This window comes from Streptomyces sp. NPDC007905 (genome assembly GCF_042959345.1).
Taxonomy (GTDB): Bacteria; Actinomycetota; Actinomycetes; order Streptomycetales; family Streptomycetaceae; genus Streptomyces.
In genome coordinates this window covers 57,672-115,078 of sequence record NZ_JBIBKS010000025.1, presented here as the reverse complement: position 1 = coordinate 115,078, position 57,407 = coordinate 57,672, and the positions used below count along the sequence as shown (strand labels likewise).

49 protein-coding genes and 3 pseudogenes (2 of these 52 cut by a window edge) are annotated in these 57,407 nt (G+C 72.2%); 21 read left to right on the top strand and 31 right to left on the bottom strand.

Going from position 1 to position 57,407, the window contains the following annotated elements; all coding sequences use genetic code 11:
- From ACFZDC_RS34435 to ACFZDC_RS34385, 11 genes are all read right to left on the bottom strand, one after another.
- Nucleotides 1-215, bottom strand: the 5' portion of a protein-coding gene (locus ACFZDC_RS34435) for an MCE family protein (RefSeq protein ID WP_391330012.1). The gene continues 1,060 nt to the left of window position 1, outside the view; the window shows 215 of its 1,275 coding nt (coding positions 1-215); its start codon is at nt 213-215; the stop codon falls past the left edge of the window.
- Nucleotides 212-1,495, bottom strand: a complete 1,284-nt coding sequence (locus ACFZDC_RS34430) for an MCE family protein (RefSeq protein ID WP_391330011.1) — start codon at nt 1,493-1,495, stop codon at nt 212-214. The genes ACFZDC_RS34435 and ACFZDC_RS34430 overlap by 4 nt, the downstream gene beginning before the upstream one ends.
- Complete coding sequence (locus ACFZDC_RS34425) at nt 1,492-2,610, bottom strand: MCE family protein (RefSeq protein ID WP_391330009.1); 1,119 nt, start codon at nt 2,608-2,610, stop codon at nt 1,492-1,494. Before ACFZDC_RS34425 ends, ACFZDC_RS34430 begins: the two co-directional genes overlap by 4 nt.
- Nucleotides 2,607-3,638 (bottom strand): MCE family protein, encoded by a 1,032-nt coding sequence (locus ACFZDC_RS34420; RefSeq protein ID WP_391330025.1) that lies wholly within the window; start codon nt 3,636-3,638, stop codon nt 2,607-2,609. Before ACFZDC_RS34420 ends, ACFZDC_RS34425 begins: the two co-directional genes overlap by 4 nt.
- A gap of 206 nt (nt 3,639-3,844) precedes the next feature.
- Nucleotides 3,845-4,885, bottom strand: a complete 1,041-nt coding sequence (locus ACFZDC_RS34415) for an MCE family protein (RefSeq protein WP_391330008.1) — start codon at nt 4,883-4,885, stop codon at nt 3,845-3,847.
- The gene (locus ACFZDC_RS34410) at nt 4,882-6,129 is read right to left on the bottom strand and encodes an MCE family protein (protein ID WP_391330006.1); all 1,248 of its coding nucleotides are present in this window, start codon (nt 6,127-6,129) and stop codon (nt 4,882-4,884) included. The genes ACFZDC_RS34415 and ACFZDC_RS34410 overlap by 4 nt, the downstream gene beginning before the upstream one ends.
- Before the next feature lie 11 nt (nt 6,130-6,140).
- Complete coding sequence (locus ACFZDC_RS34405) at nt 6,141-6,965, bottom strand: ABC transporter permease (protein ID WP_391330005.1); 825 nt, start codon at nt 6,963-6,965, stop codon at nt 6,141-6,143.
- A 3-nt stretch (nt 6,966-6,968) separates the two neighbouring features.
- A complete protein-coding gene (locus tag ACFZDC_RS34400) occupies nt 6,969-7,739 on the bottom strand; it encodes an ABC transporter permease (RefSeq protein ID WP_391330003.1) in 771 nt (256 codons plus the stop codon).
- Nucleotides 7,736-8,665, bottom strand: coding sequence for an ATP-binding cassette domain-containing protein (locus ACFZDC_RS34395; RefSeq protein ID WP_391330002.1), 930 nt, complete (start codon nt 8,663-8,665; stop codon nt 7,736-7,738). The genes ACFZDC_RS34400 and ACFZDC_RS34395 overlap by 4 nt, the downstream gene beginning before the upstream one ends.
- Nucleotides 8,666-8,773: 108 nt before the next feature.
- Nucleotides 8,774-9,790 (bottom strand): sigma-70 family RNA polymerase sigma factor, encoded by a 1,017-nt coding sequence (locus ACFZDC_RS34390; RefSeq protein ID WP_391330000.1) that lies wholly within the window; start codon nt 9,788-9,790, stop codon nt 8,774-8,776.
- 100 nt (nt 9,791-9,890) lie between these two features.
- Nucleotides 9,891-10,937: a lytic murein transglycosylase gene (locus tag ACFZDC_RS34385; protein WP_391329999.1), complete on the bottom strand. Its 1,047-nt coding sequence runs from the start codon at nt 10,935-10,937 to the stop codon at nt 9,891-9,893.
- 215 nt (nt 10,938-11,152) lie between these two features.
- Here ACFZDC_RS34385 and ACFZDC_RS34380 point away from each other — a divergent pair, with 215 nt between their 5' ends.
- The 7 genes and pseudogenes from ACFZDC_RS34380 to ACFZDC_RS34350 all read left to right on the top strand — a co-directional run.
- Nucleotides 11,153-11,413, top strand: coding sequence for a hypothetical protein (locus tag ACFZDC_RS34380; protein ID WP_391329997.1), 261 nt, complete (start codon nt 11,153-11,155; stop codon nt 11,411-11,413).
- The gene (locus ACFZDC_RS34375) at nt 11,410-11,778 is read left to right on the top strand and encodes a helix-turn-helix domain-containing protein (protein WP_391329995.1); all 369 of its coding nucleotides are present in this window, start codon (nt 11,410-11,412) and stop codon (nt 11,776-11,778) included. Before ACFZDC_RS34380 ends, ACFZDC_RS34375 begins: the two co-directional genes overlap by 4 nt.
- Before the next feature lie 117 nt (nt 11,779-11,895).
- On the top strand, nt 11,896-12,408 hold the full coding sequence (gene uraD, locus ACFZDC_RS34370; RefSeq protein WP_391329993.1) for a 2-oxo-4-hydroxy-4-carboxy-5-ureidoimidazoline decarboxylase: 513 nt from the start codon (nt 11,896-11,898) through the stop codon (nt 12,406-12,408).
- A 4-nt stretch (nt 12,409-12,412) separates the two neighbouring features.
- Nucleotides 12,413-12,823 (top strand): hydroxyisourate hydrolase, encoded by a 411-nt coding sequence (gene uraH, locus ACFZDC_RS34365; protein WP_391329992.1) that lies wholly within the window; start codon nt 12,413-12,415, stop codon nt 12,821-12,823.
- A gap of 6 nt (nt 12,824-12,829) precedes the next feature.
- On the top strand, nt 12,830-13,762 hold the full coding sequence (gene pucL, locus ACFZDC_RS34360) for a factor-independent urate hydroxylase (RefSeq protein WP_391329990.1): 933 nt from the start codon (nt 12,830-12,832) through the stop codon (nt 13,760-13,762).
- A gap of 126 nt (nt 13,763-13,888) precedes the next feature.
- Nucleotides 13,889-15,268: an 8-oxoguanine deaminase gene (locus ACFZDC_RS34355; protein WP_391329989.1), complete on the top strand. Its 1,380-nt coding sequence runs from the start codon at nt 13,889-13,891 to the stop codon at nt 15,266-15,268.
- Between the two features lie 312 nt (nt 15,269-15,580).
- Nucleotides 15,581-15,909: pseudogene (locus tag ACFZDC_RS34350) on the top strand (solute carrier family 23 protein); the annotation flags it as partial.
- A gap of 77 nt (nt 15,910-15,986) precedes the next feature.
- On the opposite strand, the gene ACFZDC_RS34345 reads toward ACFZDC_RS34350, so the two are convergent.
- From ACFZDC_RS34345 to ACFZDC_RS34335, 3 genes are all read right to left on the bottom strand, one after another.
- Nucleotides 15,987-16,409, bottom strand: coding sequence for a thioesterase family protein (locus ACFZDC_RS34345; protein WP_391329988.1), 423 nt, complete (start codon nt 16,407-16,409; stop codon nt 15,987-15,989).
- Between the two features lie 53 nt (nt 16,410-16,462).
- Entirely contained in the window at nt 16,463-17,089 is a 627-nt protein-coding gene (locus ACFZDC_RS34340) for a hypothetical protein (protein ID WP_391329987.1), read from the bottom strand.
- 170 nt (nt 17,090-17,259) lie between these two features.
- Nucleotides 17,260-17,859, bottom strand: a complete 600-nt coding sequence (locus tag ACFZDC_RS34335; protein ID WP_391329985.1) for a histidine phosphatase family protein — start codon at nt 17,857-17,859, stop codon at nt 17,260-17,262.
- Nucleotides 17,860-18,167: 308 nt separating this feature from the next.
- Between ACFZDC_RS34335 and ACFZDC_RS34330 the strand changes: the two genes are divergently transcribed.
- Nucleotides 18,168-18,641, top strand: a complete 474-nt coding sequence (locus ACFZDC_RS34330; RefSeq protein WP_391329983.1) for a diadenosine tetraphosphate hydrolase — start codon at nt 18,168-18,170, stop codon at nt 18,639-18,641.
- 51 nt (nt 18,642-18,692) lie between these two features.
- On the opposite strand, the gene ACFZDC_RS34325 is transcribed toward ACFZDC_RS34330, so the two are convergent.
- The gene (locus tag ACFZDC_RS34325; RefSeq protein WP_391329981.1) at nt 18,693-19,901 is read right to left on the bottom strand and encodes an aminotransferase class I/II-fold pyridoxal phosphate-dependent enzyme; all 1,209 of its coding nucleotides are present in this window, start codon (nt 19,899-19,901) and stop codon (nt 18,693-18,695) included.
- 87 nt (nt 19,902-19,988) lie between these two features.
- Here ACFZDC_RS34325 and ACFZDC_RS34320 point away from each other — a divergent pair, with 87 nt between their 5' ends.
- The gene (locus ACFZDC_RS34320) at nt 19,989-20,615 is read left to right on the top strand and encodes a winged helix-turn-helix transcriptional regulator (RefSeq protein WP_391329980.1); all 627 of its coding nucleotides are present in this window, start codon (nt 19,989-19,991) and stop codon (nt 20,613-20,615) included.
- A gap of 298 nt (nt 20,616-20,913) precedes the next feature.
- Here ACFZDC_RS34320 and ACFZDC_RS34315 read toward each other — a convergent pair whose 3' ends face one another.
- Genes ACFZDC_RS34315 through ACFZDC_RS34305 form a run of 3 tightly spaced genes read right to left on the bottom strand, consistent with a single transcriptional unit; the run spans nt 20,914 to nt 24,500 of the window.
- Entirely contained in the window at nt 20,914-21,714 is an 801-nt protein-coding gene (locus ACFZDC_RS34315) for a hypothetical protein (RefSeq protein ID WP_391329978.1), read from the bottom strand.
- Complete coding sequence (locus ACFZDC_RS34310) at nt 21,714-22,976, bottom strand: VWA domain-containing protein (RefSeq protein WP_391329976.1); 1,263 nt, start codon at nt 22,974-22,976, stop codon at nt 21,714-21,716. Before ACFZDC_RS34310 ends, ACFZDC_RS34315 begins: the two co-directional genes overlap by 1 nt.
- 18 nt (nt 22,977-22,994) lie before the next feature.
- Nucleotides 22,995-24,500: an IucA/IucC family protein gene (locus ACFZDC_RS34305; RefSeq protein ID WP_391329974.1), complete on the bottom strand. Its 1,506-nt coding sequence runs from the start codon at nt 24,498-24,500 to the stop codon at nt 22,995-22,997.
- An 85-nt stretch (nt 24,501-24,585) separates the two neighbouring features.
- Here ACFZDC_RS34305 and ACFZDC_RS34300 point away from each other — a divergent pair, with 85 nt between their 5' ends.
- From ACFZDC_RS34300 to ACFZDC_RS34290, 3 genes are all read left to right on the top strand, one after another.
- On the top strand, nt 24,586-26,106 hold the full coding sequence (locus tag ACFZDC_RS34300) for an IucA/IucC family protein (RefSeq protein ID WP_391329973.1): 1,521 nt from the start codon (nt 24,586-24,588) through the stop codon (nt 26,104-26,106).
- 538 nt (nt 26,107-26,644) lie between these two features.
- Entirely contained in the window at nt 26,645-27,559 is a 915-nt protein-coding gene (locus tag ACFZDC_RS34295; protein WP_391329971.1) for a HipA family kinase, read from the top strand.
- Entirely contained in the window at nt 27,556-27,834 is a 279-nt protein-coding gene (locus ACFZDC_RS34290) for a SelT/SelW/SelH family protein (protein ID WP_391329969.1), read from the top strand. Before ACFZDC_RS34295 ends, ACFZDC_RS34290 begins: the two co-directional genes overlap by 4 nt.
- A gap of 3 nt (nt 27,835-27,837) precedes the next feature.
- Here the strand turns inward: ACFZDC_RS34290 and aceB are convergent, their stop codons facing one another.
- The gene (aceB, locus tag ACFZDC_RS34285) at nt 27,838-29,463 is read right to left on the bottom strand and encodes a malate synthase A (protein ID WP_391329967.1); all 1,626 of its coding nucleotides are present in this window, start codon (nt 29,461-29,463) and stop codon (nt 27,838-27,840) included.
- A gap of 183 nt (nt 29,464-29,646) precedes the next feature.
- Nucleotides 29,647-30,261: an NTP transferase domain-containing protein gene (locus tag ACFZDC_RS34280; RefSeq protein ID WP_391329965.1), complete on the bottom strand. Its 615-nt coding sequence runs from the start codon at nt 30,259-30,261 to the stop codon at nt 29,647-29,649.
- Between the two features lie 129 nt (nt 30,262-30,390).
- Here ACFZDC_RS34280 and ACFZDC_RS34275 point away from each other — a divergent pair, with 129 nt between their 5' ends.
- Both ACFZDC_RS34275 and ACFZDC_RS34270 read left to right on the top strand, forming a co-directional pair.
- Complete coding sequence (locus tag ACFZDC_RS34275; protein WP_391329963.1) at nt 30,391-30,705, top strand: DUF5955 family protein; 315 nt, start codon at nt 30,391-30,393, stop codon at nt 30,703-30,705.
- 115 nt (nt 30,706-30,820) lie between these two features.
- On the top strand, nt 30,821-31,450 hold the full coding sequence (locus ACFZDC_RS34270) for a methyltransferase domain-containing protein (protein ID WP_391329962.1): 630 nt from the start codon (nt 30,821-30,823) through the stop codon (nt 31,448-31,450).
- A gap of 29 nt (nt 31,451-31,479) precedes the next feature.
- On the opposite strand, the gene ACFZDC_RS34265 is transcribed toward ACFZDC_RS34270, so the two are convergent.
- Nucleotides 31,480-32,274, bottom strand: a complete 795-nt coding sequence (locus tag ACFZDC_RS34265; RefSeq protein ID WP_391329961.1) for an IclR family transcriptional regulator C-terminal domain-containing protein — start codon at nt 32,272-32,274, stop codon at nt 31,480-31,482.
- Nucleotides 32,275-32,547: 273 nt separating this feature from the next.
- On the opposite strand from ACFZDC_RS34265, the gene allB reads away from it, so the two are divergent.
- The 5 genes and pseudogenes from allB to ACFZDC_RS34240 all read left to right on the top strand — a co-directional run.
- Nucleotides 32,548-33,888: an allantoinase AllB gene (gene allB, locus ACFZDC_RS34260; RefSeq protein WP_391329959.1), complete on the top strand. Its 1,341-nt coding sequence runs from the start codon at nt 32,548-32,550 to the stop codon at nt 33,886-33,888.
- Between the two features lie 82 nt (nt 33,889-33,970).
- Entirely contained in the window at nt 33,971-35,101 is a 1,131-nt protein-coding gene (alc, locus tag ACFZDC_RS34255; protein WP_391329958.1) for an allantoicase, read from the top strand.
- A gap of 194 nt (nt 35,102-35,295) precedes the next feature.
- Complete coding sequence (locus ACFZDC_RS34250) at nt 35,296-36,108, top strand: AIM24 family protein (protein WP_391329957.1); 813 nt, start codon at nt 35,296-35,298, stop codon at nt 36,106-36,108.
- A gap of 74 nt (nt 36,109-36,182) precedes the next feature.
- Nucleotides 36,183-36,425: pseudogene (locus ACFZDC_RS34245) on the top strand (dihydrofolate reductase family protein); the annotation flags it as partial.
- Nucleotides 36,426-36,506: 81 nt separating this feature from the next.
- Nucleotides 36,507-36,659, top strand: a pseudogene (locus ACFZDC_RS34240) (transposase); the annotation flags it as partial.
- A 32-nt stretch (nt 36,660-36,691) separates the two neighbouring features.
- Here the strand turns inward: ACFZDC_RS34240 and ACFZDC_RS34235 are convergent.
- Complete coding sequence (locus tag ACFZDC_RS34235) at nt 36,692-41,305, bottom strand: tetratricopeptide repeat protein (protein ID WP_391329956.1); 4,614 nt, start codon at nt 41,303-41,305, stop codon at nt 36,692-36,694.
- A 6-nt stretch (nt 41,306-41,311) separates the two neighbouring features.
- Nucleotides 41,312-41,659 carry a CU044_2847 family protein gene (locus ACFZDC_RS34230; RefSeq protein ID WP_391329954.1) on the bottom strand — a complete coding sequence of 116 codons (348 nt, stop codon included), beginning with the start codon at nt 41,657-41,659 and terminating at the stop codon, nt 41,312-41,314.
- A gap of 139 nt (nt 41,660-41,798) precedes the next feature.
- Here ACFZDC_RS34230 and ACFZDC_RS34225 point away from each other — a divergent pair, with 139 nt between their 5' ends.
- Nucleotides 41,799-42,761 (top strand): hypothetical protein, encoded by a 963-nt coding sequence (locus ACFZDC_RS34225; RefSeq protein WP_391329953.1) that lies wholly within the window; start codon nt 41,799-41,801, stop codon nt 42,759-42,761.
- Here the strand turns inward: ACFZDC_RS34225 and ACFZDC_RS34220 are convergent.
- From ACFZDC_RS34220 to ACFZDC_RS34185, 8 genes are read right to left on the bottom strand one after another with little or no spacing between them, the layout of a single operon-like run.
- The gene (locus ACFZDC_RS34220) at nt 42,758-45,349 is read right to left on the bottom strand and encodes an AAA family ATPase (RefSeq protein WP_391329951.1); all 2,592 of its coding nucleotides are present in this window, start codon (nt 45,347-45,349) and stop codon (nt 42,758-42,760) included. The two genes, ACFZDC_RS34225 and ACFZDC_RS34220, sit on opposite strands and share 4 nt — an antisense overlap.
- Nucleotides 45,346-46,731, bottom strand: a complete 1,386-nt coding sequence (locus ACFZDC_RS34215; protein ID WP_391329950.1) for a hypothetical protein — start codon at nt 46,729-46,731, stop codon at nt 45,346-45,348. Before ACFZDC_RS34215 ends, ACFZDC_RS34220 begins: the two co-directional genes overlap by 4 nt.
- Before the next feature lie 2 nt (nt 46,732-46,733).
- Complete coding sequence (locus ACFZDC_RS34210; protein ID WP_391329948.1) at nt 46,734-47,435, bottom strand: 4Fe-4S cluster-binding domain-containing protein; 702 nt, start codon at nt 47,433-47,435, stop codon at nt 46,734-46,736.
- Nucleotides 47,432-49,186, bottom strand: coding sequence for a VWA domain-containing protein (locus ACFZDC_RS34205; protein ID WP_391329947.1), 1,755 nt, complete (start codon nt 49,184-49,186; stop codon nt 47,432-47,434). Before ACFZDC_RS34205 ends, ACFZDC_RS34210 begins: the two co-directional genes overlap by 4 nt.
- A gap of 50 nt (nt 49,187-49,236) precedes the next feature.
- Nucleotides 49,237-50,565 carry a hypothetical protein gene (locus ACFZDC_RS34200; protein WP_391329945.1) on the bottom strand — a complete coding sequence of 443 codons (1,329 nt, stop codon included), beginning with the start codon at nt 50,563-50,565 and terminating at the stop codon, nt 49,237-49,239.
- The gene (locus ACFZDC_RS34195; protein ID WP_391329943.1) at nt 50,562-53,249 is read right to left on the bottom strand and encodes a hypothetical protein; all 2,688 of its coding nucleotides are present in this window, start codon (nt 53,247-53,249) and stop codon (nt 50,562-50,564) included. Before ACFZDC_RS34195 ends, ACFZDC_RS34200 begins: the two co-directional genes overlap by 4 nt.
- A complete protein-coding gene (locus tag ACFZDC_RS34190; protein ID WP_391329941.1) occupies nt 53,246-54,478 on the bottom strand; it encodes a hypothetical protein in 1,233 nt (410 codons plus the stop codon). The genes ACFZDC_RS34195 and ACFZDC_RS34190 overlap by 4 nt, the downstream gene beginning before the upstream one ends.
- A gap of 8 nt (nt 54,479-54,486) precedes the next feature.
- A complete protein-coding gene (locus ACFZDC_RS34185; protein ID WP_391329940.1) occupies nt 54,487-56,556 on the bottom strand; it encodes a hypothetical protein in 2,070 nt (689 codons plus the stop codon).
- A gap of 568 nt (nt 56,557-57,124) precedes the next feature.
- Between ACFZDC_RS34185 and ACFZDC_RS34180 the strand changes: the two genes are divergently transcribed.
- Nucleotides 57,125-57,407: the start of a CHAT domain-containing protein gene (locus ACFZDC_RS34180; protein WP_391329939.1), read on the top strand. The gene runs 2,432 nt beyond the window's last position; the window shows 283 of its 2,715 coding nt (coding positions 1-283); the start codon lies at nt 57,125-57,127; its stop codon lies beyond the right edge, outside the window.

The window sequence follows — 57,407 nt, the reverse complement described above, 5'->3', positions numbered from 1 at the left end:
CGCAGATCGCCCACCCGGCCCACTGGCACACCCCGGTAGGTGACCTCGGCGCCGGGGAAGATGCCCCCGGACTCGGCGAAGTCGGCGCGCACGGTGTAACCGCGGGCGAGGACGTCGTCCACCAGGCCCGTGTACCGGGCGCCGACGTACGACACGCCGAGGGCGGTGACGGTCGCGAAGGCGAGCAGCTGGGCCCTGACCGTACGTGTGATCACGGCAGTATCCCCTTCAGCATCAGCTCGGCAAGGCCGAGGTCGATCCCGGGCGGGAGGCGACGCGAGCCGTCAGCGGTGCCGTAAGCCGCGGTGCACACCGGCGGACACAGCAGGGTGCTGCCGTCGGAGGGCTTCGAAGGCACGGCGGGCACGGAGGGCACGGAGGGCGCGGACGGCGTGTCCGGCAGGGACGGGGTGGACGGGAGGGGGGTGGGAGTGGGGAGGCCGGGAAGATGCGGGGTCCCGGGCGTCGGGGTCGTCCTGCCCTTGCCCGGCTTGCCGGTGACGTTGCCGTAGAGGTCCGCCAGGTCGAGGTCGGCGGTGATCCTCAGGTTGACGTAGTCGCCCTTGACGGCGTCCGTCACGTTGCGCGGGAACGGGTAGGTGGTCAGCAGTTCAAGGGAGTTGGGCAGGTCGTCGCCCGCCTTGTTCAGCTGCTGCAGGATGGGCTGCAGCTTCTTGAGGTTGGCGACGGTGTCGTCCCGGGAGGCGTTCACCACCCTGGTGCCGGTGGTGCCGAGCCTGGACAGGGCGGTGAGCATCTTTGTCAGGTCCCGGCGCTGGTCGGCGAGGGCCTTCAGGGCGGGCGGCATGGTGTCGACGGCCAGGGCGATCGTCTTCTTCTCCTTCTTCAGCCGACCGGCCAGTCGGTCGACGCCCTTGAGTGCGCGTACGATCTCCGCCCGCTGGTCGTCGAGGCCGCCGAGGAACGTGTCGAGCTGCTTCAGCAGGGACCTGACCCGGTCCTCACGGCCGGTGAGGGCCTTGTTCAGCTCGACGGTGATCGTCTTCAGCTGGGCCACCCCGCCGCCGTTGAGCAGCGCGGACAGGGCCGACAACACCTCCTCGACCTCCGGGTTGCGGCCGCTGCGGGAGAGCGGGATGCGGTCGCCGTCGCGGAGCCGTCCGACAGGTGCCGTGCGGGCCGGCGCGGACAGGGCCACGTACTTCTCGCCGAGCATGCTGGTCTGCCTCAGGTCGGCGACCGCGTTGCCGGGCAGCTTCACCGAGTCGGCGATGCGCAGCCGCACGCGCGCGTGCCAGCCGTCCAGCTCCACCTTCTCGACCGCGCCCACGGTGACGTTGTTCACCTTCACCGCCGACTGCGGCACCAGGTCGAGTACGTCCCGGAACTCGACGGTGACGTGGTAGGCGTGGCCGTCCGAGGCGGCGCCGCCGGGGAGCGGGACGTCGTACCAGCCGTTGAACTCGCAGCCGGTCAGCAGCAGCGAGCCGACCGCCGTCCAGGCGGCCACCCGCCCCTTGCGCAGCACGCTCATGCCGGTGCCCCCAGGATTCCGCCGAGGGTCTTGTCGACGGTGCCCGTCGTCGCCGGGGCCGCCGGCACCTTGGGCAGGGAGTCGAAGAGCTTCTTCAGGTCCGTGCAGTCGGGGTTCTTGCCGCCCTCGTCGCCGGTCGCCTTCAGGAGCGAGCAGAGCAGGGACGCCGGGTCCTGCGGGTTCTGCGCGTTGTTGCGGGTGTCGAGGGTGCCGGCGGCGGGGTTGTAGGCGTTCTGCAGGTTCGACAGGCCCGTGGGGGCGACGTTCAACAGCTCCTCCAGTGCGGCCCGTTGGGTGACGAGGACCTTGGTGACCTTGGCCAGGCCCTTGACGTCCGAGGTCAGCGCCTTCTTGTTGCCCTTCACGAAGCCGGACACGTCGCCGAGGGCGGCGGCCAGGTACTTCAGCGCGTTCGCGAGATCCCTGCGCTCCCCGGCGAGTTGCCCGGCCACGTCGGCGAGGCTGGTGTTGAACGACCGCACGCTCTTGTCGTCCGCCGCCAGCGCGGCCGTGAACACCTGAAGGTTCCGCACGGTCCCGAACAGGTCGCCGCGCCCGTCGGACAGCGTGGTGACCGCCTGCGAGAGGTCCTCGACCGTCTGGTTGAGGTTCTTGCCCTGTCCCCGGAGGTTGTCCGCGTTCACCGCGAGCAGCCGGGACAGGGAGCCCTTCTTGTTGGCGCCGTTCGGGCCGAGCGCCTCGGCGGTGGTGTGCAGGCTGTCGAAGATCCGGTCCAGCTCGACGGGGACGGCCGTACGGGACTCGGGGATGACGTCACCGTCCCGCAGCACCGCGCCCTTGTGATACACCGGCAGCAGCTGCAGGTAACGGTCACTGACCACCGAGGAGTTGACGATGGCGGCCTGCGCGTTCGCGGGGACCTTGCGGCCCTGGTCGTACTCCAGCTCCACGCGTACCCGGTCGCCCTCCGGTGTGATCTTCTTGACCTCACCGATGCGGACGCCGAGGACGCGGACGTCGGAGCCGGGGTAGATGCCGACGGTGCGCGGGAAGTACGCCGTGACGCGGACGGGGTCCGGGCTCGGCCACAGGACGACGGCGAGGCCGGCGACGACCGCGAGCGCGGTGCACAGGGCCAGGAGTCTGCGGGTCATCGGGTGCCTCCCGTCCGTGGCGTGACCGGGGCGGCGACCAGGTTCTGGACGTAGGAGTCGAACCAGCGGCCGTTGCCGAGGGTGTTGGTGAACAACCGCACGTAGGGGGCGAGCAGTTGGACGCTGCGGTCGAGGCTCGCCTGGTTGCGTTCGAGCATGTTCACGAAGGTGTTGAGGTTCTTCAAGGCGGGCCCGATCTCCTTGCTGTTGTCGTCGACCAGGCCGGAGAGCTCGATGCCCAGCAGTGCCGAGCTCTTGAGCAGCTTGTGGATCGCCGTGCGCCGCTTGTCGATCTCCTTGAACAGTGCGTCGCCGTCCTTCACCAGCGCGGAGAAGTCCTTCGTGTGGCCGGCCAGCACCTTGGTGACGCCGTTCGCGTGGGCGAGGAGGCCGCGCAGCGCCTTGTCACGGGAGGCGACCGTTCGGGAGATCCGCGACAGTCCCTTGATCGAGGCCCGCACCTCCGCCGGGGAGTCCTGGAAGGTGGTGGAGATCGTGTCCAGCGCCTTCGCGAGCCGGTCCGTGTCGACCTTCTCGCTGGTGGTCGTCAGGTCGCTGAAGGCCTGGACGACGTCGTACGCCGACACCGTCCGCCGCAGCGGGATCTCGCCGCCCGGCTTCAACCGGCCCGTCCCCTTCGGGTACAGGGCCAGGTACTTCGCTCCGAGGATCGTCTTGACCCGGATCGACGCGCCCGTGTCGGTGCCGAGCGCCGGCTCGCCCTTCACCTTGAAGGTGACCTTGACGTGATCGCCGGCCAGGTCGACGTCCTCGACCTTGCCGATCTTGACCCCGGCGATCCGTACCTCGTCGCCCGGCTTGAGTCCGCCGGCCTCCGAGAAGGCCGCGCTGTAGGTGTCGCCGCCGCCGATGAACGGCAGGCTGTCGGCGTTGAAGGCGGCGACCGCGAGCAGCGCGAGGACGGTGAGGCCGACGGCGCCGACGACGACCGGATTGCGCTCACGGAAGGGCTTCAGGCGCGGTCGCTTCAGCCGGAGCCTGGGCAGCCTCGGCGGCAGGACCCGCACCCTGACCAGGGGTCCGGGGCGGGTGGTGCGCTTCGGCGGCCGGGGGAGTCCCGGCAGCCTCGGCGGCAGGACCCGTACCTTCACGAGCGGTTCGGGGCGGCCCGTGGCCTTGGGCAGCCGGGGGAGCTTCGGCAGCCTCGGCGGCAGGACCCGTACCTTCACCAGTGGTTCGGGGCGGCGCACCGTGCGCCGCGTGATGCGCATGCTCATCCGCCACACCTCGCCCGTGCCACGTGCAGCTCCGGGGCGATCACCTGCTTCGTCTTCGGCAGCACGATCCGGCCGTCGAAGTCGCAGAGGTAGAAGTTGAACCACGAGCCGTAGGACGCCGTCCCGGTCAGCTTGTCGAGCTTGTTCGGCAGCCGCTTCAGGACGCCCTCCACGGTCTTCTCGTTCTTGTCCAGGTTTCCGGTGAGCTCGCCCAGCCCGGCGATGTCGTCCTTCAGCGGCGGCCGCGCGTCCTTCAGCAGCCCTGCCGTGACGTCCGTGAGGTCGCCGATGCTCACCAGGGACCGCCCGATGGGCTTGCGGTCGGCGGACAGCCCCGAGACCACCCGGCGCAACTGCGTGAGCAGCCCGGAGAAGCGGGAGCCGCGCTTGTCGAGCGTCTCCAGGACGGTGTTGAGGTTCTTGATCACCGAGCCGATCAGCTGGTCGCGGTCGGCGAGGGTGGTGGTGAGGGAGGCCGTGTGCGCGAGCAGGCTGTTCACCGTGCCGCCCTCGCCCTGGAGGGTCTTGATGATCTCGGTGGCGAGCTGGTTGACATCGCTCGGGCTGAGCGCGGCGAACAGCGGCTTGAAGCCGTTCAGCAGGGCGTTGAGGTCCAGCGCCGGCTGGGTCCGGGACAGCGGGATGGTGCCGCCGGGCCGCAGCCGGGTGGTGCCGTCGCCGGTGCCCTCGGTCAGCGCGATGTACCGCTGCCCGACCAGGTTGCGGTAGCGGACGACCGCGTGGGTGCCCGCCAGCAGCGGCCGGTCCGCGCCGACGGTGAAGGCGACCTCGGCCAGGGTCCGGGCCTTGATCCGGATGCCCTCGACCTCCCCGACCCGCACTCCGGCCACCCGGACGTCGTCGCCGGTCTCCAGCCCGGTCACGTCGGTGAACACCGCGTGGTAGGTCTCCTTCGGGGTGAAGGAGATGTTGACGATGGTGGCGGCGAGCAGCGCCGTCGCCGCGATCGTGACCAGCGCGAAGAGGCTGAACTTGATCAGCGGACCGGCGGTCTGCCGGGCTCCTGTCCGGCTCATGCGACACTCACCGCCGTTCCGCGCGCGAGCGGCCCGAACAGCAGGGTCGCGACGGGCGGGACCTTGTCGGCGGGGACGCCCATGACGGGGGCCACGAGCGAGCCGACGGCCCGTTGTTCGGCCTCGGTGGCGGACACGTTGACACCTCCGGGGAGCGCGCCGCCCGGACTTCCGGCCGACGTACCGTCGTTGAGATGGGGTTTCGGCCCGGGCACCGGCGGATGCGGCAGGCCACGGCAGTTCGGGCCCGACCGCTCGCCGTAGACCGGCTCCTCACCGGGCCGGTACGCCCCCTGCGGCCGGACGGCTTCGAGGGTGATCCGCATCTCGCCGCCCCGGAACGCGTCCTCCGACGCCTTCTCCTGCCGGACCAGGCCCTGGAACAGACACGGGTACTCGGGGGAGTAGCGGGCGAAGAGCTCCAGCGTGGGGCGGGAGACCCGGCCCAGGGTGATCAACCGGTCGCCGTTCTCGGAGAGGAAGTCGTCCGCCGTGCCCGCGACCGCAGCGGTCGCGCGGAGCCCGGCGGCCAGCTGGTCCCTCTTCTCGACGATCGTCCGGCTGGTGGTGACCGTGTTGCGCAGGATCCGCATCAGATCCGGCGCGGCGTCGCCGTAGACCTCGGCGACGTCGGCGAACCGCGAGATGTCTTCCTTCATCGACGGCATATGCGGGTTGAGGCGGCGCAGGTAGCCGTCGACCCGGGTGAGGTTGTCGCCGATCCGGTCGCCGCGGCCGTCCAGCGCGGTGGCGAACGCCGAGAGCGTGGCGTTCAGATCACCGGGCCGGACGGTCCGCAGCAGCGGCAGCAGGTCGTTCATCAGCTGCTGGAGCTCGATGCCGACCTTCGTACGGTCCTGGGTGATGACGTCCCCGGCGCGGATGGGCCGAGCCGTGGAACGGGTCGGCGGCACCAGGTCGACGTACTTCTCGCCGAACAGCGTCTTGGGCAGCAGCCGCGCGTGCACGTCCGAGGGGATGGATGGGACGTACTCGGGCTTGAGCGCGATGTCGAGCGTGGCCTTCGTGCCGTCCGCGTGCACCTCGCGCACCTCGCCGACCAGCAGCCCGCGCAGCTTGACGTCGGCGCGCGGATCGAGCTGGTTGCCGATGGTGTCGGCCTCCAGGGTGATCGGTACGACGGACGTGAACGCCTGCTGGTAGACGGCCACCGCGAGCGACAGCAGCAGCGCGAGCACGGCGATGAACGCGATGCCGTACACCCTGAGTCTCACTTTGCGCATGCGCACCTCTCTCACCCCGCAATCCGTACAGTCGTGTTGGCGCCCCAGATCGCGAGGCTCAGGAAGAAGTCCAGGACGTTGATGGCGACGATGGACGTCCGCACCGCCCGGCCCACCGCGACGCCGACGCCCGCCGGACCGCCGCTCGCGTGGTAGCCGTAGTAGCAGTGCACCAGGATGATCAGCACGGCGAAGACGATCACCTTGCCGAAGGACCACAGGACGTCCACCGGCGGCAGGTACTGCTGGAAGTAGTGGTCGTACGTGCCGGTCGACTGCCCGTAGTAGCCGGTGGTGATGGTGCGGGCGGCGAGGTAGGAGGACAGCAGCCCGATCACGTACAGCGGGATCACCGCGACGAAACCGGCGATCATCCGCGTCGTCACCAGGAACGGCAGCGACGGGACGCCCATCACCTCCAGCGCGTCGGTCTCCTCGCTGATCCGCATCGCACCGAGCTGCGCGGTGAACCCGGCGCCGACCGTGGCGGACAGGGCGAGTCCGGCCACCAGCGGGGCGATCTCCCGGGTGTTGAAGTACGCCGACAGGAACGCCACGAAGTTGGAGGTGCCGAGCTGGTTGAGGGCCGCGTAGCCCTGCAGACCGACCTCGGTGCCGGTGAAGAACGACAGGAAGGCGATCACGCCGACCGTGCCGCCGACGACGGCGAGCGCGCCACGGCCGAAGCTCACCTCGGCGAGCAGCCGCAGGATCTCCTTCTTGTAGCGGCGCAGGGTGCGGCCCGTCCACGCCAAGGAGCGTCCGTAGAAGGACAGTTGGGTGCCCAGCTCCTCCAGGGAGCGCAGTGGGCGGTCGAGGACTCTTTGCGGTCTCATCGGCTAGCCCCTCTGCGGAACGATCTGGAAGTACACCGCGGTCATCACGAAGTTGGTCACGAACAGCAACATGAAGGTGATCACCACGGACTGATTGACGGCATCACCCACACCCTTCGGACCGCCCTTCGCGGTGAGCCCCTTGTACGAGGCGACGATCGCCGCGATCGCCCCGAACACCAGCGCCTTGATCTCGGCCGCCCACAGGTCGGGCAGCTGCGCGAGGGTGGTGAAGGACGCCAGGTAGGCGCCGGGCGTGCCGTTCTGGAGGATGACGTTGAAGAAGTAGCCGCCCGCGACGCCGACCACCGACACCAGGCCGTTGAGGAGGACGGCCACGACCATCGACGCCAGCACGCGCGGTACGACGAGCCGGTGGATCGGGTCGATGCCGAGGACCTGCATCGCGTCGATCTCGTCCCGGATCTTGCGTGCCCCGAGGTCCGCACAGATCGCGGTGCCGCCCGCGCCCGCGATCAGCAGCGCGGTGACGATCGGCGAGGCCTCGCGCAGCACGGCGAGCACGGACGCGGCACCGGAGAAGGACTGCGCGCCCAGCTGCCGGGTCAGGCTGCCGATCTGGAGCGCGATGACCGCTCCGAAGGGGATCGAGACAAGAGCCGTCGGCAGGATCGTGACGCTCGCGACGAACCACGCCTGCTGGATGAACTCCCTCGCCTGGAACGGCCGTCGGGGCAGGGTCCGGACGACGTCCAGCGCCATCGCGAACAGACTGCCCGAGTGCCTGAGCGCACCCGTCGGGGAGAGTCTCATGGGCTGGTCACCTCCTTTCCGTGCAGCTCGGCCTCCCGTCCGGCGATCGACTCCCAGCGGGGTGGGCGTGCGATGCCGGGGCTGGGCAGCAGGCGGGGAGTGAGGTCCTCGACTCCGCCGCCCTCGTCGATCAGGGCCAGCTCCTGCTCGACCTGTGCCGCGTCCTTCTCCTCCGCCATGCCGATCGGTCCCTGCATCCGGCCGTTCAGGAACTGCCGTACGACGGGCTCGTCACTGGTCAGCAGCTGCTCGCGGGGCCCGAACATCACCAGCTCGCGCCGGAACAGCAGTCCGATGTTGTCGGGCACCTGGCGGGCCGAGGCGATGTCGTGGGTGACGATGAGGAAGGTCGCGTCGATCTGTGCGTTGAGGTCGACGATGAGCTGGTTCAGGTAGGCCACGCGCACCGGGTCGAGGCCCGAGTCCGGCTCGTCGAACAGGATGATCTCCGGGTCGAGGACCAGGGCGCGGGCGAGTCCGGCACGCTTGCGCATCCCGCCGGAGATCTCGCCGGGCAGCTTCCCCTCGGCGCCGATCAGCCCGACCATGTCCATCTTCTCCAGCACGATGCGCCGGATCTCGCTCTCGGACTTGCGCGTGTGCTCGCGCAGCGGGAAGGCGATGTTGTCGTACAGGTTCATCGAGCCGAACAGCGCGCCGTCCTGGAACAGCACGCCGAACAGCTTCCGCACCTCGTACAGGTCGCGTTCCCGCAGCCGGGTGATGTCCCGGCCCTGGATCGTGATGGAGCCGCGCTCCGGCTTCAGCAGCCCGACGAGCGTCTTGAGGAACACCGACTTGCCCGTCCCCGAGGGGCCGAGCATCACCGAGACCTCCCCGGCGGGCAGCGTCAGCGAGACGTCCTGCCAGATGACCTGGTGACCGAAGGACTTGGTCAGCCCTTCCACACAGATCTCGACACCCATCCGGTCCCACCCTTCGCCCGTGCAGCTGCTCCGACATCTGCTCTACGGGGAGGGGCGGGGCGTCCGTCGCGGCGACGGCGGATTTTTTTCGGGCGCGTGTACGGCGTGCTACGGCTGCTTCACGGCAGGCACGCTCGGGGTGGGTACGGGGAGGGAAACAGACGGAAGAGCCGGGAGCGACGGCGCAGAGGGAAGCGACGGCGCTGAGGGAAGCGGCGGCGCTGAGGGAAGCGGCGGCACCGACGGCACCGCGGACTCCACCGGCAGCTTGGGAAGCGGAGGCGAGGAGACCTCCGGCAGGGGCGGCACGGACAGGGGTATGACGGTTTCGCCGGCGGGCGATCGGGTCGCCGCCCGAGTCGGGGCCGCCGGCGGCCTACGCGTCTGCGGAGCGCGCGCCTGCCCGGCGCTGTCGGTGCTGTTGGCCACCTGCGCCCCGCTGGACATCGTCGGGTGCCGAGTAGGGGCGGCCGCGGGACCGCCTCCGTCGAGCGCGTACGGCAGTACGAAGCCCGCCACCGCCAGGGTCGCCGCCGTGGAGGTGACCGCCACGGCCTGCACCTTCCCGCCCCCGCGCGGCCGCCCCCGTCCGACCAGGAACAGGACGAGCCCGAACGTCCCGGCCAGCGAGGCGCGCAGCGTCCGCCGGGCCCGGGCGAGCAGCGACTCGACGGTCCGGTAGCTGAGCCCCATCCGCACCGCGACCTGGCTCACGTCCATGTCCTCGGACTTCAGCCGCAGCGCCTCCGCCTGCCGGGCGGGCAGCTCCCCGCTCCGCACGGCGAGCCACTTCGCCTCCGCCCGGTCGCACACCGCCTCCTCGACGGGCACCGGGCCCGGCGCGACGAGCGTGGGGCGGCTGCCCACCTCGGCCTCGCGGTTGACCTGCCGGTACCGGTCGACACACAGCCGCATCGTCACCGTCGTCAGCCAGGCGCCGAGCCGCTCGTCGTCGAGGTCAGGGCGCTCCGCGGCCCGCAGCATCGCCTCGTGCACGGCGTCCTCGGCGTCCTCCTGGCTCATGGAGCGCCGCCGGGCCACCTTGAGCAACTGCTCACGGTGGCCCCACATGCGCTGCCAACGCTCGTCGGCGGCCGCTGTGTCCGCAGGCATGTTCGTCGCCATGAGGGCCCCTTCGCACTCACCGCCGGTCCTGTGCTTCCGGCGGGTGGCGACATTACCGCCGGGTATCGGCGGTTGTGGAGGGGGAGACGCCCATCGTGTTCTAGCTGTTGCCCATGGTCAGAGGCCCTGTGTCGGAAAACACACCGCCGCCGGGCAGCGTGAGGGTCGGTACGGGCACGGGAACCGCCGGCGTCCGCGGCTCCTTGGGGACGTCCGCCGTGCGGGACGCGGTGGGGGAGGGCGAGGCGGGTGGCGTCGTCGGAGTGCGCGACGGGCCCGGGCCCGGCTTCCGGTCCTCCGACGGCTTCGGCGAGGGCTTCGGCGAGGGCTTCGAGGTCTTCGGGCGGGACGTCTTCGGCCGGTCCCGGGACTCGCCGGACGCGTCCGGCACCACGCGGTGTCCGGTCAGGTAGTACGCGTACCAGGCCCGGACCGTGCGCAGATAGGCGTCCGAGTGGTTGTAGCCCAGGATCGCCCGGTCCAGGTCGGCGGGGTCCGAGAGGTCCCGGCCGCCCGCGCACAGGTAGCGGCCGGCGGCGAGCGCCGCGTCGTAGACGTTGTCCGGGTCCGCGTGCCCGTCTCCGTTGCCGTCCGCGCCCCAGCGTTCCCAGGTCGACGGGATGAACTGCATCGGGCCGACCGCGCGGTCGTACACCGCGTCCCCGTCGTACCCGCCGCCGTCGGTGTCCGGTACGACGGCGAAGGCGCCGCCGGTCAGCCGGGGACCGAGGATGGGCGTCACGGTCGTACCGTCCGGGGCCACCCGGCCGCCCCGCGCCTGCCCGGACTCCACCTGGCCGATCGCGGCCAGCAGCTGCCAGCGCAGCCGGCAGCCCGGCGCGCTGCGCGCGAGCTCCTCCTCGGCCCGCCGGTACGCGGCGAACACGCTCGCGGGCAGGGCGCCGCCCGTCACCTGCTGTGCCCGAACCTCCTTGTGGGTCCGCAGCGGTGGGAGGCCGGTGCGGTAGGGGGTGTCGCCGGACACGCTGGGGCCGTCCTCGGCGGCCGCGGCCTTCCGCACGGGCTGAGCGACCTGCGCCGAGACCGCCCCCGGCGGCTGTGACGCGGTCAGCGCGGCCATCGCCGCCGCCGCGATCGCGGTACCCCTGGCACCCCTCAGTGCTCCCTTGTGTGCACGCGCTGTCACTGTGCAGTCCCCTCGCTGAGTGGATCCGTCGTCTGCTCTACGCGGCCGGACGGCAGGTCCGTCGCGCGGAGCGGGGCGGATTCGGCGGGTGCCTTTTTCCGGGAGCGGGATGCGCACGCGTGTCCGTTAAGGTCTCCCCAAGCGGCCTGGGCGGTCCTACCCGGTCGCGGACCTGGCGGCACGCGCGGGTCGGGAGCAAATGCCTTGGGGGCACAGTGCGACTGAAAGTGGAGTTCACGACGGAGCCCTTCGATCTCGACGAGGCACCCGCGCACGCGCTGGTCGCCCGCGAGGTCATCGAGGCGGCCGAACTGGACGCGGTGGACGTCGGCCCGTTCGGCAACACGGCGGAGGGCGCCGCCGACGCCGTGCTCGGTGCCGTGGACGCGCTGCTGCGCAGGAGCCTGGAGGCCGGCGCCACCCGCATCTCGCTCCAGGTCAACGTCGTCGGCGCGGCCGGGGAGGGGGAGAAGTGACCGGCAACGGGGACGAGTCCTTCATCGCGGCCGTGAAGCCGCTGGTCGACGCCATGGGCGGGGAGCTGCTCCCGCCGGACGAGGCCGGCACCGAGGACGTCGTGCTCGCCTGGGAGGGCGTCGACGTGGTCGCCGTACGCCTGCCTCAGCTCGCCGATTCGCTGGACCACATCCTGGTCGCCATGGAGCGCAAGCAGGGCAAGCCGCTGGCCGACCTCGACCGCAAGGCCAAGCAGGAGGTCGTACGGATACTGGAGGCGCGGGGTGCCTTCGCCGTGCGGCACGGCGTGGAGACCGTGGCCGGCGCGCTCGGGGTCAGCCGCTTCACGGTCTACAACTACCTCAACCGCGAGAAGGAGGGCTGACCGCCACCCGGGATGCACCACCGAATTTTCAACAAAGTGTTGACGTGATGTTGCTCAGGGCGTTAGCTACAGGCAGCCCGTTCAGCACGAAGGCCGTTTCCGGCCACGGAGGCTCCCGTGACTACGACTTCCACGCCCCCGGGCCTGGCCCGGTTCAACGTCCTGGAGGAGCACGCGGCCCTCGCCGCCCTCCACGAGGCGTGCGCCTCCACCGAGTGGGCCCGGCGGCTGCTCGCCGGCCGCCCGTACGCCACCGCGGAAGACCTCTACGCCGCCGGCGACGCCGCCATGACCGAGCTGAGCACGGCGGACCTGGAAGAGGCGATGGCCGGCCACCCGCCGATCGGCCGCCCCAAGGCCGGCGACCCGACCTCCGCCCGGGAGCAGGCCGGCATGGCCGGCGCCGCCGAGGAGCTCAGGGCGGAGATGCTCGAACTCAACCTGGCCTACCAGGAGAAGTTCGGCCACGTCTTCCTCATCTGCGCCACCGGCAGGACCGGCGAGCAGCTGCGGGACGCGGTCAAGGAGCGGATCGGCAACGCGCCGGAGCGGGAGCGGGAGATCGTCCGCACCGAGCTGGGCAGGATCAATCGCATCCGACTCGCCCGACTCGTCGAAGAGGACGCCTGAGACCATGAGCACCAGCACCACAGCCTCCGTGTCCACGCACATCCTGGACACCTCCGCCGGCCGCCCCGCCGAGGGCGTCGTCGTCCGGCTCTCCGCCCGTTCGGGCCAGGGCGCCCCTTACGGGCAGGGAGGGGACTGGCAGGCGCTCGGCGGCTCCGCGACCGACGCCGACGGCCGGTGCAAGGACCTTCCGGACCTGCCGGAGGGGACGACACACGTACGGCTCGACTTCGCGGTGGAGCCGTATTTCGAGAAGAAGCAAGCCGATGCGCAGCAGGACGCCCCCGCGAATCGGGACAGCGGCGTCGTGTTCTTCCCCGAGGTGGCGATCACCTTCGCCGTGAACCCCGGGGAGCACTACCACGTACCGCTGCTGCTCAACCCGTTCGGCTACTCCGTTTACCGAGGGAGCTAGCAGAAAATGCCCACGATCCTGGGACAGAACCAGTACGGCAAGGCAGAGAACCGAGTCGTAAAGATCACGCGGGACGGCGCCACCCACCACATCAAGGACCTCAACGTATCCGTGGCGCTGAGCGGCGACATGGACGCAGTCCACTACTCCGGCTCGAACGCCAACGTCCTGCCGACCGACACCACCAAGAACACGGTGTTCGCCTTCGCCAAGGAGTACGGCATCGAGTCCGCCGAGCAGTTCGGCATCCACCTCGCCCGCCACTTCGTCACCTCGCAGGAACCGATCAAGACCGCCCGGATCCGCATCGAGGAGTACGCCTGGGAGCGGATCGAGACCTCCGACGCCAACTCCAAGTTCATCGGAGCGGACGAGGTCAAGCACTCCTTCGTGAGGAAGGGCCAGGAGACCCGGCTCACCCAGATCACCTTCGACGGTGAGAAGTGGGAGGTCATCTCCGGTCTCAAGGACCTGACGGTGATGAACTCGACCAACTCCGAGTTCTGGGGCTACGTCAAGGACAAGTACACGACGCTCAAGGAAGCCCACGACCGCATCCTGGCCACCTCGGTCTCCGGCCGCTGGCGATTCAACTGGACCGACGACGAGCAGAAGATGCCCCACTGGGAGAGGTCCTACGAGCAGGTCAAGAAGCACATGCTCCAGGCCTTCGCCGAGACGTACTCCCTCTCGCTGCAGCAGACGCTGTACCAGATGGGCGCGCGCATCATCGACAACCGCAGCGAGATCGACGAGGTCCGCTTCTCGCTGCCGAACAAGCACCACTTCCTGGTCGACCTGGAGCCCTTCGGGCTGAAGAACGACAGCGCCGACGGAGCTGTCTACTTCGCCGCCGACCGGCCCTACGGTCTGATCGAGGCGACCATCCTCCGGGACGGCTGCGAGCCGAAGATCCCGGTGGACCTCACCAACCTCTGATCCCCCCTCTTTCGGCACCCGTGACCGGGGAGACACCTCTTCGGCTCCCCGGTCACGGCACTCAAAACTCCTGGGGTCCTTGCCGTGCCCTCTCTCAAGAGTCCACTGAGTGAAAAGGACGAAGTCATGGCAGCAGCCCAGCGCATCGTCATCGAGAACTGTTCGATCGCGACCGTGGACGAGGACGACACCGAGTACGCCTCCGGGTACCTGGTCCTCGCCGGCAACCGTATCGAGGCGGTCGGCGCGGGCAAGGCCCCCGAGGGCCTGGAGAACGTCGTACGCCGTATCGACGCCACCGGGCACCTCGTGACCCCCGGTCTGATCAACACCCATCACCACTTCTACCAGTGGATCACCCGGGGCCTGGCCACGGACCACAACCTCTTCAACTGGCTGGTCGCCCTCTACCCGACCTGGGCGCGCATCGACGAACCGATGGTGTACGCGGCGGCCCAGGGCTCGCTCGCGATGATGGCCCGCGGCGGCGTCACCACCGCCATGGACCACCACTACGTCTACCCACAGGGCTCCGGCGACCTGTCCGGCGCCATCATCCGCGCCGCCCGCGAGACGGGCGTCCGCTTCACCCTCGCCCGCGGCTCCATGGACCGCAGCGAGAAGGACGGCGGCCTGCCCCCGGACTTCGCCGTGGAGACCCTCGAGGGCGCCCTCGCCGCCACCGAGGAGACCGTCAAGAAGCACCACGACGCCTCCTCCGACGCGATGACCCAGGTCGCCGTCGCCCCCTGCTCCCCCTTCTCCGTCTCCACCGAACTCCTCAAGCAGGGCGCCGAACTCGCCCGCCGCCTCGGAGTACGGCTGCACACCCACGGTTCCGAGACCGTGGAGGAGGAGAAGTTCTGCCACGAGCTGTTCGGCATGGGCCCGACCGACTACTTCGAGTCCACCGGCTGGCTCGGCGAGGACGTGTGGATGGCGCACTGCGTCCACATGAACGACTCCGACATCGCCGCCTTCGGCCGTACCGGGACCGGTGTGGCGCACTGCCCGTCCTCCAACGCCCGCCTCGCGGCCGGCATCGCCCGCGTCCCCGACATGCTCAAGGCCGGTGTCCCGGTCGGCCTCGGCGTCGACGGCACCGCGTCCAACGAGTCCGGTGAACTCCACACCGAGCTGCGCAACGCCCTGCTGATCAACCGCCTCGGCGCGCACAAGGAGGCCGCGCTGAGCGCCCGGCAGGCGCTGCGGCTCGGCACCTACGGCGGCGCCCAGGTGCTCGGCCGCGCGACCGAGACCGGCTCGCTGGAGGCGGGCAAGCTCGCCGACCTGGTGCTGTGGAAGCTGGACACCCTCGCCCATGCCTCCATCGCCGACCCGGTGACGGCCCTGGTCCTCGGAGCGGCGGCCCCGGTCACCGCCTCCTTCGTCAACGGACGTCAGATCGTCGAGGACGGCCGCCTGCTGACCGTCGACGAGGACGCCATCGCCCGCTCCACGCGGGACGAGGCCCGGCGCCTGGCGCGGATCGCCGCCCAGGGCTGAGCCGGAACCGGACTCCGGCCGGGGGGGACGGCTCCCGGTCGGCCGCCGTGGACCCGAGCGGGGTCCACGGCGGCCGTCTCCGGGGCGCGCGTGAAGGCGCGCGCCCCGGAACGGTCACCCTCCCCTGACCCCATGGGTCCTACCGGTCCCGCACGACCGCCGCGCACCACCTCCCTGAACCCGCGTCAGAGCCGACGTGTCCAACCGACCGGAGGAGCCGCCGTGTCCGCCAACCCCGTTGACGAGACAACCGTCCACCCCGCGGATGAGAGGTCCGTCCACCCCGTGGACGAGAAACTCCCCGCCCTGAAGATGGCGACCAGCGGCCTGCAGCACGTGGCCGCCATGTACGCGGGAGTCGTCGCCCCGCCCCTGATCGTCGGCGCGGCCGTCGGCCTGTCCGGCACCGACCTCACCTTCCTCACCGGAACGTGCCTGTTCACCGCGGGCCTCGCCACCTTCCTGCAGACCCTCGGCATCTGGAAGATCGGCGCCCGCCTGCCCTTCGTCAACGGCGTCACCTTCGCCGGGGTCGCCCGATGACGGCCATCGTCGCCTCCGCCAAGGACACGTCCGACGCCCTGCCGGTGATCTTCGGCGCGGTCATCGTCGCCGGTCTCCTTGGCTTCCTCGCGGCCCCCGTCTCCCACATCGCGAAGGCACGGGCGGCCTACCACGCCGAGCACCGGCCGGAGCTGCTCGACGCGTAGGGGAGCGGCTACAGGCCGAAGAGGCCGAGGTCCGTCGCCAGTTCCTTGAACACCTCCCGGGGGTCGGCGACCAACTTCCGCTCCTTCAGGTCCAGCAGGCCGCCCACCGCGGTCACCTCGGCCGCCACCGTGCCGTCGGTCTTGCGCATCTCCTGCCGGATCCGGAAGGTCTTGCCGCCGCCCCACTCGAACTCGCAGGTCACGTCGACCTCGTCACCGGCGAGCAGCTCGCGCCGGTAGCGGATCGTCGTCTCCAGCGCCACCGGGCCCACACCCCCGCCGACGAGCCGGGCCTGGCTCACTCCGGCGGCCTTGAGCAGCGACCACCGGGCGTGCTCCGCGTAGTTGAGGTACACCGCCTGGTTGAGGTGTCCCTGCACATCGGTCTCGTAGCCGCGGACGGTCACGCGCACGGAAAACGGTTCGCTCACGACTTCCCCTTCTCGTGTACGACGCACTGATCCCCCTGATCCTGGCACGCCGTTCACGCCCGGCGCGGGGAGGCCAGCAGATAGCGCACCCTCGTGCGCGGCTCGGTGTACTCGCCGGCCTGCCAGCCGGCCCGCTCCAGCGTGGCCGCGCATGCCCGCAGGCTCTCCTCGTCCGGCGCGTACACGGCGACCGCCTCCGGCTGCGGGGTCGCGCGCACCCGGTAGCCGTCGTCGTCCGGGCCGGCCGGGCGGTGCCCGGCCGCCTCCAGGGCGAGCGCGGCGGCCCGCACCAGATGCGTCCGCTCCCAGCCGCACGGGCGGTCGGTGGCACCGCCGGGGTTGGTCATCCGGCGCAGCTCGAGCAACCCCTGCCAGGCGCTGTGCACCTCCCGAAGCCGCGCCGGACCGGACGCGGGTGGCTCCTCCTCGCCGCCGACGCGCGCGGTGAAAACCCCCGAAGAACCGGACGGTGCCGGTTGTTCCGGGGGTTCGGGCACCGCCTCCCGTATCCGGTGCCCCGCCGGAGTGAGGAAATGATCGTGCGGCGGCCGTGGATGCCGGAAGGCCAGCCCGCGCTTCACCAGCGCGGCCAGCTGCGCCTCCGTCCCGCGCAGCCGCCCGGTGACCGGATCGGCGGCATCGATCACCCGCCGCTGCGCGGCGGTCGGCGGTCGGGTCACGACGTACTCCCTCCGGTGCGCCGGCTCCTGGGAACCGCCAGGTGGGCGGCTCAATCGAAGCGTACGGCCGGGGTCTGACAACGGGATGAGCCCGGCAGTGCGGCGGGGGCGCGGCACCGGAGCCGGTGGGCCGGGGCGTCGGCGGGGGCGCGGCACCGGAGCCGGGGGGATCAGTCGGGCGGTCGGACGTTCCAGCCCGCCACCACCGGGCGCCCGTGCTCGGTGCCGAGGCGGCACAGCGCGCCCGTCGCCAGCTGGAAGAGTGCGCCGTGCCGCGGGGGCAGGCCGAGGCGGCGGGCGGTGAGGACGCGCAGGAAGTGCCCGTGGGCGATCAGGAGGACGATTCCCTCGGTGTTGGCGAGGGCGGCGTCCACCTTGGCGAGCATCCGGTCGGCGCGCTCGCCGACCTGCTCCGGACTCTCCCCGGGGTGCTCGGGCGGACCCGGCGCGACACCGTCCGTGAACAGGAACCAGCCGGGCCGGGTCCGCCGGATCTCCACGGTGGTCACGCCCTCGTACCCGCCGTAGTCCCATTCGCGCAGGTCGGCGTCGACCCGGGCGTCGCGGATGCCGATGAGTTCGGCGGTCTCCCGGGCCCGCTGCAGAGGGCTGACGAAGGCGGCGCCGATCCGGTGCGAGCGGATCAGCGGCACCAGCCGGCGCGCCTCCTCGCGGCCGTGCTCGGTCAGGGGCACGTCGGTCCAGCCGGTGTGCCGTCCGGACCGCGACCACTCGGTCTCACCGTGCCGGACGAGAAAGAGGTCACCCACGTCAGCGCCCTTCCCGCTCGCCTTCAGAGCACGGTGCCACAGGCCGGTGGCCGTCCGCAGGACGAACTGGGCCAGACGGGCCGCCGCCCACGGCGTCGCCGTACCCCGACGGGAACGCGAAACGCCGCCGCGTGCAGGCATACGCCATCCCGCTCGCCGGGTCGGCTCCGGATCCCGCGGGAACCGGTCGCACCGCTGTGCCGGGCCCCGGGATCGTCCCGCTCCCCGGCGCGATCCGTCGCGACTGCGCACGCACACCCTCGATCCCCCGAACCCCTCGGCTGCAACGGCCGCTAAAGTCCCAGGTCATGACTGAGGAATGGCGCGAGGACCGGATCGGCAGCGCTCTGCGTGGTGAAAACCCCACGGTGCTGCGGCGCCTGGACGCGGGGTTCGCGGTGATCGGGGACATCCAGTTCCTGCCGGGGTACGCGGTGCTGCTGGCGGACGACCCCGCCGTGGGGCGACTGTCGGACCTGCCGAAGGCGCGGCGCCTGAGCTTCCTGGACGGCATGGACCGCCTCGGCGAGGCCGTCGAGCGCGCCTGCGGTCGGCTGGATACGGGTTTCCGGCGGGTGAACCTGGAGATCCTCGGCAACACCGACGGGTTCCTGCACGCGCACGTGTGGCCCCGGTACGAGTGGGAGCCGGCCGATCTCGTGGGCCTGCCGGTGTGGCTGTACCCGCAGGAGACGTGGAGGGACGACCGGCATGCGCTCGGTCCGCGCCACGATGGACTCCGCGCAGCCATCGGCGAGGAACTGGACCGGCTCGCGGAGTGAGGCCCCAGGGCCGCCGGCCATGCGGACCGCGGCCCGGCGCGGGCCTCCCGGTTACTGCCGGTACCCGCTGAGGAACCGGCCGATCCGCCCGATCGCCGCCTCCAGGTCCTCCGCGTGCGGCAGCGTGAGGATGCGGAAGTGGTCGGGGGCGGGCCAGTTGAAGCCCGTGCCCTGGACGACCTGGATCTTCTCGCGCAGCAGGAGGTCCAGGACGAACTTCTCGTCGTCGTGGATCCGGTGCACCTTGGGGTCCAGGCGCGGGAAGGCGTACAGCGCGCCCTTGGGCTTCACGCAGGACACCCCGGGGATCTCGTTCAGCTTCTCCCAGGCGACGTTGCGCTGCTCGTACAACCGCCCGCCCGGAGCGGCGAGTTCGCGGATGGACTGGCGGCCGCCGAGCGCGGCCTGGATCGCGTACTGGGCGGGCGCGTTGGCGCACAGCCGCATGGAGGCCAGCATGGTCAGGCCCTCCAGGTAGTCCTTCGCGTGCTGCTTGGGGCCCGTGACCACCAGCCAGCCGGAGCGGAAGCCCGCCACCCGGTAGGTCTTCGACAGGCCGCAGAAGGTGAGGACCACCAGGTCGGGGGCGAGGACCGCGGCCGAGTGGTGGACGGCGTCGTCGTAAAGGATCTGGTCGTAGATCTCGTCGGCGAAGACCATCAGGCCGTGCCGGCGGGCCAGGTCGAGGATGCCCTCCACGACCTCCTTCGGGTACACCGCTCCGGTGGGGTTGTTCGGGTTGATGAGGACCACGGCCTTGGTGCGGTCGGTGATCTTCGACGCCATGTCGGCCAGGTCCGGGCTCCAGTCGGCCTGTTCGTCGCACAGGTAGTGCACCGCCTTGCCGCCGGCCAGGGTCGTCACCGCCGTCCAGAGGGGGAAGTCCGGCGCGGGGATGAGGATCTCGTCACCGTCCTCGACCAGTGCCTGGACGGCCATGGACACCAACTCCGAGACGCCGTTGCCGAGGAAGACGTCGTCGACGCCCACCTCCAGGCCCAGGGCCTGGTAGCGCTGGGCGACCGCGCGGCGGGCGGAGAGGATGCCGCGGGAGTCCGTGTAGCCGTGCGCCTGCGGCAGCATCCGGATCATGTCCTGGAGGATCTCCTCCGGCGCCTCGAAGCCGAAGGCCGCGGGGTTGCCGGTGTTCAGGCGCAGCACGCTGTGGCCCGCCTCCTCCAGCGCGTTGGCGTGCTCGATCACCGGGCCGCGGATCTCGTAACAGACCTCGCTGAGCTTGTTCGACTGCCGGAACTCCATGCGCGCTCGCCCCTCCGGTTTCGTGTGTTGCTTGGTTTTACCAAGTTCGAGCTTGGAAAGTCCAACGACATGTCTAGACTGCGGGGCATGCCACCTCGCCGAAGCTACGACCAGTACTGCTCCGCAGCCCGCGCGCTCGACCTCGTCGGCGACCGCTGGACCCTGCTGATCGTCCGGGAGCTGCTCGCCGGCCCGCGTCGCTACACGGACCTGCACGCGGACCTGCCCGGCGTGAGCACGGACGTACTCGCCTCACGGCTGAAGGACATGGAACGGGACGGGCTCACCACCCGCCGGCGGCTGCCCCCGCCGGGCGCGGCCTTCGTGTACGAACTCAGCTCACGCGGGCGGGAGTTGCTGCCGGTGCTGCAGGCGCTGGGGGAGTGGGGGCAGGCCGAGCTGGGGGAGCGGCGGCCCACCGACGCCGTACGCGCGCACTGGTTCGCGCTGCCGTTGCTGCGGGCCCTGAAAGGTGACGGGGTCGTCGAAGTGCGCCTGGAGGAAGGAGACTTCCACCTCCACGTCGGCGCCGAGGAGGGCCCCGCGTACGGCGACGGGCCCGCGCCCGGCGAGGCGGACGCCCGGCTCGTGATGGACTCCGCGACGTGTTCGGCCGTCGGCCGCGGCGAGCTGACGCTGGCGGATGCCGTCCGGGCCGGACGCGTCAGGGTGACCGGTGACGGCACACTCGCCAAGGCCCTGCGGGAGGCGTGAGAGCGCTGAAGGGCCGCCGGTGGCTTGAGTTCTGGTGGTCGTCGCAACACCCCAGCTCAGTCGATGCGATGGACGTCGAGGTCCGGGCGGATCGACGGCCACAAGGGCAGCAGCCCTTCCGGGCACACCCGCGACCACCTCGACGCAGTCGCTGCCGAACCCAACAGCCGTCCACGCAAGACGCTCGGCTGGGAAACCCCAGCCGAGCGTCTGTCTGAACTGCTCGCTACCACACGTCAGTGATCACGTGGTGCAACGACCCCTGGACTTCGCCTGGGGCGGGCCGTCAACGGGATGGTCAGGCGTTCGGCGGAACCCGGGAGGGCCGCCCCGAGCCGCGCGTGAGCGCGTATCCGCCGATGCCCGCGAGCGCGGCGAGGAGACCGCCGATCGCGGTCCACACCCAGCGGTCGGACCACCAGCCGGAGGACCAGCCGTCGTCGGGCTCGATGCTCGACAGCACCGCCGACTTCGAACCGTTCTCGCCGGCCTGCGACTTGACGGCGATTCCGGGGACGAGCGGCTTCGCCAGCGAGCCGTCCACCGCCGCCGCGCCACCGATGTCCTTGGAGTCCACCCGGACTTCGGTGCTCACCGGCAGACCGAGGTCGGCGGAACCGAGGTCCACCGCCGTCAGCCGGACGTAGTACGTGCCCGGCAGCGGGTCGTTGGCCCACGGCTCCGACCAGGCGCGCACCGTGCGCAGCACACAAGCCAGCTCGACCGAGGAGGCCCCCTGCGCGGCGGTGCGGGTGGCGGCGCCGTACTGGCAGGACTGGCGGCGCCGCAGACCGTCGTACACGTCGATCTGCCAGGTCTGCGTCCCGTGCGTGCCGGGCAGCTTCACGGTCGCCTTGACGGTCGGGCGCTGCCCGGCGTCCGCCGGGAACGACCAGTACAGGTAGTCGCCGGTGGAACCGGACGCGGTGGCCTGCTGCCCCTGCTCGATCTCGGTCGCCGTACGGAAGGACGTACCCGCCCGGGTGGGCGCCTTGCCGTCGTCCGAGGGGCTGGGCGAAGGGGACGAGTCGGCCGCCGCCGGTCCCGCGGCCAGCCCGAGCGCCAGCAGCGCGGTACCCAACACTCGTGTGACACGCATCAGTTCGTCCTCCAGACCGCGACCCGCCAGCGCGACAGCCAACCCCACAGCAGACCCGCGACGAAGCCGGCCAGCACCAGCGCGCCGAGCAGCCACCAGCCGCGCCCGAGGCCGAAGGAGGCGACATCGCTCGCCTTCGACGGACCGTCCACCGCGTCGACGGTCAGCTCGAGCGGCAGACCGGGCGTGGTCTTGACTCCGGAGGCCGCCGAGAAGGAGTTGGTGACCTCGAGGCAGACGGTCTCGGCGGTCGCGTTCTCGTCGTCGCTCTCGGGCCTCGGGTACCGCAGGCCCGTGGACATGACGTCCGTACGGCCGTTGCCCGCCGCCTCACCGCGCACGATCTCGCGCCCGCGCACCGTCACCGCCCGCAGCAGCACCCCGTAGTCGGGGTTCACCGCCCGGTCGTCCGCCACGCTCACCGAGGCGCGCAGCTCCTGGCCCGGGTTGACGTCCACCTTGTACCAGCGCTGCTGCCCGAACTCCTCGCGGTCCGTGTACAGCCCGGACTTCAGCGACGGCGCCTTCGCGCACTCGGCCGCGCCCTCGGTCGCCACCGGCGTCACCACCGGATCGGCTGCCCGGTCCACCAACTGCCCTACACGGTCGACCAGTTCCTCCTTGTGCTGTACGGAGGTGTACGTACCGCCGGTCGCGTCCGCGATGCAGCTGAGCTGGTCGCGGGTCTTGGCGTCCGGCACCAGGCCGAGGGTGTCGATGGTCAGCCCGATGCCCTTGGCCGCTATCTCGCGGGCCACCTCGCACGGGTCGAGCGGCTGGCAGGTGTCCTCGCCGTCGCTGATCAGGACGATACGGCGGGTGCCGTCACCGCCGTTGAGGTCGTCCGCCGCCTTCAGCAGCGCGGGGCCGATCGGTGTCCAGCCGGTCGGCACCAGCGTGGCCACCGCGGTCTTCGCCTCGGTCCGGTTCAGCGGGCCGACCGGGTACAGCTGCGCGGTGTCCTTGCAGCCGGTCTTCCGGTCGTTGCCATGGTAGTTGGCGCCCAGCGTGCGGATGCCGAGCCGCACCTCCTCGGGCGTCGCGTCGAGCACCTCGTTGAACGCCTGCTTCGCGGCGGCCATCCGGGTGCCGCCGTCGATGTCCCGGGTCCGCATGGAGCCGCTGACGTCCAGCACGAGTTCGACCTTCGGGGCGGCCTGTTCCGTCTCGTCGGCCGCGGCCGGGGCGGGGAACGCGAGCCCGGCCGTCAGGGCGGCGAGCAGAGCACAGACGCCCGCCGCCAGCCGTTGTCTTCTGATCATCGGCGGATCTTATTGATCTCAGGTGCCCGGCTCCAAAACGAGCGGGTTCGGCAGCGAGGTCCACAGGTCACCGGGGGTCCCCGGGGACAGCCGCATCAGCGTCAACGCCTTCGCGGGCACCGGGCCTTCGCACAGGGCCGCCAGGTCGCGGGTGCGGGGCAGATCGGGTACGGCCGCCGCCAGTGCCGCCCCGAGCGCCGGACCCGAGCCCGCCGTACCGGCGAGCGCCCCCGCCACCAGGGAGCCGAACAGCTTGCGGCGCAGGGCCGTCTCGTCGTCCGTGATCAGCCGGCCGGTCAGGGCGGGCGGGGCGATGCCGTGGCGGGTGAGGCGGGCGGGGCTGATGCGGATGTCGGCGAGGTCGCGGTAGACGAGGCGCAGGGGGGTGCCGTCGGCCGAGAGGATCACCAGGAGGTTCTGGCCGTGGGCCTCCAGGGCGACGCCGAGGTCCAGCAGGCGCAGCCCGACCGTGAGGGCCAGTCGGGAGAAGTCCGCCAGCCATGCGGGGGAGTCCGGCAGGGCGGTGGTGGGCAGCGCCGCCACCGGCAGCACCCGCTCGCCGGGGCCCGCGTACACCTGCGGCGACTCCCGCAGCAGGGCGGCGAGATCGGGGGAGTGGGCGGTGGCCGCGCCCAGGGTGCGGGTGATGTGCAGCAGCCCGTCCGTGCGCGCGGCCAGGTCCGAGGCGAGGGACGTGAGCGCGGCGGACGCCTCGACGGAGTACGCGGAGATGTCCCGCACCGAGGAGGTCAGCCGGGCGCTCAGCGCGGTCTTCACGTGCGGGCCGCCGGGCAGGGCGAGGGTGCGCAGGGACATCAGCGGGCGCGCGGGACGCCAGGGGTCGCAGGACCGCTTGAGCACATGGGCCGCCTGCCACGGGTGCACCGGCAGCAACAGCCGTCCGGGGGAGCGCAGTTCCTCCGGCCAGTCCCCGGACACCAGGCACTCGGCGGTCGGCACGGCCACCGTGCCCAGCTCCACCACGGGCCGGTGCTCGGGTCCGTACGACAGCTGCTCCGCCACCGAGAAGCCGGGCCGGGAGCGGCAGTTGGGGTGGAAGGGGTGCCCGTCCACCACCCGCTGCTCCCACTCCCAGTCCTGTTCGGGCCACTCCTTAGGGTGGTCCGCGCCGGCCCGGGACAGCGCCAAGGAGGCCACGCTGTGCCCGAGTTCGACCGCGAGGCCCGCCACGTGGGGCACCGCGAGGTCGGTCATCAGACGGGCCGGATCGTCGTAGCGCTCCCGGTCGAGGTGGACGGCGCCGACACAGCCGCCGGTCGCGTACGGGTCCGCGTGCGGGCCGTGCAGCGTCCGGCCGTCGGCCAGCCGCAGCGCGAGGCTGTGCGCCCCGCCGACCCTGCCGGTGAGCCACGGCAGGGGCTCGTGCGCGAGCGCCCGCCACAGACGGGTCAGCACCGCCGCGCGGGCGCCCGGCAGCGCGGCCGTGTACCGGGGCAGCAGATCGGGCCGGGCGGCGGCCAACTCCTCGGCGACCTCGGCGTCGGCGGTGGGGGAGTGGTACACGGTCGGCTCCTCGGGTACGGCCGGCACGGGGCACGATGGTCAGGGACGACAGACATACTGATCGCGTTCGGGCCCCGGACGAAGAATGGATCGCGTGGACCTCAAGCCTCCCGCCGACGCCGTCGCACAGCGCGCCGACGCATACGCGGCCGCCCCCCTGCTCAACTGCCTGCTGCGGGAGGTCGCCGAACCGCTCCCGCGGTCCGGGGCACGGCCCGCCTACCGGCTGCCCGGCACCGGCCGCCTGCTGCGCGTGCGCCCCGGCCGGCGGCCCGCCGACCCCGAGGTGCACAGCGCCGGGTCCTGGCACCGGCTCGGCCACTCCGAGCTGGTCAAACTGGTCGCCGAGGAGCTGCGCCGGCTCACCGGGCTGCCGGGCGACGACCTGCCCGCCGAGATGATCGACAGCCGGGACACGGTCGCCGCCCTGCTCACCGCGCGCGCCCGGGCGACGGCACCCGAGGACCCCTATCTGCGCTCCGAGCAATCCCTGATCACCGGTCACCCCTACCACCCGGCCCCGAAAGCACGCGGCGGCGGCCCGGCCGCGGCCTGGCTGCCGTACGCGCCGGAGGCCCACGCGCACTTCCCGCTGGTGCTGCTCGGCGTCCGCGAGGACCAGGTGGCCGAGGAGGGCGACACCCGCGCCCTGGACGCCCTCGCGACGGCCCCGCCCGGCTACCGGCTGCTGCCCGCCCACCCCTGGCAGCTCGGCCTCCTCGGCCGCGGCCTCGAACCCGCCTTCGCCGACGGCCGTCTGATCCGGCTCGGCACCACCGCCTTCGACACCTGGCCGACCGCGGCGGTCCGCACGGTGTACGAGCCGCGGCGCGACCTGTTCCTGAAGTTCAGCCTCGACGTGCGCATCACCAACGACATCCGCCGGCTGTGGCGCCACGACCTGCTGAAACTGCGCCGCACCGACACGGCCGCCACCGAGGCCTTCGCCGCCATGGGGCCGCCCGCGGCCTGGCTGAGCGACCACGGCTACCGCACCGCCGCCTTCGCCTTCGAGGAACTGGCCGTGCTGGTCCGCGACGGGCTGCGCGACCACCTCCTGCCGGGTGCCACCCCGCTGCTCGCGGCCGGGCTCGCGGAGGGCTTCGAGGGCAGCCCGCCGGCCGCCACGGCCGCTCCCGAGGCCTGGTGGGAGGCGTACCTGAGGCAGGTCGTCCCGCCTGCCCTCAGGGCGTTCGACGAGCACGGGGTGGTCCTCGAGGCGCACCTGCAGAACACCCTGATCGCCGTGGACGCGGCCGGTACGCCCGTGCAGGCCCTGTTCCGCGACGCCGAGGGCGCCAAGCTGGTGCCGGACGTCTCCCGCGCGGCCGGCTGGGAGCGGCTGGTGTACTGCCTGGTCGTCAACCACCTCGGCGAGATCGCCGGTGCCCTCGTCGAACACCACCCCGGTCTCGACCCCTGGCCCGCCGTCCGTCGCGAACTCGCCCGCCACGACCTGCCCGAGGTCCCGGCCCTGCTCACCTCGCCCACCTTGCCCGGCAAGACCAACCTGCTGCTGCGCTGGACCGGCGCCGACGGCGCGGAAGCCCGCTACCTGCCCCTGCCGAACCCGTTGGCGGACGGCAGTCGCTCAGCACTCGCGTGAGTGCCGCGGGGTGTCCTCGGCCATGCCGCACGAACAACCCGGCGCTGGCCGCGCTCGTCCGGACCGCGTCGTACCAGCCGCACTCGGCCGTCTCGCCCAAGGCACGGAGAAAGCCCTGCGTGTCCTGCGGTTCGCCTGCGTCTTCCGGGTACTCGCATGCGCCTGCTTCGCCGGCGTGGACGGGGGTAACCCCCTGCTGGCACTGGGCGGTGCGATCGTGGCCGTCGCGCTGCTCACCGCGGGGGAGGACCTGCATGCGAGCTGCGGTGGCCGGTATGGGAGCTGGACGGCAAGGCGGGCACAGCTGCGGTGCCATTCCTCCCCAGCTGTTCACGCTTGGTTACTATGCTCACTTCATGCCGGAGGCCGGAAGCAAGGGTCGCACCGCATCGACGAACTGCTGGAGGAGAGGGGGACGAGCGTGCCGGTCGAAACTCCCCAGATTCTCCCCAGGGCTGATCATGGACGATTCCCCGGATTGCAGCGCCTTGGAGGTGGTCGTGAAAAGCAAGGGTAATGAACTGTGGAGCCTTCGAAAATGCTGAGGGAGGTCGCCGCGACCCGCTATGTCGCGCCCCTGCACTCCGGCGGCTCCGTCCCCGGAGTCGTCGAGGCCGACGACCTGGGCATGTATGTAGTGAAGTTCACCGGCTCGGCGCAGGGACACAAGGCACTGGTCGCCGAGGTGATCGTCGGCGAGCTCGCCCGCGCCCTCGGCCTGCGCTTCCCCGAACTGGTGCTCGTCCACTTCGACCCGGCGATCGCCGCGGCCGAGCCGCACCAGGAGGTCCGCGAGCTGCACGGCGCCAGCACGGGCGTCAACCTCGGCATGGACTACCTGCCGGGCGCCGCCGACTTCACCCCCGACATCGCGGGGGTCCTCCCCGTGGACCCCCTGGAGGCGGGCAGGATCGTCTGGCTCGACGCCCTGACCGTCAACGTGGACCGCACGGTCCACAGCTCCAACCTGATGGTCTGGCCGACTTCGGGCACGGTTCCCCCGCGCCTGTGGCTCATCGACCACGGCGCCGCCCTCGTCTTCCACCACCGCTGGGACACCACGACACCGGGCAAGAAGTACGACTTCCGCCACCACGCCCTCGGCCACTACGGCCCGGACGTGCGGGCCGCCGACGCGGAACTGGCCCCCCGGGTGACCGGGGAACTGCTGCACCGGATCGTCGCCGAGGTACCGGACGCCTGGCTGGCCGAGGACGCCGGATTCGCCACGCCCGACGACGTCCGCGCGGCCTACGTCGACTACCTCCTGGAGCGCGTACGGCTGTCCGAACAGTGGCTGCCCACCGACTTCCCCGGCCGCGAGGCGCTCGCGGCCGAGGAGGCCGCCCGCGCGGCGAGGAGCCGGCAGGGCCGCCCGGACTGGCTCAAGCGGGTCCCCGACCTGCACGGCAAGCCGGCGGCGGAACAGGATTGGTCGGTGCACCTGGGATGACCCATGTCGTGCAGATCGAGTACTGCACCCAGTGCCGCTGGCTGCCCCGCGCGGCCTGGCTGGCGCAGGAGCTGCTCACCACCTTCGAGGCCGAGCTGACCGAGCTGTCGCTCAAGCCCGGCACCGGAGGCGTCTTCGTCGTCCGCGTGAACGGCGAGGTGGTCTGGGACCGCCGCGAGCAGGGCTTCCCGGAGCCGACGGCGGTCAAGCGCCTGGTACGCGACCGAGTGGCCCCGGGGAGGTCCCTGGGCCACTCGGAGCCGCCTTCTCCGTGAGCGTCAGCCCTTGAGCTGCTCGTACGCCGGCAGGGTGAGGAAGTCGGCGTAGTTCTCGTCGAGGGCCACCTGGAGCAGCAGGTCGTGGGCCTGCTGCCAGTGGCCGGCCGCGAAGGCCTCCTCGCCGATCTCCTTGCGGATGCCGTCCAGTTCCTCGGCTGCCACCTTGCGGGCCAGCTCCGGGGTGGCCCGGTCGCCGTTCTCGAACTCGACGCCCGCGTTGATCCACTGCCAGATCTGCGAGCGGGAGATCTCGGCGGTGGCCGCGTCCTCCATCAGGTTGAAGATGGCGACCGCGCCGAGGCCGCGTAGCCAGGCCTCGATGTACCGGAGGCCGACCTGGACGGCGTTGACGAGTCCGTTGTACGTCGGCTTCGCGTGCAGCGAGTCGATCGCGATGAGGTCGGCCGCCTCGACGTGCACGTCCTCGCGCAGGCGGTCCTTCTGGTTCGGCTTGTCGCCGAGAACCCTGTCGAAGGACTCCATGGCGATCGGGACCAGGTCCGGGTGGGCGACCCAGGAGCCGTCGAAGCCGTCGTTCGCCTCGCGGTCCTTGTCGGCCCGGACCTTCTCGAAGGCAACCTTGTTGACCTCGGCGTCCCTGCGGGAGGGGATGAAGGCCGCCATGCCGCCGATGGCGTGCGCGCCGCGCTTGTGGCAGGTGCGCACGAGGAGTTCGGTGTACGCCCGCATGAACGGGGCCGTCATCGTCACCGCGTTGCGGTCCGGCAGGACGAACCTCGCCCCGCCGTCACGGAAGTTCTTCACGATGGAGAACAGGTAGTCCCAGCGGCCGGCGTTCAACCCCGAGGCGTGGTCGCGCAGTTCGTAGAGGATCTCCTCCATCTCGTACGCGGCCGTGATGGTCTCGATCAGGACGGTGGCGCGGATGGTGCCCCGCGGGATGCCGAGGTAGTCCTGTGCGAAGACGAACACGTCGTTCCACAGGCGTGCTTCGAGGTGCGACTCGGTCTTGGGCAGGTAGAAGTACGGGCCCTTGCCGAGGTCCAGCAGCCGCTGGGCGTTGTGGAAGAAGTACAGGCCGAAGTCGACGAAGGGGCCGGGGACCGGCGTGCCGTCGGCGTCGACGAGGTGGCGCTCGTTCAGGTGCCAGCCGCGCGGGCGCATGACGACCGTGGCCAGCTCCTCGTTCGGGCGCAGGGCGTAGGACTTGCCCGAGTCCGGGTCGGTGAAGTCGATGCTCCGGTTGTAGGCGTCGATCAGGTTGAGCTGGCCGTGGACCACGTTCTCCCAGGTGGGTGCGGAGGCGTCCTCGAAGTCGGCGAGCCAGACCTTCGCGCCCGAGTTGAGCGCGTTGATGGTCATCTTGCGGTCGGTGGGGCCGGTGATCTCGACCCGCCGGTCGTTCAGCGCGGCCGGGGCCGGGGCGACCTTCCAGGAGTCGTCCGCGCGGACGGCGGCCGTCTCCGGGAGGAAGTCGAGCGTGCAGGTGCGGGCGATCTCGGCGCGGCGCTCCGCCCGGCGGGCGAGGAGTTCGTCACGGCGCGGGGTGAACCGCTGGTGCAGCTCCGCCACGAAGGCGAGCGCCGCGTCGGTGAGGACCTCCTCCTGCCGGGGCAGGGGCTCGGCGTCGACGATGGCCAGCGGGGACGGCGCTGGTGCGGACATGAGCTGTCACTTCCTTCAGCGGTGGCACCAAGTGCCAAGTGGCACGAACAGGACAGTGAGCGCCCACTGTGCGCCGGACGCTTCTGATCAGTGGATAGTAGTTTCCTCATCGTGGAACTTCAATGGTTTGTTGATGCCAAGACTCTCTGAGTCGAGGCAAGGTGGGGACTCGGTGCCACCCCCTCACTCAAGGTGGCTCAGGTCGGCCTCGGTGTCGATGTCGTACGGCTCGGCGACGTCCGCACACTCCACGAGCCTGATCCGTGCCGCGTGCTTTTTCAGGTAGGCGCGCGCTCCCCGGTCGCCGGTGGCGGCCGCCGCGATGCCCGGCCAGTGGGTCGCGCCGAAGAGCACCGGATGCCCCCGTACACCGTCGTAGGCGGCCGAGACCAGCGAGGTGTCGTCCACGTACGCGCCGAGTACCCGGGCCACCGCCTCGGGCCCGATCCCGGGCTGGTCGACCAGGCTCACCAGGGCCGCGCGTGCGCCCGTACCGGTGAGCGAGCCGAGTCCGGCGCGCAGCGAGGAGCCCATGCCGTCGGCCCAGTCGGGGTTGTCGACGAGCACGCAGCCGGTCAGGTCGGCGCGCCCGCGGACGTCGTCCGCGCGTGCCCCCAGGACGACGTGGATCCGTCCGCATCCGGCCGCGCGCAGTACGCCCACCGCGTGCTCCACCAGGGGGCGCCCACGGTGCTCGAGCAACGCCTTGGGTCGCCCGCCGAGCCTCCTGCCGCCACCGGCGGCGAGCAGCAGCCCGGCGATCTCCTCGCGAGCGTGGTGATGGTCCTGGGTGTCCATGCGTCCTGCATACCTGACGCGGGCGGCGGCGGACGGCTTCCTTGGGCTGAATTTCGGTCCGGGCGGTGGCGCTCGCGCACCGGGTGGCGTTAACTGGCCCGCGCACGAGGGGGTGCGAGGGGGAGGGCTGTGTTGCGGAGCTTGGGGCAGAGGCCAGTGACCGGCAGCGACGAGGATCCGAGAGTGGCGGAACTGCGCACCGCGGTGTCCCGCCTGCGCCGCGAACTCGCCGCGCACCCGGCGGAGTTCCCCGACCGCGGCATAGCCGAGGACGAACTGGCGGCCCTGGCCGCGATGGCCGCCGGCGGCCCGCCCGAGACCCCGCGCCTGCACAGGTCCCTGTTACTGATCGCCGGGGCGATCGGCTCGGTCAGCGCGCTGGCCCGGGGTCTGTCGGAGGTCAGGGAGGCCGTGGACCTGTTCGGAAAATCACCGAGGAACTGACCTTCGTGGCCACCTACGACGCACTCGGCGCCGCCTGTGCCCGCACCCGGCAGCCCGATCCGCGGATCGCTGCGCGGATCCGCGCCGTGCTCGGGAACGTCAGGGACGTATCAACGTGGGAGCCGGCACCGGCTCGTACGAGCCGCCGCACACGGTCCTCGCGGTCGAACCGAGCCGGGTCATGGCCGCTCAGCGGCCGCCGGGAGCCGCGCCCGCCGTGCGGGCGGTCGCGGAACGACTGCCACTGCGGGACGACGCGGCCGATGCCGTCCTGGCGGTGCTGACCGTCCACCACTGGACCGACCTGGCGGCCGGGATCGGAGAACCGCGCCGGGTCGCCCGCCGCCGCATCGTTCTGCTGACGTGGGACCAGCGGATCTTCCGCGAGCGGTACTGGCTGGTCCGGGACTGCCTGCCGGAGGCGGCGGCGTTCGACGACACCCGCGCCGTGCCGCCCGAGCCCCCGGCTCGCCCGTCTGCTCGGCGGAGCGCGCCAACGACCGGTGCGGGTCCCGCACGACTGCGTCGACGGGTTCGCCGCCGCGTACCGGCGCCGCCCCCACGCCTACCTCGACCCGCGGGTCGGGGCGGGGATCTCCCTGCTCGTCCAGACCGGCCAGGACGTCATCGCGCCCGGTCTGGCCCGGCTCGCGGACGATTTGGAGAGCGGTCACTGGCACGCGCGCCCGTCATGCCCGCCTGCTCGCGTTCGACTTCATCGGCCTTGGGTGGCGGCTGTTCGTGACCGACGTCTGACCCGCACGAGCGGGGTGCTCACGCGCCCGAACTGGCCAGCGCCTGAGACAGTTCCGTCGCCGCCTGCTGCAGCATCGGCACGATCTTCTCGGTCGCCGCCTCCGTGACCCGTCCCGCCGGTCCGGAGATGGAGATGGCGGCCGCCGTGGGGGAGTCCGGGACGGACACCGCGAGGCAGCGGACCCCGATCTCCTGCTCGTTGTCGTCCACGGCGTATCCCAGCCGCCGGACGTCCTCCAGCGCGGCCAGGAAGCCCTCGGGCGTCGTGATGGTCTTCTCCGTCGCGGCCGGCATGCCCGTACGGGACAGCAGCGCGCGCACCTCGTCGTCGGGCACGCTCGCCAGCAGCGCCTTGCCCACACCCGTGGAGTGCGGCAGCACCCGGCGCCCGACCTCGGTGAACATGCGCATCGAGTGCTTGGAGGGCACCTGGGCGACGTACACGATCTCGTCGCCGTCCAGCAGTGCCATGTTCGCCGTCTCCCCGGTCTCCTCGACCAGCCGGGCGAGATAGGGCCGTGCCCAGGTACCGAGCAGCCGGGACGCGGACTCCCCGAGGCGGATCAGCCGCGGCCCGAGCGCGTACCGGCGGTTCGTCTGCTGGCGTACGTAGCCGCAGGCGACCAGCGTGCGCATTAGTCGGTGGATGGTGGGCAGCGGCAGCCCGCTGGTGGCGGACAGCTCGCTCAGGCCGACCTCGCCGCCCGCGTCCGCCATCCGCTCGAGCAGATCGAAGGCACGCTCCAGGGACTGGACCCCGCCGCCGGCGGAAGTCTTGGCGGAGTCGGTGGTGCTGGCGCTGGACGTCGGCACGGCGCGTTTCCTTTCGGGGCGGGCAGGAAGGGCAGAAGCCTACCCGGCAGTCGGTTGACCGCCCGCTGGTACGTAGCTACGTTCTGCTTGTTGGAATTCTAATTCCGCTTTGTGGAAACGTCCAGAGTGGCGGCCCGTGACCCGCTCCCCGGAAGTGTGCCTCTTGACGGCGGGAAAGCGGGAGTGAAGACTCCTTCAACAGAACGTTGAATTCCGTTACGTGGGTGTAAATCCCGTTTCCTGGAAGCACATCGGCGGCAGAGAGGGGTTCGGGTGTCCGACGCTGAACTGGTGCTGCGCTCGACGCGCGTCATCACTCCGGAAGGGACGCGGGCCGCCACGGTCACCGTGTCCGCCGGCACGATCACGGCCGTACTGCCGTACGACGCCGAGGTGCCGGCCACGGCACGTCTGGAGGACTTCGGCGACCACGTCCTGCTGCCCGGCCTGGTCGACACCCACGTGCACGTCAACGACCCGGGCCGCACCGAGTGGGAGGGCTTCTGGACCGCCACGCGCGCGGCGGCGGCCGGCGGCATCACCACGATCGTCGACATGCCGCTCAACTCCCTGCCGCCGACCACCACGGTGGCGAACCTGCGGGTGAAGCAGCGGGTTGCCGCCGGCAAGGCCCACATCGACGTCGGCTTCTGGGGCGGCGCCCTGCCCGACAACGTCAAGGACCTGCGCCCCCTGCACGACTTCGGTGTCTTCGGCTTCAAGGCGTTCCTGTCGCCCTCGGGCGTGGACGAGTTCCCGTACCTCGGCCAGGAGCAGCTCGCCCGGTCCCTGGCGGAGATCGCCGGCTTCGACGGCCTGCTGATCGTGCACGCCGAGGACCCGCACCAGCTGGCCACCGCGCCGCAGCACGGCGGGCCCAGGTACGCCGACTTCCTCGCCTCCCGCCCGCGCGACGCCGAGGACACGGCCATCGCGAACCTCGTGGCGCAGGCCGGCCGCCACGACGCGCGCGTGCACGTGCTGCACCTGTCCTCCAGCGACGCGCTGCCGCTCATCGCCGCCGCCCGCGCCGAGGGCGTCCGCGTCACCGTGGAGACCTGCCCGCACTACCTCACCCTGACCGCCGAGGAAGTCCCGGACGGCGCCAGCGAGTTCAAGTGCTGCCCGCCTATCCGCGAGGCGGCCAACCAGGACCTGCTCTGGCAGGCGCTGGCCGACGGCACCATCGACTGCGTGGTCACCGACCACTCGCCCTCCACGGCCGACCTGAAGACCGACGACTTCGCCACCGCGTGGGGCGGCATCTCCGGTCTCCAGCTCAGCCTGTCGGCCGTGTGGACCGAGGCCCGCAAGCGCGGCCACGGCCTCGAGGACGTGGTCCGCTGGATGTCCACGCAGACGGCCGCGCTGGTCGGCCTCGACGCCCGCAAGGGCGCCATCGCGCCCGGCCGTGACGCCGACTTCGCCGTCCTCGCCCCCGACGAGACCTTCACCGTCGACCCGGCCGGCCTCCAGCACCGCAACCGGGTCACCGCGTACGCCGGCAAGACCCTGTGCGGCGTCGTGAAGTCGACCTGGCTGCGCGGTGAGCGCATCGTCGTGGACGGCGAGTTCACCGACCCCAGGGGCACCCTGCTCACCCGCCCCCAGTAAGCCTCCCCCCAGCTCTCGGTCTCGCTCGAGCAGGGGGCCCATCCCGCACCCGGCCGACTCCCGAAAGGAACCCCTGATCACCGTGACGGCGCAGCAACATTCGAGTTGGGCCGGCTTCACCGGCGACGCGAACCCCTACGGAGGCGGCGACCCGTACGCGGACTACCGCACCGCCGACTTCCCCTTCACCCAGTACGCCAACCTGGCCGACCGGCAGCTCGGCGCCGGGGTCATCGCCGCCAACGACGAGTTCTTCGCCGAGCGGGAGAACCTGCTGGTGCCCGAGCCGGCCGAGTTCGACCCCGAGCACTTCGGCCACAAGGGCAAGATCATGGACGGCTGGGAGACCCGCCGCCGGCGCGGCGCCTGCGCCGAGCACCCCTGGCCGACGGCCGAGGACCACGACTGGGCGCTGGTCCGCCTCGGTGCTCCCGGGGTGATCCGCGGGATCGTGGTCGACACCGCCCACTTCCGGGGCAACTACCCGCAGGCGGTCTCGGTCGAGGCCACGTCGGTGCCGGGCTCCCCGGCCCCGGAGGAACTGCTGGGCGACGAGGTGAAGTGGACGACGCTGGTGCCGCGCACGCCGGTCGGCGGCCACGCGGCGAACGGCTTCGCCGTCTTGGCCGAGCAGCGCTTCACCCACGTGCGCGTCAACCAGCACCCCGACGGCGGCATCGCCCGGCTGCGCATGTACGGCGAGGTCGTCCCGGACCCGACGTGGCTGGAGGCGCTCGGCACCTTCGACGTGGTCGCCCTGGAGAACGGCGGCCAGGTCGAGGACGCCTCCGACCTCTTCTACTCCCCGGCCACCAACACCATCCAGCCGGGCCGTTCCCGCAAGATGGACGACGGCTGGGAGACGCGCCGCCGCCGCGACCGGGGCAACGACTGGATCCGCTACCGGCTGGCCGCCCGGTCCCAGATCCGCGCGATCGAGATCGACACGGCCTGCCTGAAGGGCAACAGCGCCGGCTGGGCGTCGGTGTCGGTGCGTGACGGCGAGGAGGGCGACTGGGTCGAGATCCTCCCGCGCACCCGCCTGCAGCCCGACACCAACCACCGCTTCGTGCTGCCGCAGCCGGCCGTCGGCACGCACGCGCGCGTGGACATCTACCCCGACGGCGGCATCTCGCGCCTGCGTCTGCACGGCTCCCTGACCGATGACGGCGCGGCGCTCCTGTCGTCCCGCCACCAGGAACTGGGCGGCTGAGTCCCGGCCCAGGAGAAGCGGGGCACCGCCCTTCGTGGTCCCGCTTCCCGGCCGGCCGGCCGGTGGGCCGGGCCCTCCCGGTTGTGCCCACCCGCTCGGCGGGCAACCGCCGCGAGGCCGTTCGCCGGCGGCGAACGGACAGCGGATCCGGCCGCGGCCGGAACTCTTCGCTTCACCTCCCGCGTTCTCCCCGCGTGACCCTTCAGCAAGAGATCGTCGGCAACGCCATGCAGATGGCGGTCGTCAACCTGCGCCCCGGCCAGACCGTGTACTGCGAGGCGGGGAAGTTCCTGTTCAAGACGACGAACGTGACCATGGAGACGCGTCTGTCCGGGCCGTCGGGCAACGGAGGTCAGCAGAGCGGTGGGGGCGGTGGCATGGGAGGCATGCTGCGCCAGGCCATGGGCACCGCCATGCAGGTCGGCCAGCGCATGCTGGCCGGCGAGTCGCTGGCGTTCCAGTACTTCACCGCCCAGGGCGGCGAGGGCACGGTCGGCTTCGCGGGCGTGCTGCCCGGCGAGATGCGCGCCCTGGAACTGGACGGCTCGCGCGCATGGTTCGCCGAGAAGGACGCCTTCGTGGCCGCCGAGTCCACCGTCGACTTCGGCGTCGCCTTCCAGGGCGGCCGCACCGGCATGAGCGGCGGCGAGGGCTTCGTCCTGGAGAAGTTCACCGGGTACGGCACGGTGATCATCGCGGGCGCGGGCAACTTCATCGACCTGAACCCGGCGGACTTCGGCGGCCGTATCGAGGTGGACACCGGTTGTGTGGTCGCCTTCGAGGAGGGCATCCAGTACGGCGTCCAGCGCGTCGGCGGCCTGAACCGGCAGGGGATCATGAACGCCGTCTTCGGCGGTGAGGGCCTGTCCCTGGCCACCCTGGAGGGCAACGGCCGCGTCATCCTGCAGTCCCTGACCATCGAGAGCCTCGCCAACGCCCTGAGGAAGGCACAGGGCGGCGACAAGCAGGGCCCGACCGGCGGACTGTTCTCGACGAACGTCGGCTGAACCGGTGAGTTCCGGGGGCGGGCGGGGTCCGAGGTGAGGACAGCAGATCCCGCACCCGGAAGAAGGCACCCGTCATGGGCAAGCTCGTCTCCACCCTCTTCGTCACCCTCGACGGTGTCTACCAAGCGCCCGGCGGCCCCCAGGAGGACCCCAGCGGCGGCTTCACGCAGGGCGGCTGGAGCTTTCCGTACGGCGACGACGACTTCGGCCGGTTCGTCACCGAGGTCTTCGACGGCGCGGGCGCCTTCCTGCTGGGCCGCCGTACCTACGAGATCTTCGCCTCCTACTGGCCGAAGGCGGCCGATCCGGCCGACCCCATCGCCTCCCGGCTGAACTCCCTCCCCAAGTACGTCGTCTCCTCCACGCTCCCTACGCCCGGGTGGTCCGGCACCACCGTCGTGTCTGATGTGTTCGCGTCGGTGCCGCGCAAGGACCAGCGGGCCAAGGGCGACTGCTATCTGCGGGGACTGATGCTGGACGGGCGGCGCAAGTCGATCCAGCCGATGGCGGAGCGGCTGCCGGACGGCAACGAGCGGAACCTGCAGCAGTTCGAGTCAGCACCGCACCGTCGAATCGCCCCGAACTACGCGTCCCGGACCGCACTCGTGCCGGCCGCCTCCGAGCCTGGAGCCGGCGGTGGGGGGAGGGTTCCGAGGGCCGTGCGAGCGTGGTCGTGTGCCTGGTCCCCGTCGGGAGCCTCCAGGGCGCGGCGGTACCAGTGGCGCGCCTCGTACCACTTCTGCTCCGCGGCGGCGACATCGCCGAGCAGGGCCAACACCAGTGAGGTCAGGACGGGTTCAGCGGGGTGCGGGGCACGCCGTTCCGGTTCCGGGACGGGTCGGGCTTCCCGCGCGGAGTTGCCCTCCAGGACGGGGCGGGTGTCTGCGGGCGCTGACAGGATCTCCGCGAGGCGGTCCCACCGGCCGGTCTCCCGTAGCAGTTGGGCGTACGCGGTTCGCGCCTCGGCCTCCGCTTCAGGGTCGGCGGCGGCCAGCACCTGTTCGAAACGGTGGGACGCCTCAGCGTGGCGCCCGCCGACGAACGCGAGCCGGGCGAGCATCAGCAGGGCCTGCGGGCGCTCCGGGCTGTCCTCGGCCGCGGCCAGGGGGAGCAGGGTCTCCTCCGCTTCCTCGGACCGACCGAGCTGGGCCAGTGTGCTGCCCAGGTACCGCCGTGCCTGTGGCTCCACGGCGGGGTTGCCCGATGCCACCGCCGCAGACAGGCGGTCCCGGGCTTCCTCCAGTCTGCGCTGAGCCAGATTGGTCACACCGAGCAGCAGACCGGCCCGGGGCGCGCTGCCCGGGACGCCCATGTCCAGAACGGCGGTGAGGAGTTCCGCGGCCATCTCGGTCTCCCCCACCTCCAGGAGGTACTCACCCTGGTCGAGGTAGCTCTCGGCGACGTCCTCCTCGGCGTCGGATCCCGCGGCGCCGGCCAGGAGCCGCCGCGCGGCGGCGTGATCGCCCTGGCGGAGGCGCAGCGTGCCGAGGATCACCCGCGCCGCTTCGGTGACCTCTGACGGCTCCCCGCGGAGGGCCTGTCCCAGGAGTTCCGCAGCCTCTGCCTCGGCTGCGTTCCCGCCGTCCTCCAGAAGCTCTGAGGCCAGGAAGAGCCGGGCCGCGTCGGACGACCGTGGAACATCGGCGACCACGGCGGATCTCAGCAGCCGGAGTCCTTCCGACCGGTCGCCCTCGGCGACGCGGACCTGTCCGAGCAACGACTGGGCCCAGGTGGAGAGCGTGGGATGCGGCGCGTCTACGGTCTCGACGAGCAGTTCCGTCACGGCCGCGAAACCCTGTGGCTGGTCCGGGGCGACGAAGTCCGCCAGCATGAGTGACAGGTGGATCCGGGCGAGGTGGGACCAGTACTCGTGGCCGGATTCGATGGCCTGTCGGTAGGCGGCCTCGGCCTCCTCGTACCGCTCCAACAGGGCCAGCATTTCGCCGAGCAACTCCGCGGCGCGCGGGCCCTGTCCGGCGTGTCCGGAGGCCGCGGCCTGCGCGAGCAGCCCGGTGAACGCGGCCACGTCGTCCGGATCGTGCAGGTCGGCCGTCCGCGCCAGCATGAGCGCCAGGTCGATCCGGGCGAGCGGGGACCAGTGCTCATGGCCGGATTCGATGGCCTGTCGGTAGGCGGTCTCCGCCTCCTCGTACCGCTCCGCTGCGGCCAGCAGATCGCCCAGTTGGTCCATGGCATACGGGGCGTTCGCCCAGGGCCCGTCGGCGACCTCGGTGAGCAACTGCTGCGCGCGGTCCATGTCGCCCTGCCCCGCGGCGAGTCCGGCCAGGGCGAGTTGGGCGGCCGGCGCCCAGTCCGGATGGCCGGATTCGACGGCCTGGCCCAGCCGGTACTCCGCACGGTCCACTCGCCCGTACGCGAGATGCCAGCAGCCCAGGACGTGGGCGGCGCGCGGCGCATGGGCCGGATGGCCCGACCGGATCACGTCGCGCAGCAGCTCGGCACCCTGCTCCTGGTCCTCCTCCCCGCTCACCAGGAGCCGCCCCAGTGCGACCTGGGCCAGCGGCCACGCCAGCGGTACCGGGGCGTTCAACACGCTCTCGAGCAGCGGCCTCGCCTCCCCCCACCGGTTGCACTCCACGAAGAGGTCACCGAGGTTGGCGCAGGCCAGGGGCGCGGCCAGCGGGTGGCCACCGGCCATCACCTCCCGGAGCATCTGCTCCGCCTGGGCGAGCTTCCCCTGGTTGACCAGCAGCCAGCTCATGTTCGTCCGGGCGAACTCCGTGATCGGCGCGGTCACCGAGGCGTCCAGGGTGCGGGAGAGCGTCCAGGGGCCGGTGTCCGGGATCGGCAGGTCGCCGGCGCGGGCCGAACGGGTTCGCAGCAGCTCGGGCCCACTGGCCACCGGGCCCTGCTTGCGAGTACCGCCCAGGGAGGCGGGAGCACCCTCGTCGGCGAGCATTCCGCCGAGCCTGGCCTGCGCCAGGCCGGCCACCTCGTCGTCGCCTGCGGCCAGGACGTCGTCCAGAAGCGACAGAGCCCGTTCGTGCTGGCCTTGCAGGATCAGCAGCCCGGAGAAGTACACCCGGGCGAGCAGGGCGAGCTGCCGGTTGCGGCAGCCCATCGCCGCCTGGAGGAGCCCGCCGGCCCGTGCCCGGTCAATGATCACCAAGACGCCACCGAGTTCGACCTGAGCGAGCGGCACGACGTCCGGGACCCCGGACTCCAGGGCCGCCTCCAGACACTCCATACCCTGCGCGAACTCGCCCCGTGCCATCTCGAGTTGCCCGAGCATGACCGCTGCCCATGCCGCGTCGTCCCGGTCTCCACCGACCTGCCGGACCCGGCGCAGCACGGCCACGGCCACTTCCAGCTCGTTGCGTGCGACCGCGGTGACGGCGACCGTGAGCAGATCGGTGCTCAGGGCCGCCGTCTCTCCAGGGGCCCCGGTGCCGCCGGAGGCGCTCCCTGCCAGGGCGAGTTGCCAGGCGAAGCCGGGCACCGCCGCCCCGGGGTCGTCGGTCCTGGTGTCGAGATAGTCGGGTACGTACGGGAAGATGGCGTACATCCGCTGTGCGGATCCGTCGCCGGACGTGGCGTCCTCGGTGTCCGCCGGGGCCGGGGGCTGCTCCGGGTGGAGCAGGGCGATCTGCCCGGCGACGGGCTCGCGCGCCCAGGCGATCCCGGCTCGGAACGCCGCCTCGTCCGCGTCCAGCGACGGGTGTGCGGCGCTCAGGTAGCCACGGAACAGCCGGAACAGGACGGCCTCCGGCACCGCCCCGCGCAGGCCCATCCGCCACCGGTCCGCCGCCGCCCGGGTCACCGCCCAGCCTGCCGGGCAGCTGTCGAAGCCGTCCGTCAGGCGCCGCTCCAGCTCCGGCGCGGCCACCAGAACCTGCCCGATGCCCCGCGCCGTGAAGTCCTCGCCCGGGTAATGGCGGGCGGCGTCCGCCAGTTCCTCGTCGGTGAGCCGCTGCGGCAGCTGCACCTGGCGGGCCAGGCGCAGCACGCTGCGGGCGACGCGTCCCTGGTCGTCCGCGCGGTCGAAGAGCGCCTGCCGCTGTATCGAGGTCATGGAGGCGACCACGACGACCGGTGGCTCCTGCCGTGCGAACCGCTCCAGGACCTGGACGTCGAGTCCGCCGGGCCGCAGATAGTGATCCAGCTCGTCCAGCCACAGGACGACCCGGTCGCCGCCGGCCGGCAGCCGCAACCGGGACAGGTCCCCCGGCGCGGTCCGGTCCGCAGCGGGCACCAGGAGCCGAGCCTGCGGCACGCGGCGTCGCAGCAGTTCGAACAGGGTGCGGGACTTGCCGGACTTGGACGGCCCGACGAGCAGCAGCAGCCGGGCGCTGCCCGGTGCGGCCGAGACCACGCTGTCCAGCGCCTCCTCCAGGAGCGCGTCCGACCCGCGGCGCGGGACGTACGGATCGGCGCGGCCCTCTTCGGTCCGTTGCCCGCTGTACGTGGAGGGGGTCACTCCGATGTGGTAGGGATCCACCTCGCCGACGGCAGGCAGCTCCCCCGCGGCCGTGAGCGGCAGCGCGAGCCGCGACTTGAGGCGGGCCCGCAGCTCGTGCTCGGCCTGCTCCCGCACCTGTTCGGCCAGCGGAGGCCAGTAGCGCAGCAGCGCCTCGGTCTTGATCGCGTACGCGGTGCCGTTGGTACCGGTCCCGCGGACGCCGAGCTCGCCGCTCCGCTCCCGGGCGTTGAGGATGCCGATCACTCCGTCGCCGTCCTCGTCCCACACCGGCGCTCCGGAGAATCCGGGTTCCGGCGCCCAACCCGCTCGCGGTTCCAGCAGCAGCCACTCGTCGCCCGCGTGGTCGACGATCTCGCCGCGCACCGGAACACCACCGTGCGCGTGCTTCTTCGGGTAGCCGTAGGCACGGAACCGGTGGTGCCAGATCCCGGCCGCCGTGGTGCACAGCGGTGCGGGCCGGGCGCCGGGCGGTGGGTCACCTGCGAGTTCCAGGACGGCTACGTCCCCCGTGCGGGCCTCGGTGGCCGGATGCCAGCCATCCGGCAACACGGTCGCCCGAAGCGCCTCGGCGTGCCGCACGTGCTGGAACCGGACGTACACCGGCCCACCGGGCGCGTCCCGGGCCCGCCCGATCACATGGGCGCAGGTGAGGATGTGGCGTGGCCCGCACATCACGCCGACGCCGTACGCCGGCCCGTCGGCGGCTTCGCGTCGGATGCTGACCAGCCAGGGCGGCTGTTCCCGGCTGAGGCCCACGACCCGTCAGGCCCCCGGACTCGCCGACTGCGCCGGCGCGGTGTCGGCCCGTGCCCACCGCAGCCGCAGGGCGAAGTGTCCTTCCGTCGCGGTCTTCGCGACGACGACACCGGCCTCCGCGGTGAACTTCATACCGAACTCGATCTCCATCTCCTGCGGCGCGAGGGCGCGCGCGGTGTCCACGACCGACCGCAGGGTGGGCAGCGTGGACTGCAGCGACTCCCCAAGCCGCCGCCGGGCCTCGACGATGCCGTCCTCGCGGCGCGAGATCAGCTCAAGACCAGGGGTGTCATCGACCACTTCCACCACCAACTCGGAGCCCTCCGGCCCCTCGAAGCGCACCAACTCGCTCACGGGTCCCCCAACCGTCGGACTCGTCGCGCAAGACGAGGCCCACTCACTGATTGCGCAGTCTAGGTCCGAGCGGCCCTGCCCCACAGGCGAATGCGCCTGCCGGCCGGAACTTCAGCGCTACGCTGCCTCAGGGAACGGTGTGACAGGGAAGCGGGGGGTGCGGATGGCGGCCGCGGACGACGTGTCATCGGGTGGGCGTGCCCGCCGGGTACTGCGCGACGCGCTCGCGGCAGGCGACTTTCTCGCGGCGCTCGGCGCCTCGCTCCGGTGGGCCTCGGAGGCGCTCGCGGAGATTCGTGATGACGGCGGTGTCGCCGCGCTCGAGGGGCTGTTCGGCCTGTACGACGCGCTGGAGGAGGTCCCGGCGCTGGCCGCCGAGGCCCCCCGCCTCGTGGCGGCCGCCCGGCCCGGAGAGCGGCCGGCGGAGCAGCTGGACAAGCGGCTTGCCGAGCTCACCGCGCTCCACGAACGGCTGCGGGCCGATCGAACGGCGCTGGAGCGGCTTGCCGCCGCCGAGAACGAGCTGCAGCAATGCCTGGCGGAGCACGCGGAGTTGCGGGACCGCATCGCGGAGCTGCGCAGCCTCGAACGACTGGTGGACACGTTGGACGCGCTGAGCGGACAGCAACGGGTGGTGGACGAACGGCTGAAGGCGCTGCGCTCCCGGGACACCTCTGCCGAGCAGACGCTGACCGCGGCTTGCGGCGCACTGGTGCGACTCAGCGAGGACCGGCTGGACGCGCTCGCCCCGCGGACCCGAGAGGCGCTCCGCCAGGCCGGGGACAGCAGCGAACGGCTCGCCGTGGAGGAGCGGGAGCTGGCCCGGGTCACTTCCGAACTGGACGAGCGGAGCCGGCGCCTCGAGGCGGTCCGCACCGAACTCGGTGAACGTATCCCGCAGTTGGAGCGCTACGCGCGCGCGGACCGGGAGCTGGCGGAGGCGTTGTCCGAGTGGGGCCAGGTCGATGGCGATGGCGGCGACGGTCATGGAGACCGGCTCGTCAAGAGCAGGACGGCACTTGACCGCGCGCGGTTCGCCGCCGCTGATGTGGAGCGACGCCTCGGCGAGATCGACCGGGTGTTGCGGGAGACACTGGATTAGGTGGGTGGGACGTCGTCGGCGGTGAACGTGGAGTGGTCGGTGGCGGTGGGGTCCGCCAGGAGGCGGCCGGCGAGGCGGGACTCCATGGCGGCGAGGAGGCCGCGCACTTCGCGGGCGCTGCCGAAACCGGTGGAATCGGCGCGCCGTCGGATGTCGAACCACTGCCCGGCCCGTTCCGCGGCCTGCGGCGTGAGGACATAGCCGTCGGCCACGGCGCTCCGGCGCAGCACCTCGACGAGTTCCTTGGCGCTGTACGGCGGAAACTCCACGCGCACCGTGAAGCGGGAGGCAAGACCGCTGTTGCTGCGTACGAACGTGTCCATTTCACGCGGATAGCCCGCGGCGATCACCACGAGCCGGTCGTTCCAGTTCTCCATCTCCCTGACCAGGGTGTCGACGGCCTCCTTGCCGAAGTCGGCGCCCTGGACGCCGGAGCCGGCCGTCAGGCTGTAGGCCTCGTCGATGAAGAGCACGCCGTCGAGGGCCTCGTGCACGGCCTCGCGGACCCTGGGGGCGGTCTGGCCGACGTACTCGGCGACCAGGTCGGCGCGCGTGGTCTCGACCACATGGCCATTACGCAGCACTCCGAGCTTGCGGAACATCTCGCCGACGGCCCGCGCCACGGTCGTCTTGCCGGTGCCGGGTGGCCCTACGAACAGCAGATTCGGGGGCGCAGGCAGACTCCTGCCGCGGGCCTGGCGGAGCCGGATGCGGTTGGCGAGGTCGCCGAGCACCTTGCGCACCGGGGCGAGGCCCACCATGTCGTCCAGCTCGGCCAGCAGGGTGCCGTCGTCGGGCGCGGGCCGGGGCAGGAGGGCGCGGTAGTCCTCCGGCAGGTCCTCGGCGGTGAGCGGCTGCTCGATGTCCCCGCCGACCCGGACGGCCCACTCGGTGAAGATCTTCTCGCTGAGGTTGCGCATGGTGCCGGCGTTGCCGAAGTCGGGTCGGCGCGTGGCGTGCAGTTCGGTGACGACCTGCAGCAGTTGATCGGACAGCGTTCCGTCCCAGCGCAGGCCGCGGGCCGCCAAGTACCGCAACAGGATGCGGTGCAGCACGTCCGGCGGGTAGTCGGGAAAGGCGATGCGCTCGCCGAACCGGCGGTGAAGGCCCTCGTCGGAGGCGAGGAACTCGTCGATCCTGTCGGGATAGCCGGCCGCGATCACCACGAAGCGGTCCCGGTCGTTCTCCAGCCTGGCGAGCAGGACCTTCAGGACATCCCGGTCGAAGCTGCCGTTCTCGCTGTTCAGGCCGTGCACCTCGTCGAGGAACAGCACCCCGTCCACGGCTTGGTCCAGCACGGCGTGGGCGCGGGAGGCGGTCTGTCCGACGTACCCCGCGACCAGGTCGTCGAGCCGGGTCTCCACCACGTGGCCGCGGCTCAGCACGCCGAGTTCCCGGTACATCTCGCCGACGAGCCGGGCCACCGTGGTCTTTCCGGTGCCGGGTGGACCGGCGAACAGCAGGTGGGGGGAGGCCGCTTCGGCGCTCCTGCCCAACCCCTGCTCGCCCAGCAGCGCTTCCGCCGCGACCCTGCTGCGCAGCCGTTTCAGATGTTCCTTCACCGGTTCCAGGCCCACCAGGTCTTCCAGCTGCTTCTCGGCCGGGCGCGTGTCCCGGCCGGAGCGGGGCAGCCAGCCCCGCTCGGTCAGCTCCCCGCCGCTGAGCGGGGTGTCGCCGAGGGACAGCAGGTTGCTGCGCCAGTTCTTCACGGTGAGGGGTTGGGCGGCCATCGCCCGTACGACGCTGTCCAGTTCCCGCCAGTCACCGATGCGCAAGCCGTGGCGCAGGCGCATCCGCTGGACGAGGCGGTGCAGTTCGGCCTCGTCCGGGAAGCCGACGCGGACGGAGGGCGTGGCCTGCCGGCGCAGCCGGGCGGCCAGGCCGGGGTAACCGTGCAGTGATTCGACGTACGACACACAGGCGTCGAACGTCGGGCGTGCGAAGACCAGGACGACCGGGTGGTCGTAGTCGCCGTGCCGGGCCCAGTCGCTGAAGAAGGTGTCCAGGGGGCGGGTGGCGTCGGTGTGCCGCAGAGTGCTCTCCGCCTCGGTGAACACCACGGCCGTACGGTGCGGCGGATCGGCCAGGTATCCCGCCAGGGTCATGACGGTGAAGGGGTCGGAGAGGGCACGCGGCAGGCCGGACTCGGCGGCCGAGCCGGTCCCCTCCGCGGCGGAGGAGACGTTCAGTATCCCGGCGGGCGCGGGGCTCCGTTCCTGTGCGGGCGGGCGGACCACCACCCGGCCGAGTGGGCCGCGCAGCCTGGGATGGCGCATGAGCCCGGGCCCCGCGGAGCCCACCGGTTCCGCCGGAGTGCGCGACGGTGCGTCGGCCGGGGCGCGGCCGGACGGCCGGGACCGCGCCTCGGACTCCGGGTCCAGGAAGTACAGAGGCCGGCGCTGGGAGCTGTAGGCCACGTACGCGCAGGACTGGGCGCGCAGCAGATGCCACAGCACCGCGTCCAGGTTTCTCTCCCGGTAGTCGATGCCGATGAAGGTGTCGTCCACGCCAGGCCCGTACACCACGGTGAACGGCTCGCCGGCGCTCAGCCGCAGGTCGGCGAAGCGGGAGCCAAGCCGGCCGGTCATGAGACGCCGTCGGCCGGGCGCTTGTGCAGCGGAGCCGCCTCCGGCTTCCGGAACCGGTCCAGATCGACAGCCTTCGGGTCGGGGACGCCGGGCTCGCTCTCCAGGGCCCCGGTCGGGTGCCCGTCGCCCGCGAGCGCGTGCCGTACCGCCTCGGCGCGGTCCCGGAGTTCACGTTCCGAGGCCGTGTCGTAGTCGTAGGAGAGGACCCGCAGGACCTGCCCCGTCTCACCCTCAGGCGCGGGCAGGACCTGCACGACGATCTTGTTGCCGTTCGCGTGCTCGAGGACGGCGTGGTACGAACGGCGTTCGTCCTCGTCCTCGTACTCGCCGTCCGCCACCTCGTAGGCGCCGATCCGGGAGAGTGTCCCGGCCACGGAGTCGGCGAGGTTCACGCGCAGTTGTGAGGCGAGCAGCCGCATGCCCGCCCGGTCCACGATCTCGCCGAGCCGCTGCTCCATTTCCGCCGCCTCGACGGCCAGTTCGCGCTGCTCGGCAACGGTCGTCGCGTCGTCCCTCGCCCGGGAGAGCCGCTCGGCCACCTGGTCCCGCAGCTCCTCCAGCCCGCCCTCCGACCAGTGGTCCACATCGAGCTCGGCCCCCTCCAGCGGCCGGCCGTCGGGGCCCATCACCGGCCTGACCTCGTTCTCCGTGATCAGGGTCTCGACCAGGACCAGGGCGTCGGTGGCGGCGCCCTGGGCGAGCCTCCGCTCCAGCTCCCGGTACTCGATGTCGATGCGCAGTTCGCTGAGGTCCAGGTAGGCGCGCTGCGCAAGGGGCAGCGCGGCCTCGTGATGGCCGGCGTCGATGTTCCGCCGCGCGGTGTCGAGGTCCAGGCGGAGCCGGTCGAGCCTGCCGGGAGCGTGCCGTTCGTGCGGCAGGGTGGTGGCGATGAGATCGGCCATCGTGGCGCCGTCGGCGAGCCAGTCCCGGGCGGCGGCCGCGGCACGGTCCCGGTTCCCGGCGAGCTCGTCGACGCGTCCGGTCAGGCCGGCGATGTCCCGGCGGCGCTGGTCGCGTTCGGCGGCGAGTTCGCGCTCCAGGGCCGCGCGCTGGTCCGCGAGCCTGGCACGGGTGTCGCGTTCGAGGCGATCCGCGGTGCCGCGCAGCTCCCGGTGCAGGCGCTCGGACTGCTCGCGCAGCCTGCGCCCGGTGTCACGCTCGAGCTGCCGGGTTTGGGCCGCGAGCCCGGAGAGCGCCTGTTCCGTCCGGCGGGCGCGCTCCTCCAGCTCGGCGCGCGTGCGAGCCTGGTCGGCCTCGGTCCGCCGCCGCACCTCTTCGAGGAGCCGGGGAACGTCGCGTCGGACCTGCTTGAGGTTCTGGGCCGCCCGCTGAGCCCGGTACCACTCGGTTTCGTCCACCAGGATGCGCTTCTTGCCGCTCATGGTCAGTTGTCCTCGCCTGGGTCGGTTGGCAGCGGTCCGCGCCCGGGGGTGCCGGGCGTCGCGTCGGGTGTTGCGGGAAGGTGCAGCCGCGAACGGGCCTCGTCCACGGCGGAGTCGAAGGCCGTGAGCAGCCCCGGAGGGGGGACCCCGACCAGCAGGGCGGTGGTCCCGTCGACGGTGATCTCGGCGGTACGCGGCCCGCCGGTGAAGTCGTACCCGCATCCGGCAAGCCGGGGCGTGAGGTGGTGGACGCGCTGGTTGCTGCTTCCTCGCAGCCCCTTGCCGTCGTCGAGGCCGCCGACGTACCGGCCGTCGATCAGCACGTCCAGGAGGCCGAGCAGTTCGCTGACACCCGGTACGGGCGGGCGGGCACGCAGCCGTTCCAGGCGGTAGCCGGTGAAGCAGATCACCGAGAGGTCGCGACGGCCGCGGGCCGCGCGGACCAGCGCGGCAAGCCCGTCGGCCTGGGCCATCGGCTCGCCGCCGGAGAGCGTCAGACCCGTCACGCCGGGATCGGCGAGCAACTCGTCGGCCAGCTCGGCGGGCCGCACATGGCGGGCGGCGCGGTTCGGGATCCACTCCGGTGCCAGGCAGCCTGGGCAGCGGAAGGGGCAGCCCTGCACCCACACCACCGACCGTCGCCCGGGGCCCAGGGCGTGGGTTCCGACCCGGGTGGCGGCGACATTGAGGGCGGGGCCGGTCACGGCAGGTCCCGTTCCGAAGGCGCGGGCCTCTCGCGCTGCGCGGGCGGTCGCGGCGGGGGGCTGCCCCAGGGGCCGTCCCCGTTCGGCGGGAGTGAACCGGGCCGCGGGATCGGCATGGGGCCGGGCTCCCCACCGGCTTCCGTCACGGCGGCCGCGGACGGCCCGCCGTGTTCCGGCCGGTAGACGAAGCGGATGCCGTTGATCACTACCGCGTCGCCCGGCCGGCATACGGCGTCCGCGCTCCGTGCCGGAGTGCCGTCCGGGCTGTAGCTGAGGTGCAGCACGATCTCGCGACGGCCGTCGGCCGCCCGGAGCCGGCGGCCGTGGACCCGCCCCTTGCCACCGATCTGCGGCGGCACGAACACCAACTTCCGCCCGCGCAGGGTGATGTGGTCCTGCGGACCGTCGCCGAGCGCCGGGGAGAGGGTCAGTGCGCCGTTCAGGACCGCCCGGTTGTACCGCAACCACAGCATCAGGACCGCAAGCAGGGTCACCAGCGGAACCCCGATCAGCAGGGGCAGGGTCAGCGCGGAGCCGACCTGCGCCCGCAGCCTCAGCCCCCTGGCCGGCCCCTGCACCGCCGCCGGCACCTGGAACCTCACGTCGTCCAGGGTGGCCGCCCAGGGCGTCGTGACCTTGCCGTGCACGGTCAGGCCGACCTCGTCCTCCCAGGTCTGCCGCACCGGCAGCAGCCCGGCGTCGGGCTCGCCCCGTACCTGGACGTCGAACTGCCGTGCCGCGCCGGGCTTCAGGGACACCCGGTCCGGGAGGCCGGTGACGGTGAGCGGCTGACCGTCCAGGGTCGCCCTGAGGCCGGTCACGGTCAGCGGCACCCGCTCGGTCGTGGCGGTCAGGGTCAGCGTGGCCGCCGCGCCGGCGTTGTCCAGGTCGAGTGCCCCGGTGGGCGACAACGTGGCGGTGACGCCCTTGCCCGCGTCCTGTGCGATCAGCCGGGCGGCCTTGCGCGCCCGCGCCCGCTCGGCGGCCCGCCCGAGATATCCGGCGAGGTTCTGCACCGAATCCGGCCGCAGCTCGGTGGTGTCCGGGATGACGCCGGACAACTGCGCGGTGCCGGACTCGTCGGTCGCCAACGGCAGTGAGTAGGCGGCCAGTTCGCGGTGGCCGGCCAGTTTCCCGGCCCGGTCCCGCAGGGCGTTCCAGGCCGGTCCGCCGGACGTGCGGTACCGGGAGCCCTTCGGCGGATCGTGCTTGCCGTCCGTGAACATCACCACCGAGCCGACATCGGCGGCGCCGGGCCGCTCCAGCTCGGCCAGGCCGCTGTCCAGGGCGGCGCCGATGTCGGTGTGCACACCGGAGGGCCCGGCCTGGGCGGGCAGGCGGCCGATGATGCCCTTCGGGTCGGACGGGTGGCCCAGGTAGACCGTCTCGGCCTTGTCGCCGAAGGTGAACAGGGCGACGTAGTCCCGTGGCGACAGGCCCTTCAAGAACGGCAGCAGCGCCGACCGGACCGACGAATACCGCCCCTTGCCCATCATCGAGCCCGAGACATCCACCAGGACCACGTAGTCGGCGGGCACTTGGTCCAGGCGAAGCTCGGAGTAGATCTCGCTGCGACTGGGCGACGATCCGGCCCGCGTCGGATCGGTGGCGGTGCGGGCGACCGCGGGAGTCGTCCCGGACGCCACGGCGGTCAGGGCCGTGAGCACCAGGGCGGCGAGTCCGGCGGCGGCGCGGTGGACGGCACGGGCGCGCGCTCGTCCCGGCCTCGGGCGTGGCGGCGGCTGGTTCATGGAATGAGAGCTCCTCGGGCGCGGCACTGGTCGGGGTCGATGGAGACGGATCAGGTTTCGGGCGGGACGGGCAGTGGGCCGAGCGGAAGGTGGGTCTCCGCGTCCGTGCCGTTCGCGACGGGGCGCAGCACGAGGGCCGCCGCCCCGTCCGCGCCGACGCGGACACCGACCCGGCAGAGCCCGTCCGGTGTGCCGGCGGGCAGCGTGACGTCCGGAAACGGGGCCGGGCGGCCGTCGGGGCCGACGGCCTCGATCCGCAGCGGGCGCCCGGCCGTCGCGTCGGGAAGCACCTGGGCCGGCCGGCCGTCCCCGGTGGCGAACACGGTGGCGCCGCCGGGCTCCAGGGACCCGGCGGGGGCCAGTTCCAGCTCCTCGGTGTGCAGCCGTCCGGCCGTGCGGCGATGGGTGCTGATGCGGAGGGCGTACGGATAGCGGTCGCCGGGGTCGGCGAGTCCCGCCGCCACCAAGGCGCCGCCGGCCGCCGCCGCGTGCCCGGGGTCGACATCCGCGGGCAGCGGCAGCAGCCGGTGGCGCTCCGCCAGCCGCCGGGTGAGCGGTTCGAGCCGGGCCAGGCCGCCGGCGAGCAGCAACGGCGGCTGCCGTACTGCGCCGGGCGGCGCGGCGACCTCGTCCAGGGCCCGCCGTACCGCGTCGATGAGCGGCGGAAGGGAGGTCCGTACGGTCCCTGCGGTGATGTCCCGGTCGCCCAGGCGGTGGACCGGGATCTCGTCGAACGGGTCGGGGTGGCGCATGGCCCTGGCCACGGCGAGTCCCAGTCGGCGGCCGCCCGGGTCGTCCAGGCGCGCGGCGGCGAGTCTGCGGTGTCCTTCGTCGTCGTCGGGCAGACCGGCTGCGGCAAGGAGTGCCGCATCGAGTTCCGCTCCGAGGCGGCCAGTCGGCCCGGTCGCCTCGGCGGTGGCGCGGAGGAGCACCGAAGGGCCGGTCAGCGTGCAACGGGCGGCGTCGACGGCGCGGGCCCCGGCATCACACACGAGGTACTCCCCGGTGTCGGCGGCCGCCGCGCCCGCGGTGTGCCGGACCAGGGCGAGCAGGGCGTGCGCGGAGCCGATCGCCCGGACCCGTGGACAGCCCTCCTCGGCGAGGGCTGCCGTCGCGGGGCCGGCCGACGCCTGTGCGAAGCGCCGTGGCAGGACGACCACGGCCCCGGCGGGCGGACCGTACCGGGCGAGGTAGGTGCCGTACGCCTCGCGCAATGCGGCCACGGGCCGGCCCCGCACGGCGGCGGAGAGCGGCAGTCCCTCGCCCGGCACCTCACCGGGCAGTGGTACCGGACGGGGCGGCCCGGCGCCGGGCCGTGCGACGGCGAGCCGGGCGTAACGGGTGCCGATGTCGAGGGCGAGGGCGTGCAGCGCGTTCATACGCGGTCATCACCTCTGCCCCGCCGCCAGGGCAGCCAGGAGGGCCTCGCGTCCTGGTCGGGGTCGGGGTAGGTGCTGGACAGCGGGCTTGGCGTGCCGTTGTACGGTGCTCGGCCGGGAGGCGGCGCGGGCGGCGTCTGCGGTCGCCGGGACGGCTTCTGGCGCAGGAGTTTGATCGCCTGCTCGACGCTGTCCTTCAGCTGCTCGTGGCCGTCCAGCGCCCGTTGCCGGACCACGTCGCCGAACCTCTGCTGCGAGATGGAGTAGTAGAGCAGGTAGCCGAGCGCCCGCTGCGGCGCGGCACGGTTGAGGTGCCCGGCCAGTCGATGCAGCGAGTCTCCGCTTCCCGCACTCTCGTGGAGCCAGGGCGTGATCGCCTCGAGCACGGCCGACGGGTACTCGACGACTTCCTGCACGCGCCTGACGTACCGGGAGTTGGGGCTGGCCCGCACGACAGCGTCACCCAGTTCCTCGGGAGCGGCCGTACGAGTGGCGACGAGCCGGCGGATCTCCGCGGTGTGGGCAAGCCACTGCAGGTCGGGGCGACTCCGCAGATGCTGCTCCCACTGGGCGGGCATGCCGTGGGTGATCCAGTCCCCGGTGCGTTTCAGCAGCTCGGCGATCCGGTCGAGAACCGGGCCCGCCAGGCTCCTCATTGTGTCCGCGTCCGCCGCCCCCTGAGGGTGGATCAGCTCCCACAGGACCGGATACGGGACCTGTTCGGGCCGGTCGCCGACCAGCCCGGCGGCCAGCGCGGTTTGCTCCCAGCTCAGCAGTCCCAGTTGGGGCAGCTCCCTTCTGAGGACGGCGGCGTATTCGGCAGGGGCCTTGCCGTCGGCCGCCAGGCACCGTGACCGCCGCATGTCCGAGTCGAGCAGCGGGCGCTGGAACAGATCGGCCCACGCGGCGTGCGCCCCGGTGAGACTGGGCCGCTGCGGTACGAGGGTGTCGATGGCGCGGAGCAGGAAGTCCCGGTCCGTGTCCGTGCCGTTGCGTCCCGCAGCGACGTCGTACAGCTCCGGCTTGAGCCAGGGCAGGGCATCGGGATTGCCCGCGTGGCAGGCGAGTTCCAGGCCGGTGCGCCAGGCCGTCGGGGAGACGTCGGCGAGCGCATCGATGGCCCCGTCGGTCGGGCCGTCGAGCGGTTCGCGGTGGATCAGCGCGACGCCGCGCAGCCAGTTCGGCGTCTTCCGTTCGCTGTCCCTGCCGGGCAGGCCCAGCAGTTCCCGGACCATTCGGTCGTCCAGAGTGTTCCGCTCGGCGTTGACGTCGAGCCAGGCCAGGGCCAGTTCCGGGCTCCGGAGGAGAACAGCCTGCGCGGCGGCGGCCGCATTCTCGTCCAGATCCCGCTGCAGGGCGTGCAGCAGCGCACTTCGCGACTGCAGTCCGTCCGGCGTCGTGGCCCCCGCGCCCCCGTCCAGGTAGCCGGCCAGGACCAGGGAGTGGGCCTGCCGGTCGCGGGGCGCCGCGGCGGCTGCCAGGTCGAGGACGGCACGCACCCCGTGGAGGGTCTGGCTCTCGGCGGCCCAGGAGTTGAGTTCGTCCGCGAGGGCCTCGCCGGCCCCCGGGAACCAGTGCTCCAGGAGCAGGCTCCGGGCCTGCGCGCGCTCTGCCTGGGAGCGGCCGCCGGGCAGGGTGCAGCGCGCCAGGTGTCGCACCACCGTGGCGGCCTCGGATTCGGTCAGGCTCTCCAGCGGGTGCAGGCTCAGGAGCCTGGCCACGTCGTTCAGCCGGCTCGTGCCCCGGTCGATGCCCCCCAGCACCACCGCCTTGAGATCGAGGTCGCGCAGGTGCTGCAGCGCCTGCTCGGCGTCGTGCGGGGTCAGCGGGGTGCGATGGGACAGCAGGTGGGGGAGCAAGGCGTCGATGCCCTTCTTCTGCCGCAGCCGCAGCAGTTCGGCCAGGTAGGCACGGCCCTGACTCGAACGGGGCTCCTGCGGCGGCTTCCCGCGGAGTACGGCGTGGCACTGGCTTCCCCTGGGACGCAGCGCGAAGGTCAGCCGCAGCTCGTGGTCGGCGCCGTGACCGGCCCAGGTCGCGGCGGACAGCCAGGCGCGGCTGCCGTACGGCAGCAGGGCGCAGATCCCGTCGAGCACGGCGACCCGGGTGACGGCGTTCAGACCGGCGTGCTCCGGGGACAGTGTGATGGCCACGTGCTGCCCTTCGAGGAGCAGCGCGGCGCACCGCGCGGCCCACTCGAACCCGATGTCCTGCTCGATGTACCGGGCCAGCTTCACGACCATGGTGGAGGCCGCGTCGAGGACGAGGTGCGGCGGGTGTCCGGCGCCGGAGTCGACGGCCGGCCACTCGGCGTCCAGGGCGGCGGTGTGGAGCGAGGACCAGGTGAGCCCGGCGCCGCTGACCGCCTGCCAGTCGAGGAGCAGCAGCCGGGCCGAGTAGCTGATCCGGCCGGTGGCGTCCCGCCCGCCCGACCAGGTGGTCTCCACCAGACCGGTCACGGGCCGGCCGGCCTCGGTGCCGCCGAGGAATGCCACCCAGGGCAACGCCTCGGGTCCGTGGGTGCGATCCGCGCGCGGCGTCTCCGTGGACGCGGCCCAGAAGTACTTCTGGGCGACCCGGGGCTCCACGCTGCCGGCCTGCACGTCGTAGGCCACCTGCCCCGGCGCCTTGCCCTGCAGGGACCAGGCGGCGTGCACCGGTGTCCCGTCCGATGCCCCGCTCACCTGCGCCCCCGCCAGAGCCTGCCGCCCCCGCGCGACGGTCCACGCAGCCCTTCCTCGAGGGCCATCAGCGGCTCGATGACGTTGATCGGTGTCGGCGGGGAACTGCAGATCCGTTCGCCGTCCGGCTCGACATTGACGTAACTGCGGTAGTCGAACTGATGGTTGGCGTTGAGCCGGAAACCGATGGCGGAGGTGGCGTAGTAGGACATCCGGTCGGGATGGAAGAAGTTCCCGAGGGCGTCGCGGACCAGGCGGGCGCTGCCGCTGCGGAAGCTGTTGCAGATCCAGTCGAAGAAACCCCGCGCCTGGTGATCAGGGACGCGCGGGATGGCGCCGACCTGCTCCTGGGTGACCCAGCCGGCCCGCAGCGCAGGCTCGAAGACGTCCGGGTGGTCGAATTTGGTGATGCACACCGAGACGTGGTGCGGCAGCCGGCCGTTGCGGAGGAGCCGGTTCTCGTCGCGCACCCGGGCCGCCATCTGCGTGGCCATCCCGTAGAAGTAATTGATGCTCGCGGTCTGCTGGTTGGCGTCCAGGAGCGGGTCGAACAGATAGACCAGGCCGCCGCAGCTCGACAGGTGGGTCACCGCCTGCTCGTGCAGGTCCTCGGCGACCTGGTTGGACCTGGGGTTGAACGCCTCTCCGGGGAGGTCGATCACCTCGAGCGCGAACGAGATCTGCCGACGGCGGAAGCCTCCGGTGCCCTGTGCGTCGCCGGTGAAGGACCATCTGAGGTCTCGCTGCGCCCGGGTGGCCTCCGGGAACTGCTGCTGCGACACCAGCTGGTCCACGCTGTCCAGCAGGAACTCCTGGGAGGACGGGTCCATCCCGGCGACCACCCAGTTCACCTGGGCGCGTCGCTGGTGCTGCATCGCGCCGATCGGCACGGCGCCCAGAAACGTCGTCTTGCCGGATCCGGATGCTCCCCATACACCGATCCTGACGCCGGCGGGAGCGGCGCCGCTCATCTGGGGTATGGCCGTCGGCGGCGTGATCCGGTCGGACACGCTGTGGCTGTCGGAGGCGCCGGCCTGCAGCGGATCCAGAGCCGTCAGGGGCGTCGGGCGGGGGGCCGGCCCGTCGGCGCCGGGCTTGCCGTCGAGGGCGAGCGACTGCCAGGTGCGGTCCGCATCGGGGTGCCCGTTCTGGGACTGCCTCTGCTCCAGGGAGCCGGCCTCGTCCCCGTAGCCCTCGGGCTCCGGGTCAGGCCGGCGCTGCTGTGTCGTCATGAACTGGGTCAGCTCCTAGGTGGGTCGGATTGCCCTGGGGCGAAGGGCGGTGCGGCGAACGCGAGCGGGATGCCGTCGGTGTCGTGGGACGGCTCGGCGGTGAGGGCGAGCGCCGCCTGCTCCGCCGAGTCGGTGCCGGGCCGGAGCAGGAGGCGGTCCGTGCCCGTCAGGTCGTGCCAGGTCCGGGAGAGGTAGCGGCGCAACCGGTCCCCGCTGGGTGTCCCGGGAGCGACGGGCGCGGTGAAGGGCTCGGCCCGGACACCGACCCGCACACCCCGGTGACGCAGGGTCCACAGCTGCTCCCGCCAGTCCACGGCAAGCGGGCAGCCGGGCACCAGGCCCTCCTGCGCGTACGGGGCCGGCGGCCGGTCCCCGACCACCAGGAGCACCTGGCCGGCCGGCTCGTCGCGCTGCCCTGCGGTCATCCTGGCAGCGGCCTTGAGCGCGTCCTCCAGCGAGGACGTGAGGGTTCGCCGGGGCTGCACCTCGGAAGTCAGCTCCCGCAGGTGTCGCAGGGCCCGGCCGGGTGGCCCGGGCTGCACGGACCGGACGACCTTCCGGTCGGGCTGGTGCTCGTTGCGCGGCGCGTGGTCGTAGTAGCCGATCACCGCGACCCGCAGGCCGCCGGCGCGGCCGTGGCGCATGGCGGCACGGATCAGGTCGCTCGTGAAGCCGACGCGCTCGGCGATCTCGGCCCGGTCGGTGCCGGACATCTCGACGGCGCAGATGAGCTCCACAGGCCTGGGCCGCCGAAGGCGCCGCGGCATGCGGGCGAGCACGGCGCGCAGGTCCGTTCCGGGTCCGTCCGGTGCCTCGGCCAGGATGTCGCCGGCGTCTGTGCGCACCTCGATCTCGCCCGGTCCGTGCAGGACGAAGGTGAGGTGTGCGGAGCCGCGTACGGGCAGTTCGGCACGGGGCAGGCCGAGGAGCGGGGGGCGGTGGTCCGCCGAGCGGTAGTGACCGGCGAGCAGCGGCAGTACGACGGTCACGGTCTCGGACGGCGCGGCGGTGCCGTCTCCCCGGGTCACCGTCGGGGGGCCGCTGTGCACGGTGACAGAGGCCGTCCGGGTCTCACCGGGGGCGAGCCGCAGACCGGCCTCGAACAGGACGTGGTGCGCGAGCTCCACCGGAACGTGGCCGCCCCCACCGGTTCCGGCCCGCGCCAGGAGCAGGGTGTGCGGTTCGCGCAACGGTGCGCCGCGCAGCAGCCGGCGGACCCGGGCCGTGGTGGCGGACACGGTGCCTGAACCGGGTGCGGGGGCCGGGGAGCTCTCGGTACGCGCCGCGCAGAAATCGTGCAGCACGGCGGCAGCCCGGTCGAGAAGGGTCCAGCCGATGCCACCGCGCAGCAGCACCAGCTCGGTGGTGCGGGTGCCCGTTCCCTCGTACGCGCCGGGCACGACGGCGTGCAGCCAGTCGCGCACGGCCTGGTCGAAGGCCAGACGGTCCACCGGCTCGACGGTGCCGATGCCCCCGGCGAGTTGGAAGCGGCGCAGGGCTTTTGCGGGGGCGAGCTCGGGGACCAGCTCGGTCCAGGGTGTCTCGGCGTGCGGGCGCGCCTGCGGCAGACCGGCGGCGTCGGCGTACGCCCGTACCACCGCCGCCCGTTGGGTGCCGAACTCGACGAACAGCACCTCGGGTAACTCACCGGTGGTGAGCCTGTGCAGTAGATCGGCCAGGCCGGCAGGTAGCGGGTGGCGATCTCCAGCGCCTCCTGCTCGGGCAGCGTGCGGTTCGGCGGCCACTGCGGGGGCGGGTGCTGCGACCGGGCTGGGGCGGCCGGCGGGGTGCGGGATGCCGGAGGACGCCGGGCGAAGCAGCCCGGTGATCTCCGCCTGCTCAGCCGGCTCGCTCAGCGCGCGCCGTGCCGCGTCCAGGTCCCAGGCGCGCGCGGCGGCCGCCAGCTCGGCCGCTGCGGACCGGTGGTCCTGCTCGGTCGCGGCCCCCAGGACCGGGTCCTCGAAGAGCAGGAACCCGCACGCCCGGCAGCGTCGTTCGCCCCGTCCCGGGTGGAGGCAGACAGGGCAGTGCACCACCAGGCCGGACCGCTTGTCGTCAGCTTCAGAGGAGAGCAACACGTTCGCGGCGCCTCTCAGAGCAGCCTGGAACAGTGTCCGTACCCGGCACCACCCCTGCTTGACGTCACGTCTGCCCCCTCGCCCCTGCTTCGCTGCGGATCCCCCCTCGCAGCGGCACGGGAGTGCCGCTGCGAGGGGGGATCCGGTCCGAGATGAACCCGAGGAGCTATGCGGTCACACCAGGCTCTGTAGTCAACTCCTGGACGTCGAGCACGATTTCGCCGATTCCCCCCAATGGACGGCCCATTGTGGCGAGCACGTTCCCGGGCCGCAACCGGTCTTGTGTCTTCAGGCATCCAGTGAGCGCACTTGGGGGCGCATTGGTGCGTGTACTCATACGCGATGAGCCCCCCGGCGCCGTGTCGTACAGCACCGATGGTCTGGTACGGGAGGCCGGCGAAGAGGCCGCCTACGACAGAGGCCACCGGCTTGCCCATCGGTCGGCTCGCCGTCACCCCGCCGCACGGCCTCGTCGCCACCGGGTGGAGTTGTGGGACAGTCTCCGGACAGTGCGCGCTTGTGCGGAGCGCGGATGGTCGTGGCCGGACGGCGGAACGGGGGAAGCGCAGTGGCCATATCGAAGGAAGACGCCGACGGACTCGTCGCAGCGGCGCGGAAGTTGACAGTCGAGGGCTCGCCGGAGGAATGTGTGGCCGTGGCCGAGGCCTGCAACCATGCCATGGACGCCGGCGCACCGCTGAGCATCACGCAGCCGACGGTCGAGCTGCTGGCCGCCTGCCGTGCCAGGATTCCCCGGGACGACCAGCGGCAGGCCGATCTCCTCGGCCTGGAGTCAGCGGCCTGGCACCACCGGTACCGCCGCACCGGAGTGGACGAGGATCTGCGGCGGG

Coding starts and splice junctions, on each gene's coding strand:
- aceB (WP_391329967.1), bottom strand. CDS start 29,463: ATGTCCGCACCAGCGCCGTCCCCGCTGGCCATCGTCGACGCCGAGCCC.
- ACFZDC_RS34300 (WP_391329973.1), top strand. CDS start 24,586: ATGGATCGCGTGGACCTCAAGCCTCCCGCCGACGCCGTCGCACAGCGC.
- ACFZDC_RS34355 (WP_391329989.1), top strand. CDS start 13,889: ATGGCAGCAGCCCAGCGCATCGTCATCGAGAACTGTTCGATCGCGACC.
- ACFZDC_RS34290 (WP_391329969.1), top strand. CDS start 27,556: ATGACCCATGTCGTGCAGATCGAGTACTGCACCCAGTGCCGCTGGCTG.
- ACFZDC_RS34200 (WP_391329945.1), bottom strand. CDS start 50,565: ATGAACGCGCTGCACGCCCTCGCCCTCGACATCGGCACCCGTTACGCC.
- ACFZDC_RS34395 (WP_391330002.1), bottom strand. CDS start 8,665: ATGGGTGTCGAGATCTGTGTGGAAGGGCTGACCAAGTCCTTCGGTCAC.
- ACFZDC_RS34330 (WP_391329983.1), top strand. CDS start 18,168: ATGACTGAGGAATGGCGCGAGGACCGGATCGGCAGCGCTCTGCGTGGT.
- ACFZDC_RS34405 (WP_391330005.1), bottom strand. CDS start 6,965: ATGAGACCGCAAAGAGTCCTCGACCGCCCACTGCGCTCCCTGGAGGAG.
- ACFZDC_RS34215 (WP_391329950.1), bottom strand. CDS start 46,731: ATGAGCGGCAAGAAGCGCATCCTGGTGGACGAAACCGAGTGGTACCGG.
- ACFZDC_RS34430 (WP_391330011.1), bottom strand. CDS start 1,495: ATGAGCGTGCTGCGCAAGGGGCGGGTGGCCGCCTGGACGGCGGTCGGC.
- ACFZDC_RS34315 (WP_391329978.1), bottom strand. CDS start 21,714: ATGCGTGTCACACGAGTGTTGGGTACCGCGCTGCTGGCGCTCGGGCTG.
- ACFZDC_RS34320 (WP_391329980.1), top strand. CDS start 19,989: ATGCCACCTCGCCGAAGCTACGACCAGTACTGCTCCGCAGCCCGCGCG.
- pucL (WP_391329990.1), top strand. CDS start 12,830: ATGCCCACGATCCTGGGACAGAACCAGTACGGCAAGGCAGAGAACCGA.
- ACFZDC_RS34190 (WP_391329941.1), bottom strand. CDS start 54,478: ATGACGACACAGCAGCGCCGGCCTGACCCGGAGCCCGAGGGCTACGGG.
- ACFZDC_RS34415 (WP_391330008.1), bottom strand. CDS start 4,885: ATGAGCCGGACAGGAGCCCGGCAGACCGCCGGTCCGCTGATCAAGTTC.
- ACFZDC_RS34410 (WP_391330006.1), bottom strand. CDS start 6,129: ATGCGCAAAGTGAGACTCAGGGTGTACGGCATCGCGTTCATCGCCGTG.
- uraH (WP_391329992.1), top strand. CDS start 12,413: ATGAGCACCAGCACCACAGCCTCCGTGTCCACGCACATCCTGGACACC.
- ACFZDC_RS34325 (WP_391329981.1), bottom strand. CDS start 19,901: ATGGAGTTCCGGCAGTCGAACAAGCTCAGCGAGGTCTGTTACGAGATC.
- ACFZDC_RS34220 (WP_391329951.1), bottom strand. CDS start 45,349: ATGACCGGCCGGCTTGGCTCCCGCTTCGCCGACCTGCGGCTGAGCGCC.
- ACFZDC_RS34295 (WP_391329971.1), top strand. CDS start 26,645: ATGCTGAGGGAGGTCGCCGCGACCCGCTATGTCGCGCCCCTGCACTCC.
- ACFZDC_RS34400 (WP_391330003.1), bottom strand. CDS start 7,739: ATGAGACTCTCCCCGACGGGTGCGCTCAGGCACTCGGGCAGTCTGTTC.
- ACFZDC_RS34425 (WP_391330009.1), bottom strand. CDS start 2,610: ATGACCCGCAGACTCCTGGCCCTGTGCACCGCGCTCGCGGTCGTCGCC.
- ACFZDC_RS34310 (WP_391329976.1), bottom strand. CDS start 22,976: ATGATCAGAAGACAACGGCTGGCGGCGGGCGTCTGTGCTCTGCTCGCC.
- ACFZDC_RS34390 (WP_391330000.1), bottom strand. CDS start 9,790: ATGGCGACGAACATGCCTGCGGACACAGCGGCCGCCGACGAGCGTTGG.
- ACFZDC_RS34205 (WP_391329947.1), bottom strand. CDS start 49,186: ATGAACCAGCCGCCGCCACGCCCGAGGCCGGGACGAGCGCGCGCCCGT.
- ACFZDC_RS34280 (WP_391329965.1), bottom strand. CDS start 30,261: ATGGACACCCAGGACCATCACCACGCTCGCGAGGAGATCGCCGGGCTG.